Raw genomic sequence first — 57,671 nt, forward strand, 5'->3', positions numbered from 1 at the left:
CAATAAATATCACCTGAGAACCACTTACTGAATGAGTAATCACTTGCCCTGCTTTCGCCACAAAATCTCCTCCAAAAGTTTATATTCAAATAAACATCACTTTCTTGAAAAATAAGTGATTTGTTTGTGGCGGAGCGTTCGTAAATATTCCCCGCATAATCTAAGTTTATTGTCATAAGGGCAGCCGCATAACCATTATTGTTGTTAAATCTCTGTACCATCGTTTTTATCCTTGGAATCAATTTGAAAATGGAGGAATCTATACTAAAAGGGAGCATTTTTACCAAGACAACGTAAAAAGGACGCCAAATGCGTCCATTATTCCATCATATTTCGAACTTATTAAAATCCCATTCAAAATCGTTCAAGCAATTCGATGATTACTTTGTATGTAGAGGTAGTATCCATATAGGCATACCTGCCTTTACCGTTCCAGAAATTTCCCCGTTGGATGACTGGATAGCCCATATCCTCCAGCAATTTCACTTTCTCCTCGATATCATTTACCACAAATGATATATGGTGGACACCTTCACCCTGTGTTTCCAGGTGCTTTTTCCACGTGCTTGGTGAATCGCACGGCTCAATTAATTCAAGCTGAAGTAATGGCGTGTTAATAAACATATATTTCGATTTAGCTTCGGTTGGTTCTCTCTCAAAAACAACTTGTGTAAGCTCACTCGGGCCCGACTGAATAACCGGCGGTACCTCCACACCCAATAACTTGCAATACGCTTCTGCTGCAGCATCAAGATCTTTCACAACAATCGACAGCTGCTCCACTTTATTTGTTCCTAATAAAGGCGTGAAGACATCTGTGGGCAGAGCAGTATCCCGCGGTTCCGCACTTTCCAGCAGTTCCACTAGTGTCTTATGCTCCTTGAACGTATCCACATAAACATATCTTCCATCACTGGATGTAAATTCCCCGCTCTGCAACAGCGGATAACCATTTTCCTCAAAAACAGGAAGTCTAGCTTTAATAGAATCGACATCAAAGGCGATATGATGAATGCCTTCCCCAACTGTATCCAAAAACTCACGCATCGTGCCAGGGTCTTGATTCGGTTCAATCAATTCGATTTGTACCGTGGGAGTATTTATAAAAACTAGTTTACTCCGGGAGCCACTTGGCTGGCCCCGAAAGACCACTTTTGAAACATTATGATCACCTGTTAAGAACCAATTGGGTTTCGGGATGCCAAGAAGTTTCGCAAATGCTGCTGATGCCTGCTCAATATCGCGGACAACGAATGCAATTTGATTAACGACGTTATTTCCAGCTAATGGCTTTTTTTCCGTCAATGATTCGGTCATCTAGATTCACCTCGGTTATTTTAATCCAGGGAGCCCTAACAATAAATACCTAGCAATCTTCGACAAAATTCGGGCGGTGACAGGCACCGGCCTTTACACCCGCTTTAGCCAAGCCCGCGAACAGCTAGGCCACCGTCGCTTGATATCACTTCACCGGTTATCGCGCGTGCTTGATCGGAAGCAAGCAGGAGATAGGCCCCGACATGATCTTCAGATGTCATAGCAATTTGCAGCGGGTTGCGTTTTTTGATGCTTTTCTCTTTCGTCTCATTATCGACTACTGTTACAAACGGCTGCAACGGTGGAATAACATGTAATGCCGTTAATGTTCCGCCAGGCGCGACCGCATTCACACGTATATCGGGTGCTAATTCAAATGCCAGCTGGCGCATTAACCCAATTTGCGCATGCTTGCTCGCTGTATACCAAACCCCGCCGCCATCCGGATAGAACCCTGCACCAGAAACAGTGAAAATCATATTCCCGCCAGTCTTCTTCAGTTCCGCAGTTGCCGCTTTTGCCCCGTTAAAATATCCCTTTACATTGATATTGAAAAGCAGGTCATAAGCAGCGGACATGGCTTCCGGTGTAACTTGCTCAAATTTAGCAAATCCATCGAATACACCGGCATTGGCGACAAAGACATCTAATTGACCATAGGTTTCGACAGCCGTTTTTACGGCGTGAACATGATCTTCATAAATTGTCACGTCACCTTCCATGCATTGAACGGATTCCCCAAATTGCTGTTTTAGTTCATTTAACCCTGCCCGAGACTTATCAAGGATGGTGACAACTGCCCCTTCTTTAACACATGCTTCGGTGACAGCCTTGCCAATTCCGGAGGCACCTCCGGTTAAATAAATGGATTTCCCGCTAAGCTGTGCCATCAATGCGCTCCTTTCTCCTTTAAGCTTTAAACAAAAATTGCCAGATTCCGTGTATTTAATGTCGTTTGGTCGACAATGAATCGGCGCTTAGACAGCTTCCATTCCCCATCAGCAAACGTGAATTCATCGTGGCGTTCTCCTGAAATTAAATCGTGATGGATATCTGTACTCCGGCTGCGATAGAGTGTCAAATAACTGTTGACCACCGCTTTATCATTTGGAACATACTCAAGCAGACGGACATTATTGACAGATCTCCGTGTCCGCGACGGCGGTATTTCAGCCCAAGCGTAATCTGTTTTTAAACGATCGACGCGAATCTTCAATAATTCAATGTCATCATCAAAAGCAAACATATCTAACGAATAATCGGGACGCTCCATCCCTTCCTTATTGACCCTGACCGGCATTTGATAAGAAATAGCCGGGTGCAGCAGGCTAAACCAGCTATCAAAATCAATATCATCAAGAAACTTCGCTTCCGCATATAACCATTGCTCAAATTCATAGGTTGCCAGCATCTTCTCTAAACTCATCATGACTCCTCCAATCTTTTTATAAAAAGCTCCCCCGCCTCAGGAATGCGACCTCACGTAGTCATGAGATCAAGCCAGTAACGATAAAAGTTTCTTTGATTGGCCTCCGTGAATTTATCATCAAAAACGACACCGGGGCCGATGAAATCCTCAACAGGTGTCCGGTGCAAGCCCATCGTATAATTATAGGTCAGCTGTTTCACTAATGGCATCGTCCCGGAGGCTGCCGCTGTAATATCGGTAAATACCTCCGTGTCATCCTGTTCAAAAATGCCTGAAGGGCTGAAGGTTAACACAAACGACTCGCGCGAACGTCGCTTCCAATCGTCTGAGGCGTTTTTCTCCACTAACAGCCATGTAATGACTTCCATTTTGTCGGCACCCACCGGTCTCCATAGACGAACCGACGTATTCGAGATCAACTGGCCCTTTACTTTCGTGTGAGAAATCAAGAATGATAGATTTGGAAAAATATTGCCGATCATATTTTTCAAATTAGCCAAAACGTCATACTGTTCGTTTGTTAAATTAGACTTGTATTCCTCTTTTAGTTCCTCCGGAAAAGCAAAATCAGGATTAGGCGTACCCAGGTTTAAACCATGGCCTTTGCTGGTATGGATTTGATAACCTTTTTTAGAATAGGTAGCACTCGGAACCATTCCCAATTTGACAATCGAACCATGGGTAACCATGGTGTGATAGGAGTCACCGACAAAATTATCCGCGCCGATTTTCCAGTTGGAATGAATAACGAATCGCTGCGGCGCCCCGATGACTTCCATTTCTGCCCGGCCAGCAAAAATATCGATATACCATTTAAAATCACCTAAAAAGTCTTCTAATGATTCAGCCTCATCATTCCATGTACCGAACATAAGCCCCTTGTAGGATTCGATTCTAACTTTATGAAGCCCTAATCCTGATTTATCGAATTCCTCGCCATAAATATCCTTTTGCAGCGGAACGCCGACACAATCGCCATTGTTTTTAAAATTAAAGCCATGATACGGACAAGTAAATGATGATTTATTTCCTGCATCCGCCCGGCAAAGCTTCATCCCGCGGTGGGTACACATATTATAAAGAGCACGAATTTCACCATCTGCGCCTCGTGAAACAATCACGGAATAACCTGCCACATCTCTTGTAATGAAATCATTTTTATTGGGGATCTCAGATTCATGACCAATAAACAGCCATGTTTTTAAAAATACCTTTTTATGTTCGATATCATAGACCATTGGATCTCCTAATAGATAGGCGGGAATCGCGCCAATTTCAGGCTGAACGGATTCACTCAAGTATTCAATGGCTTCTTTTTGAGACATATCTTCAAGATTTATATTCGTTTTAATCATCTAAAAATTCCCCCCAAGTCCTCATTTGTTTCTCATTTTCCAGGGGAGTGACACTAAAATCTTTGGGCTTCCCCTGTTTTCTTCATTATAATAAACGAATGTCCCAATCAACAGTCTAACACTTATCCCACTTTTACGACCGCATCGATATTTTTCAATACGGACAGCACACTTAGGGCAGCCAGGTAACTCGTTCTAGGATTATTCGGCATCGGGTCATTTTCCACTTGAAGCGATAATTTTCCGAACGAGCCTGTCGCCTCAATCGAATGACTATTTTTCCCGACTGAAGGATCAGAAATAATTTTCACACCGGTTTGACCCGGCCCCAGACCTGCCAACGACAAAATGATGGATACATTAATATTTTTTGGGAATAATTCAATCGCTTCAGCGGCAGAGCCCTCGAACATTACCTGCTCTCGGTCGGCCGGCGCGCCCGGTAATGCCTGCGGCGGTTTCCTGGTAATAATCGAAACCGATTTGAGTTCTCCAACGGATTTCGCTGCTTTGAGGACATCCAATCCGCCAATCGCCCCTGCTGGCAAATGAATCTTAGTGTCGCTATCCCGGCAGATTCCTTCAAGATTTTGATAAAAGTTCACATCAGCCAAGGCGCCAACACTGCTTAACACTAAATCTTTTCCACTTTTTAAAATGGCCGCCGAATAGTCTTTCACCACTTGAATGGTTGCAGCTTCTACTACTAAGTCAATATCAGCGGACTGGATGAGCGATTGCATATCATCATAGTTTTCTGTATCAAACTCATCAGCAAGCTGTCCGCCCGACTGTTGATTGCGTGTATAAATGCCAACAATTTTGCCACCTGGAAGAAGTCCATCACGATTGATGCTTTGCAGAAGGAACTTTCCAATATTCCCGCCGCCAATTAACCCAATTCTCATCTGGAGTCCCCCTTTAATTCGCCAAACCGTACGAATCAGCGAAGTATTCCAGTCCGCAATGTCTTGTTTCACGGGATAGTCCGCTTTCTTTTAGCCCAGGGAAATCAAGGTGAAGATCCTGGAACACGGTATGGTTATTGTGGAAGACAGCTCCCGCCTCTAAGCGGTCGGCTAATTTCTCAACAAGCGCTTCATCCTCTGTCCAAACAGAAGCTCTTAAACCGAACTCACTGTCATTGGCAAGCACCACGACTTCATCCACATCTGAAAACGGCAAGACTGGAATAACCGGGCCGAATTGTTCAGCACGAACGATTTCACTCTGTTGGTCAACACCGGTAATGATTGTCGGCATAATATAATAACCCTGGTCCCACGATTCCGGATCCAGTTGAATTCCGCCCGTAATGACATTCGCCCCTGCTTCAGCCGCCCGCTTAATCAGGCCGTTTACATAGTCATATTGTGATTTGTTATTTAAAGGACCCATTTCAACATCCGGCTGAATCCCATTTCCCACCCGAATGTGACTGAATTCCTTCGTTAATTTTTCAATAACTTCTTCATATCTGGATTCATGCACATAGATCCTTTTGATGGCGGAGCATACTTGCCCGGCCGCACGCAGGACACCGAAACGAAGGCGCTTGATGGCTTCCTCATCTAATTTAGCATCAGCCAGAACAATCGCTGCATCATTCCCGCCCAGTTCCATATACAGTTTCTTAACGGTACCAGAAGCGGCCCGCATAATTTCTTTTCCCGTTTCCGTACTGCCCACGAAGGCAATCGTCCGAACGCGCGGGTCAGAACATAACGCATCGCCAATCACACCGCCAGAACCCGTCACAATATTAATGACCCCTTCCGGAAAATGAGAAGCGACCACTTGTAAGAAAGTCATAATCGTTAATGGACAGCTGGTTGCCGGCTTAACGACCACCGTGTTTCCTGTCAAAACTGCCGGAATGACCCGCTTAAAGGTAAGAATCAACGGCGAGTTCCAAGGTGAGATAATGGCAGCCACACCGCGCGGACGCTTGCGGATTTGCACCTTTTGATTGCCCGGCAGGCTTTCAGGCTGCCACCATTGCAGTAACTCTTCTGCCCCTTGCTTCATAATATCGATACAACGAAGCAAATCCTTTTTTGCCTCCACAAGTGCCTTGCCATTCTCGCGCACGAGCAAACTAACATTCTCTTCAACGATTGTCTTAATTTTATCGGCAGCAAGCTGCATCCGCTTAGCCCGCTCCGCAATTTCACTTTGCGACCAGCTTTCATAGGCTTTCACCGCGGTAGCTACCGCCTGTTCTACATCCGCCTTGGAACATAAAGCAACCTCGCCGACCACTTCATTCGTATTCGCTGGATTGATGACATTCGCTGTCTTTTCCGCTTGAAGCCACTGCCCGCCAATCAGATATTTTCCTGAAACAACTGGATGTGTTGAAATCACGTTAATTCCCCCTATAACTTTTTCGGTTTGAACGCATCGGCTGCACCTGGAGGACCTCCAAATGGTTTCGCCATTGGTCCGACCGCGTCCATATCAACAACAATCATCGTTGGCTTTTGGTTTTCCACTGCCTTCTCAAGCTCAGTGACAAATTCTGCCGGTGAACCGATTCGCGAGGCATCAAATCCCATCGATTGCGCTAATAACACAAAATCAGGACTTAATAAATCAACGGCCACCTGACGGCCATAAGCTGCACTTTGAATATTTCGGAGCACTCCATAGCCGCCATCATCAAACAGGACGACAATTAGCGGCAGTTTTTCTTGAGCAGCGGTGGCCATTTCACCGACATTGACCATAAACCCGCCATCGCCTGCCATCAGCACCACCGGACGATCGGTAAAGCCCATTTGAGCGCCAATCGCTGTTGGCAGCCCTTGGCCAATCCCGCCGCCGGACGCATGAATCGATGTCCTTGGTTCATAGATTTCAAATAAGCGGCTGCCCCACACATTCGCCTGAACGGTGACATCGCGGACTAAAATCGTGTTAGCAGGAAGCACTTTTCGCATCCCATCGAGGATTTGTTCATATGGACCAAGTGTCGCCCGCAGCTGTGAACGCAATTCTTCCCGTACGGACTGGACTTCATCAAGATAGCTAGGATTCGGAACGATTGATTTTTGCGAGAGTCCTAGATTTAATGCTTGTAATATTTGTTTCGCGTCCCCGACGATTCCATAGCTAGCTTCGTAGTTACGATTAATCGCCTGCCAGTCGGCATCAATCGCGATATGTTCGTTTGGAACGGTGACCTTCCAGTTGGCTGTTTCATTTCCTCTAAATCGAACGCCAATACTGATTAACAAATCAGCGTTTTTCAGTAAGTTTTTCGTTAATTCATTGGCCGCAAAGTGACCGATACATTGTGAATGATTTTCGGGTATACTGCCTTTTCCCGATTGGCTTGTAATGACGGCCGCCCCAATCGTTTCTGCCAAGGCTGCAACCTCTTTCGATGCACCAGAGGTAATCACTCCACCGCCTGCCCAAATGACCGGCCGGCTTGCACCAGCAATTTTGGCTAATGCCTCTTCAGGAAAAAATGGAATGGGATGATTGGTTGGAGCTGATATTCTGATTTCCTCAATCGCATGATTAGGGATAATGGCAGATTGAAAATCAATGGGGATTTCAAGTGTGACAGGTCCTGCCGGATGGGCAAACGCCTCTTGAATGGCTTGTCTGACAACCCCTGCTGCCTGCTCAGGTCTTCTTAAGCGCAAGGCTTTTTTACAAGAGCCTTCCATCATCGACAACTGGTCTTTGCATTCATGGATATAGCCCCGGCCCGTTCCTAAATAGGGTGAAGCCACCTCGCCGGTAAGATGGAGAACGGGTACGCCCGCTGCCCACGCTTCAATTAAGGAACCTGCTGCATTTCCGGCACCCGTTCCCGTACTTGTAATCACAACGCCCAATTTACCTGTCGCCCTCGCATATCCATCCGCCATATTTGCCGCTCCGCTCTCACCGCGCGAGCAGACCAAATGAATACTTCCTTCCCGAAGAATCGCATCATAAATCGGCATATTATGAATACTAACAATGCCAAACGCTGTTTCCACGCCCGCACGGACAAGCTCTTTTACCACTGCGTCAGCGGTCGTAAATTCTCTTTTGTTTAGTTCACTCATTATTCATTCCTGCCTTTACCTATAATTAAAGCGCTTTCCCGAGCGCTCCAGCTGTTTCAATTGTTGAACCCGCCACATAACTTGCTTGACTTGAGGCTAAAAATAAAATCACACTGGCCACTTCGTCGGCTTCCCCTACTCTTCCTAAAGGGATATTTCTCTTTTTGGCTAAGTCCGCATAATAGTCTTCCGCGCTCATCTCAGGCGCATTTTTCAATCTTCTTCGTTCCCATTGATCGGTTCGAATTAATCCTAAACTCACCGAGTTCACTAAGATATTATCGGAAGCAAGCTCTTGGGAGAGTGTCTTGCTTAAATTCAATAATCCAGCTCTCGTTGCCGCTGTCGCAATCATATGTCTTTCCGGCTCTTTCGCCAATGTTGCATTGATATTAATGATCCGTCCGCCGCCTTGTTTAACCAAATAAGGATGGACTGCCTTCACTGCGTAAATGATCGCAAAGTATTTTAACTGAATCTGCTGCTGCCACTGTTCATCGGTTACATCAAAGAAATGGCCCATCACACTTTGTCCGGCTGCATTGACAAGGATATCAATCCTGCCAAAATAGGCAGCTGTTCCGTTGACAAATTCGTTGACCTCATCCTTATTTGTTACGTCACATGTGGCGGCAAAAATGGATTCTTTTGCGCCAAATTTCAGGAGGTGATCATAGGCCTTTTCTTTTCGCTCGCTATCTCTTCCGCAAACAGCTACTTTTGCACCTTCTTGCAGAAACATCTCAGCCGTTTTTAAGCCAACTCCAGAGGTTCCGCCCATAATCACGGCTACTTTATCCTTTAATCCTAAATCCATCATGACACCCCTTCCGGTTAAACCAATGCTTTGACATCTACCCAGCCTGGATCTGCCTCTCCACCCATGGCTGCCCGTGTTTCCGGTTTTGGCGGTCCGGCAATTCCCCATTGGTCCATGAGATGTGGGACACGTTTCCAGACACGCGCGATCCAATCTGCCTCATCTTCAATTGTTTCCAAATAACAGGTATACTCCATCACAAACTTCCCGGGATCTTGAAAGTAACAAAAAATATTGTTGCCAGGACCATGTCTTCCGGGGCCCCAAATCTCTTGATAGCCTGCTTTTCTGACATTACTTATTCCTCTCATGACCTCATCGACGGTATCCACTTCATACGCGATATGATTAACCGAAGCATGTTGATCCTGATTGAAGGCGATCGAGTGATGTTTCCTGTTACAGCGCAAGAAAGCCATTTGGTGCTCGCTCCAGTCTGTCACCTTAAACCCTAAGATATCGGTATAAAACGCGGTAATCATATCCAGGTCTTTCGTATTCATGACGACATGGTTGAGTTTGACCGGATCAACATTTTTCTTGTTCCAAATCGTGGTATGCATTTCCACCCATGCGGATAATTCAATACAGCGGTTTTCCGGATCGACAAAGCGCAAGCCATAGCCTTTCCCCTCTTCATCCAAATAGCCCGGAGCAGAAACAATTTTCACACCTTTTGACGCAAGTGTTTCAGCTGCTCGATCGACTGCATTTTTATCCACCATGCCGAACGCGATATGGTGCAGGCCTCTTTTTTCGCCAGCATGCAGGCTTAATATATGATTTTCAGAACCGGCCCCACGAAAGTAAACAGCATCATCATCTTGCGAAACCTTATCCAATCCCCAAATTCTTTCATAAAAATCAGACTGTTCTTGGAGAACTGGGGTAATTAAGCTTATATGCCGCAAATGTGTTATTCCTAACATCATGCCACCTCCATTTTTTTGTGAAATAACAGGGATGACCTCACATGTAAAAATGAGGACCATCCCTGTTAACGAACAAATTCTAGGTAATCAGGGCTTCTGTTTGAAACATCTGCCTTATTTTCCGTTAATAATTGCTTCTCTTTCTTTTGCACGCTTGATACGAAGTTCTTCTAACGCACTACCTTGTGGATAAGTCGGTAGGTTCGGCTTTACTGCGCCTAACATCACAAGCATTAATGCCTCTTCATCGCTGTCATTGCGAAGTCCGCGATAGACTCCAGGAGGAGAGCTGATGCAATCCCTTTCATTTAAAACGATTTCATGAACTTCACTTTCGCCCACTTCTTGGATAAGCGCGGTCACACTGCCTTTAATAACAAAGAAAACTTCCTCCACATCATCATGTAAATGAAGCGGTCCCTTGCAGCCTGATGGTAAAACCATCGTGCTTAATGTAAAGTGTTCAGCTGCAATGACATTTGCATCATTATTCGCTGTGGCGCCGCGGCCGATATATCTCATTTGAGCCCGGCGATAAGCTGGATCCACCTCTTCTTGAAACTTCAAGACATTCCAATCTAATGAACGATCATTTAAGCGGGCCACATATTTTTTTTCAAACGCTTCTACTGAAAACTTCTCTTCAGACATTTTCAACACTCCTCTTAATGTATGTTTTATATTTGAAACATTGTTTCCCTTATAAACTAATAGTAAATCCCAACATTATAATTGTCAATTATAAATATTGGGACAATTTAATTTTTTAAAACTTTGTTTTGTATAGATAACATCTAAACATGCTTTTCTTGTTATAAAGCTAAATGATTGGGAGGCAAATTCTCCAGCTTGAGCTCTGATGCCTCTCTTTTCAATGTAAACAGATAGGCAGCGAAACCAAGTGTAGAGGCAATGATCAACATAATAATAGAAGGTCCAAAGTCACCGCCGGAAATATCAACCATCCAACCCATGATATAGCTTGAAAACCCGCCAAGAATGTTGGTGAATCCCATCAATCCAGCCGCACGTCCGGCTGTTTCGGGTGTAGAGAATTTAACCATAAATAAATTACTTAAATGGAAGACGCCGCCTTGCGCGCCCATCGCTAAGCCCATGCAGATTCCGGCCATTACCGGTTGTGGAGAAAGAATCGCAGCCGTTAAAAATAAGGCCGTCAACAAAAATAAAATCGTCGCAAGCAAGCTAGGCCGCTTGGTTTTATCCGATAAAAACCCGCAAACTAAGACGAATCCTAACGCAAAGAGCCATGATAAAGAGGTGATGCCTGTCATTGCCTCTCTTGTAAAACCTTTCGAACCAACTAAATAGGTAGGAAGCCAAATACTAATACCGAAAAATAAAAAGGATGCCACTAACATTCCGAACCAAACAATCCAATAACGGTAGTCTTGAGCAAAGTTTTGCTTTTTCGTGGATGCTTTGGTATCTTTTTGGCGAATATAAGCTAATTCATTTTTATCTATTCCCCGATGTTCTTCCGGAGTATCTCGTGTTAGGAAGATAAACATTGGAAGGACGACAAAAATATTAAATCCTGCTAAGAGGAAAAAGGCTGCCTGCCAGTGAAAGCTAGCAATAATAATTGTTAAGATAACAGCCCCGCATGCAGGTCCTAAATAGTTGCCTGCAAGCCAAGTGGATTGCGCTCGACCAAGTTCACGATGGTTAAACCAGTTTGAGATAAACTTCCCGCAAATGGGAATCATCATCCCCTCACCAATTCCTAGGACAATGCGGCTCAAAATAAACATCTCATAAGAAGTAGATAATCCGCCAATAACCATGGTTATTGCCCATACAACCAAACCCAAGATACCTGTCTTTCTAGCACCAAGCTTGTCAATGATAAATCCCCAAATGACATTGGATAGCGCATATGAAATAGTAAACACAAAGGTAATCATTCCAATTTTTGCATTCTTATCTGCACCTGTTAAGCCAAGATCATTTAAGAAACCTTGATCTGTTTGAATAATGGAGATTCCTAATTTATCAATTTGTCCAAAAAACCAAAAGAAGAAAATGGGTACAGCAATATAAATCCATCGTTTATTACCTTTTAGCATTAAAGAGCCCCCTTTATTTTAATGAAGTGAATACGCTTTCAAATGGTTTTTAAATTTACTATAAACTATCTAAAGGCCGAATTGGACTTTTATGCCTCCCTTTTTATTATTTGCAGCAACCACTATGTTTTGTATACGAAACACAGTTTCCTGATAAGTCTATTTTAAAATCTTATGAATATTGTGTCAACATAAATTGTGAATTTTGTTTGACAATTTAAAACACGTTTCATATGTAAAACTTAAAGCTTTATTTGAATAATAAAAAGCCTGCGCGGCTCGCAAGCTTTTTTTGACTTGTTATTAGTTTTTCACATGATTGCCCATAAATCCAGACAGTATTTCTGACACTTCCAGGACTTTAGGCAGTGCGGCTTTCTCAATAAATTCATTATGAAGAATCGTGTCGGTTGCGACCAAATTAATGGCGGCAATAACCTGACCGCTGCGATTGATAATAGGTGCCGCCACAGATTGAATTCCATGGTGCAACTCACCTTTTGTGATCGCATAGCCCTGCTCGCGGATGGTCGCTAATTCTTGTTGGAAATCCACAAAATCAGTTTTGGTCCGTTCGGTGAAAGGTGTTAAGTTTGAGCCGTATAATACTTGATTTAACCGCTCTTGTGGTTGATAGGCGAGTTGAACTTTTCCATTTGCTACTGCATGGGCTGGAAGTCTAAGCCCGATATTCACATTAACAGCGGATACCCCTCTCGCTGCAGCACTGCCCACATAGACCACCTCATGTCCATCCAATATCGATAGATGGCAGGAGGCCCCCGTTTCATCCCTTAATTTTTCTAAATAGGGCTGGGCAATCTCTGGAAGCTTTAATGTGCTTAAGTATGCAAAGCCCAATTCTAATACCTTAGGGGTTAAATTGTATCGTTTGGTATGTTCATCTTGATAAAGATACCCGAGTGTTTGCAGTGTATACAATAACCGGAATGGGACCGTCCGGCTTACATCCAGTTCTTTCGCGATTTCTACCAAGGATAATGTCGGCCGCTCTTCACTAAATAACTTTAAAATTTCCAATCCTCTCACTAAAGAATTGGCACTATACCGTTCCTTTTCCTCTTTTGCCATCAGCATTTCACCATCTCAATGTTAGTAATTTCTTATAGTACAATCATATCAAAGTAAAGCAATGAAACTGTATCTTTATTTTTTTGCTACAGTGGTTAGAAACTCGAGGACGATTGAATTAAATTGATTCGGGTCTTCTTGATAGCACAAATGACCTGTCCCAGGTATGATAACCATTTTTGAGCCCTGAATCGCATCGTGAAAAACCTCTGATTCACTTACCGGGGTAACTTTATCCAATTCACCGCAAATGACAAGGGTAGGAACGGTGATAGAAGATAGGGTATCCATTTGATTCAAATGAAATAAGGAATAAGCGACAGAGCGGAATCCCATTGGCCGAATTTGCCCATAGATTCTTTCTGCTTCTTTCTTGATTTCAGGATCAGGCTGTGGCGAAAGAAGATCCGTTACCCGTAGTTTTGCTAGTTCTTTTGGCTCCATTGTTTCCATGTTCGTTAAGCGATTTTTTAATTTCCGTTCATTCTCTTCCTTACTCAGGGCCACTGCCCCTCTTGTCGCATCGGAAATAATTAGCGCATCAACCATTTGCGGGAATCGGCTGCAAAAGTCAAGGGCAATCGCTGAACCCATGGAATGTCCTAAAAGCGTAACGGATTCATAGTTTAAGTTTTCAATAAATCCTTTTAACACATCGGCAAACTGCGTAAATTCCTTCAATTCCTCTTTTGGATCAGAACTTTTCCCATATCCGGGCGCATCCCATGCGATGACCGTAAACTGCTCAGATAGACCCTTTAATTGTTTTTTCCAGGATTGCGAATTATTCCCCATGCCATGTAAAATGATTAATGGGGCACCTTCCCCTTCGATTTCATAATGAATCGTTAAATCCTCCACTTGTAAAAAAGCCATTTTTCTCCCCCTAAATAGTGATTGTTTCATTGGCGAAACAACGTTTTATATTTTCCATGATAAAACAAATTCAGTATATGTCAATGGAGTTTTCAGAAATTTCATTAGATTGTAAGAAGATAATTAAAAATTAATGAACAGAATTGGATATCCCTTGCTTAAAATGAAAGAATCTGCACTTTAGCATTTAGTGAATGTGGATAGCGTATCACCATCCTCTTCAAAGTAATTCAGGTACCTTTTTGGAGAATATCCCCTTTACCCGTCAAAACGGCCAAAAAGCCAGGCATCATGATGCCTGGCTTAGGTAAATCTAGCAATCGTTCCAGTCCCCTTGTCCTCTATATCGAATAATCCTCAGGTATAAACACCCTCAGTTGTTTTGGCTTTACATACACATCCTCACCTGATTTTAGATTTAGGCTACGAAAGTGTTCTTTCGTTAATTCTACTTCCAAAAAGTCTCCTTCATCTTTACGGATTAATTCAATTTGTACAGCTGCCCCTACAATATGAATATAGCTAATTTTAGCAGCAACGGCATCCGGGCTTGCTTCGCGTTCGATACTAATGTCATGTGGCCTGACGTATCCTACTGCTTCTCTATTCTCTGTTCCAGCGAATTCTGGTGCATCGACTTCAAAACTACCATGCTGTAATTTCCCGTTATGCAAACGGCCTTTAAACAAATTAACATTGCCTAAAAAGTGATACACAAAAGGACTAATCGGATTTTCATAGACTTCTTCTGGTGTACCTATCTGCTCAATTTTCCCTTCATTCATGACGACAACCCGATCAGCCACGTCAAGGGCCTCCTCCTGATCATGCGTAACAAAAATGCTCGTAATCTGGTAATCATCATGGAGTTTTCGAAGCCATCTGCGAAGTTCTTTCCGAACTTTGGCATCTAAGGCACCAAATGGTTCATCTAACAAAAGAACCTTGGGCTCAACTGCTAATGCTCTAGCAAGGGCCACACGCTGCCGTTGCCCACCTGACAAATGGAAAGGATATCGATTGGCAAATGCCTCTAGCTTTACTAACTTAAGTAATTCATAGACCTTCTCTTCAATCTCCTTTTTGGATGGGCGGGTTTTTCTAGGACGTACCTTTAACCCATAGGCGATATTATCAAAAACAGTCATATGGCGGAACAAAGCATAATGTTGAAAGACAAAACCGACTTTACGCTCTTTTGTGTTAATCAGGGTCATATCTTCTTCCCCAAAAAGAATCGCTCCCTGATTCGCAGCTTCTAATCCTGCGATAATCCGTAGAAGGGATGTTTTGCCGGATCCCGAAGGCCCAAGAAGTGCGACGAGTTCCCCCGTTTGAATATCAATTGTAATATTATCAAGGGCTTGGAATGTCCCAAACGATTTAGAGATGTTTTGGATTTGAATACTCATCTTAGGATGCTCCTTCCTCAGGGATTTCTGATTTTTTTACTTTCCATTCAATCACATTTTTCACGACTAACGTAATAATCGCAAAAAATGACAACAAGGACGCAACCGCAAACGCCGCGGAAAATTGATATTCATTGTATAGAATTTCAATATGAAGCGGCATGGTATTTGTCAGCCCCCGAATATGACCTGAAACGACTGATACCGCTCCAAATTCCCCAATTGCACGGGCACTGCAGAGAATAATGCCATATAGTAATCCCCATTTTATATTCGGCAGCGTTACCAATAAAAAGGTCTTCCATCCGTTCGCGCCTAACGTCAATGATGCTTCCTCGTCGGTCGTCCCCTGTGTTTGCATTAACGGAATTAGTTCCCGGGCTACAAAGGGCAATGTCACCAATAGTGTAGCAAGTGCAATACCTGGCACCGCAAAAATAATTTTTATATCATGATCCATTAGCCATTGTCCAAATAAGCCATGAGCACTAAACAATAGAACAAACACCAATCCCGCGATAACAGGTGAGATGGCAAACGGAAGGTCAATAATCGTAATCAAAAGACTTTTTCCTTTAAAATTGAACTTGGTCACCGCCCAAGCAGCAGCTACGCCAAAGATGGCATTGAGCGGCACGGTAATCAGGGCGATGATCATCGTTAACTTGATTGCCGATAAAGCATCTGGATTGCTAATGGCAGCTAGAAAAACGGCACTGCCCTTATCAAATGCTTTTATAAAAATAGCTACCAGCGGTAAAACCAAAAATAAACATAAAAATCCTACGGCTAGTATAATTAGAATCCAGCGAACGAGCCGAGCCTCAGAATCACTTTTTGTATTCTTTACCGGTAAACTTGAATAGTGCACCGAAACGTGTCCAGCCATAATTACCTCCTATTGATTTAGATAAATTTTCTATTCGTCCACCACTGCAGTAAATTAATGACGAATAAAAGAATGAAAGAAAAAATAAGCATAACCGCGGCGATGGCCGTTGCTCCTGCATAATCATATTGTTCTAGCTTCGTCATGATCAAAAGAGGGGTAATTTCCGTGCGCATGGGCATGTTCCCGGCAATAAAGACAACCGAGCCATACTCACCGAGTGCCCTGGCAAAGGCTAGGGCGAAACCTGTTAGTGCCGCAGGCAGCAACTCAGGGAAAATAACTCTTACAAACGTTTGCAATCGGTTTGCTCCCAAACTGGCCGAAGCTTCTTCTATTTCCTTATCTACGTTCTGCAAAACAGGCTGCACCGTTCGAACGACAAAGGGTAATCCGATAAAGGTTAGGGCAAGCGTAATTCCAAGTGGAGTAAAAGCCACTTTAAAATTCAAGAATTGGCCAATCCAGCCATTTTGCGAGTACAAAGTTGTTAAGGCAATTCCTGCAATCGCAGTCGGCAGGGCAAATGGTAAATCGACGAGGCCATCAATCATTCGTCTTCCCGGAAAACGATAGCGGACCAAGACCCATGCAATTAACACACCAAAAACAACATTTATGAAGGCGGCTAATAAAGAGGCCCCAATACTTAATTGATAGGAAGCAACCACCCTCTGGTCAGAAATCGTCTCCCAAACTTTTGACCACGGGACCGTCACAGAATGAATAAAAATCGTCGATAAAGGGAGAATGACGAGGATGCTAATATAAAACATCGTAAACCCTAGGGAAATGCCAAATCCGGGCAGAACACTATTTCTTTTGACTTTCAAGCCTTGCAAGTGAGCCATGAGGTTGTCCCCTTCCGTAGAAGATACATAAGGGGTCCCAAATCTCAAAGAAGCTAGGATCTGGAACGCCTATCAATGAGTAAGTCTGCTTACTTTGGTAGATAAATTTGGTCAAAGGTACCACCGTCATTAAAGTGCTTCTCCTGTGCCTTTTTCCAACCGCCAAAATCATCATCAATCGTAACTAAATTGATTTTGGGGAATAGATCTGAATACTTGTCAAGAATAGCTTGGTTCCGTGGGCGATAGTAATTTTTCGCGATAATTTCCTGCCCTTTGTCGGTGTATAAATAGTTCAAATAGGCCTCTGCTACCTCTTTCGTTCCCTTTTTGTCGACCACTTTATCAACCACAGCAACTGGAGGCTCCGCGAGAATACTAATCGAAGGCACGACAATTTCAAATTTGTCTTTCCCTAATTCATTCAGTGTCAGGAATGCTTCGTTCTCCCAGGCAATCAAGACATCGCCAATCCCCCGTTCCACGAAAGTTGTCGTAGCCCCGCGTGCACCAGAATCTAAAACTTCCACATTTTTATATAATTGGCTCATGAAAGTTTTAATTTTAGCTTCATCGCCAGCATATTTTTCTTTCGCATAAGCCCATGCCGCTAAATAATTCCATCTTGCCCCCCCAGATGTCTTTGGGTTCGGCGTGATAACAGAAACACCTTTTTTGGTTAAATCATCCCAATCATTAATACCTTTCGGGTTATCTTTTCTTACTAAAAATACAATCGTCGAGGTATAAGGAGTTGAATTATCCGGCAGCCTCTTTTGCCACTCCTTATCCACTTTTCCACTTAGGTTTGCAATCTCATCGATGTCATAAGCCAATGCTAAGGTCACAACATCTGCTTCAAGCCCATCAATAACAGCACGGCCCTGTTTACCCGAACCACCATGTGATTGTTGGATGGTAACGCGCTGACCCGTTTTTCCTTCCCAATATTTAGCGAATTCCGTATTAAATTCTTCATAGAGCTCACGGGTTGGATCATATGAGACATTTAATAATTGAACGGGGTCCTTCTTTTTCGATGCCTCTTGTTTGGTTTTATCATCGTTATCTTGTTTTTTGGGACTACTTGCTGTATTACTGCTGCAACCTGCTAAAATGACCGCCAGTAAAACAAGGACTAATGTAAATTTGTAGGCCATTTTTTTATGAATTTTCATTTGATATCCTCCAATTTTTTTAATAATAAAAGGCTGCTGAATTTTCACATTATGCAGAAGGACTTAAGCCCAGACTTTTTGTAAGTAAGTCCGTCCAAAGCTCCCTTTGCACAATCAAAAAATTAAGCAGCCTTCAGAATGACTGATCGGCAACATGTTCATAAGAGTATAACCAATTGATTAGTAAGTGTTGTCACTTTTTGTGAATGATTTTTGTTCATTTGGGGCGACCCTTTTCGTTCCAAATCGAGTTTTCTCTGTCTTATCAATTTGAGTAATCGTGCCGTCATGAATGGTTATCACGACCGAACCATACTCCATACCTTTTAAAGTCGCTAGAATAAAACTTTCTTTCGCTTGATCCACTACTGCCATATTATCACCCCTTCTAATCTAACAATATCTCATAAGAATACTTGGTTTTAATTCAAAAAAAATAAACCCGTATTTTCTTACCTAGATCAAGGACAACAATGTGGACTCCACTTACTAATCGGATATCTCATAGTGAGCAGTTCTCCCTTCTAATGAAAAAAGGCTTATACTCGGGTAATGGAGTATAAGCCTTTGGTTTTCCAATCAGCTCAATATTTAATTTAAATCCTCTGTGGGAAGGAACTTGAATTATTTTTATTTTATTCTGACCTTTCCTACCTGTCAAGTATGTTTTTAAAATTTCTTAAATATTATCAGGTTTGGAGATTGGATTCAATAGATTAGTTAGAGGTAAATACCACTGCCTAGACGAAAATATTTATGAAAGAAACGCCGATATTTTAGAAAAAATGGGGCTTAAAATTGGGCGAATTCTGAGTTGGAAAGACATTGAGTCGTGCATACGAAAGTTTGTCGTCCCCACCGATATTCAAATAGTGTGTGAAACCTGTTCCTGGCGTTCATATGCATTTGTTCCAGAAAAGGTGAATTTGTTTTTTTTCATTAACGTAAATTTATTTTGCTGATACCACTCATGTGTTTCATTTTTAATTCTTGGTAAGTTCTTTACCATTTTTGTGAAATCTTCAATGAAAAGCTGTTCTTTTGATTCCAGTTTTTTGCGCGCAAAACTTCCGATTGACCCCTGTAAGAACCGTCCCTTAGGTCGCACGCCGGGTCTGAGAATAAGTCCTCTTTCTAATTAAAAGAAGTAACGTCCTTTCCAGTAAAAGGGCATTTATTTTTTTAAAATTATATGTCTTTTTCTCCATTAACACCATTAATGGAGTAGCTTACGGTTATTTCCGAATTTAAGGAGTGGGAGACGGAACAATATTTGTCTTTTGATAATTGAATTGCTCGAATGATCTTGTCTTCCGGCAAGTCTCCATCAAACGCATAATGAATGTTTATCGTTGTGAATCTTTTGGGATGGTCTTCGGCTCGTTCGCCTTTCACATCCATTTGGAAGGCGGAAGGCTCGAGGCGCATTTTATGCAAGATTGACATAATATCCATTCCTGTACAACCTGCAACTGCCTGTAAAAGTAATTCTGTCGGCCTAGCGCCTGTGTTCTCTCCCCCGACTTCAGGAGCTGCATCCATGTTAAACTCATGACCAGAGGGAGTAACGCCCGAAAATGCCATTTTTTCTTTCCAGTTAATTGTAAAATCCATATTCATACCCCTTTCACGTTTTTATTCTAACCAATCAGAGCATTCCTTATTTTTATTTCCAATTGCGTAGATGATGACTGGCACTTGGTATAGCCTCTAAAAATACTTGAAATCTAAAACTATTTATACTATGATTGATTTCAGCTTAATATCTACATATTGTTTAGTTTTTTGAAAATAAAACTATATATTGTATTCGCCTTAGGAATAGATGCCGCTAGCGGCTTAATAGGGAATCCGGTGAGAATCCGGAACTGCCCCCGCAACTGTAATTGCTGACGAAATGAGCAAACCACTGTATGAGAGAGTTTATGAAAATAGACGCTTATATGGGAAGGGCTCAAAGTAGAATGACGCAAAAGTCAGGAGACCTGTCTTTCTTAAGTAGTTTCACTTCTTCGGGGATTGAGGAGATGAACGATGGCAGCAAAAGGCAGGAAGTCTTCTTTTTTCCTTTTGTCGTGTGATCGTTTCATCCGCTCAAATCCCTTGAGCGGATTTTTTTGTTAAAGGGGAAATGACGATGACTACAAAAGTAAAAAATAAAATTCAATTAGTATTAGATTGTCTCAAACAATCTTCAGAAAGATACCAATTGGATACAACCATGCTTGAAAAACAAATTAGAGAACTGAACGTGCCAGAGGCTGAAGCTAACCAGCACGCACTCCTCTATGCCATCAATCATATTGCCATGGACCAGCCCGATTGGACCTTTGTCGCATCTAGTTTATTTTTGAATGAATTGTATCAAAAGGCGGCCAAGAACCGCGGATACGACCACACGGCAAAGTACGGAGATTTTTACCTCCTCATTAAACAATTAACAGAAATCGGCATTTACTCTAGCAAACTACTAAGCACCTATACGAAAGACGAAATCGATGAACTAGCTAGTGTGATTGCCCCCGAACGGGATACTCTATTTACTTACATCGGGTTATTTCTACTTGCTGATCGCTATCTCGCTCAAGATCATGAGCGAAATGTGTTTGAACTGCCGCAAGAGCGCTTTATGATCATTGCGATGACGATCATGCAGAATGAACATTCCTCCAAACGGTTACAGCTTGTAAAAGAAGCATATTGGGCCCTAAGTCATCTCTATATGACCGTTGCGACGCCCACACTCGCGAACGCCGGCAAAAGTTTCGGCCAGCTATCCTCTTGTTTCATTGATACTGTTGACGATTCTCTTGACGGTATTTATTTAAATAATTGGGATACCGCGAGACTGAGTAAAGATGGGGGCGGCATTGGCCTCTATTTTGGAAAAGTCCGCGCACTTGGCTCCGATATTAAAAAATTCAAAGGCAACTCTTCAGGGGTTGTTCCGTGGATTAAGCTGGTCAATGATACTGCGGTAAGTGTCGACCAGCTGGGGCAGCGGCAAGGCGCAATTGCTGTGTACTTGGATGTCTTCCATAAAGATATTATGAACGGCTTTCTTGATTTGAAAACAAATAATGGTGATGAACGCCGTAAAGCCCATGATATTTTCACCGGCGTGGCCATACCCGATCTTTTTATGAAAAAACTGCAGGAAACAGATGAGAATGGAAGAAGTATCGGCGAGTGGCATACCTTTTGTCCCCATCAAGTCAAGCAATATATGGGCTGGAAGGATGATAACGGGAACCCACTGGGACTCGAGGATTTTTATGATGAAACCGATCAGGATTATTTTTCAAAAAAATACGAAGAAGCTGTGAATCATCCGTTGCTGCCAAGGAAAACGTACCGGGCGATGGAAATTATGGCGCGGATCATGGTATCTCAGTTGGAAACGGGTACCCCTTACATGTTCTACCGTGACGAAGTAAACAGACAAAATCCCAATAAGCATCTGGCTGGGGCCGGCCGCACCTCGATATATTGCAGCAACCTATGCACGGAAATCGCACAAAATATGTCGGCGACAACCATCATCAATGAATACCAGGATGAAGACGGGAACATTGTCATCGTTCGCAAGCCCGGTGATTTCGTGGTTTGTAACTTGTCTTCTATTAATCTGGCAAAGGCGATCCCGGCCAATATTCTTGAGCGATTGATTCGCATTCAAGTAAGAATGCTGGATAATGTGATTGATTTAAATACAATCTCCGTTGGACAAGCCCAGATAACCAATCAAAAGTTCAGGGCCATTGGTCTCGGAACATTCGGATGGCATCATTTGCTTGCCCTTGAAGGCATACACTGGGAGTCAGAGGCCGCGGTGGAATTGGCCGACCAACTGTATGAGGAGATTGCTTACTATACAATCCACTCCTCTAAAGAACTGGCAATCGAAAAAGGCGCATATCGGGAGTTTCAAGGATCTGAGTGGCAAACGGGGGCCTATTTTGAGCAGAAAAATTATTGTTCGGAAAGATGGATGGAGTTAAAACAGGAAGTTGCTGAACGAGGAATCCGCAACGGCTGGTTAATGGCCGTAGCTCCTAACTCATCAACCGCGAAAATCGGCGCCTCCACAGATGGCATTGACCCCATCTATTCGGTTGAATATGCGGAGGAGAAGAAAAATTTTAAATTCAAAGTCACAGCACCGGACTTGAATCATAAAACGTATCTGTATTACCGCCGGGCACGACATGAATTAGATCAAATATGGAGCATTAAACAAAATGCGGCCCGGCAGCGCCACATCGACCAAGGGATCAGCTTCAACCTTTTTGTTCGTCATGATATTAAAGCCAAAGAATTACTGAACCTGCATTTGGAAGCTTGGAAGCATGGGCTAAAAACAACGTACTACGTTAGAAGTACCTCGCAGGCAGAAATAGCAGAATGTGAAGCGTGCCAAAGCTAGCACGAGGTATATGAGCCTTCGTTCAAATTGTAGATAAAAGAGGACAAACACGGTTAAGGAACTAGGTGAACCAACCTTTCTTATCGACCGTAATTGACTATCAGCTTAGCTTTCGGGCTTTATAAACCTTTCTTATCGACCGTAATTGACTATCAGCTTAGCTTTCGGGCTTTATAATCCTTTCTAATCGACCGTAATTGACTTTCAGCTTGGCTATTGGGCTTTATAAACCTTTCTTATCGACCGTAACTGACTTTCAGCTTGGCTATCGGGCTTTATAAACCTTTCTTATCGACCGTAATTGACTTTCAGCTTGGCTATCGGGCTTTATAAACCTTTCTTATCGACCGTAATTGACTTTCAGCTTGGCTATCGGGCTTTATAAACCACCTAAATGGAGATTTCGGCAACTAAATTTCAAAGCATTAATATTAAAACAAACAAGGAGGTTTTTTCAGATGGATATTCATGCACCATTAGCAAAAATAAAATTGTTAAACCCGGAGTTTCCTAATAAATCAACCGGAATCATTAACGGTGAATCTTCCGGCCTGCTGAACTGGAATGACATCGCCTACCCGCAGATGTACGATTTGTATCAAACATTATTGGGGAATTTTTGGAAAGCACAGGAAATTAATATGCAGGATGATATTAAACAATGGGATATGCTTAGTGCGGCTGAGAAAGAAGTATTTCTAAGGATCAATACCCAGCTGGCCTCGTTGGATAGTCTGCAAACACCAACGATGACACAAGTGATGGATTATGTGACCGATTCCAGCTTTAAGGCGATTTTTGCCGTCATTGCTCAGCAGGAAGCGGTTCATAATGAATCCTATTCTTACATCCTTAGCTCACTTGTCCCTTTAAGCGAGCAGAAGGCCCGGTTCAATCAAGCGAAAAGTGACCCCATCGTGCAAAAACGGAACCAGTTGATTTTGCAGGCTTATGAAAGCTTTCGTGAAACCCCGACACCGCAGCATTTATTTCAATTAGCTGTCAATTCGATAAATCTCGAGGGGATTTATTTTTATGCTGGCTTTGCTTTTTTCTATCACCTTGCCCGACAACAAAAAATGCTCAAGACGAGCACAATGATCAGCTATATCCAGCGGGATGAGATGCAGCACGCTTATTTCATCGCCCAGTTTATCCGGATTCTGTTAACAGAAAATCCAGAATTGAATCATCAGGAAAATATCGACTATGTCTATACAACCATTGGACAAGCTGTCGAGCTGGAAAAAGAGTGGGCCGCTTTCATCCTTAAAGATATAACTGGAATTGATTTAGATGAGTACGATGATTACACGGAATACCTTGCTAATAAACGGTTGCGCCAGCTTGGTTTAGCGAATCTTTATGAGGAGCGAATCAATCCGATGCCATGGATTCATGTGTTCAGCGATGAAATGATGAATGGAACCAAATCGGATTTCTTTGAACAAAAATCACGGACCTATGCGAAGGTAACGCAATCGAATGGCTTCGATGAACTATGAATCTCGCAATCGTGTATACCTCAAAAACAGGGAATACGGAAGAGTTAGTTTATGTCTTAAGAGATTTATTTCTTAGGAAAAAAATAGAGGTTTGTCTGTTTCGGAGTGACCAGTTCCCTTTACAGGATTTACCGTCCTTTGATGCGGTCATTATCGGTACGTACACATGGGGTGATGGGGAGATTCCCGTTGAAATGCGCGCGCTGTATCGCGCTTTTGAAACCATGGATACCAAGCATGTTGTAACCGGTGTTGTCGGCACTGGTGACAGCTTTTACCCCCACTTTTGCGGCGCAGTGGATGCTTTTCGGGACATGCTCTATGCCCACTGTCGTTTGGCTGTCACACTAAAAATCGAGGTCTCACCGCAAACAACAGACCTTGAGCGCTGCCGGAGATTCGCAGACACCATTTGGAATAAAATTGAAAATGGTGCCTAGTTGCTATTTAGTTGTATTTCCACTGAATATAAATTACAATTAATGTATAAAAATACAAACATATTTTAGAAAAATAACTACCTGGAGGGCAATCATGTTACAGAAAAAATTAATAGATTCAGAGCTAGTCGCTTGGACCATTCAGCAGCGCCGGCATTTTCATATGCACCCTGAGTTATCAGGACAAGAATATAAGACAGCTGCCTATGTAAAAGAGAAATTAGCTGAATTTGGTATTCCGCTAGATTCAAGGTTTTCGGCACCAAATGTGGTTGCCTCTTTTAAAGGAACAGAAGGAAACAAAACCATTGCGCTTAGGGCTGATATGGACGCCCTTCCACTTCAAGAAGAAGGGGAGCACAAGCCCTATATTTCAACCGTACCAGGCGTTATGCACGGCTGCGGTCATGATGGTCATACGGCAACTTTGCTAGCAGCTGCCAAATGGATGAGCGAAAATCCACATCTCGTAAAAAACAATATTGTCTTGATTTTTCAAAGCTCAGAGGAAGCCTCACCAAGCGGTGCACAGCAGCTTGTAAAAGAGGGTGTATTGGACGGAGTCGATGTCATCTATGGCATTCATTATATCTCCGGTATGCCTCTTGGAAAAATTGGCTTTGCCACCGGCTATGCCATGGCCTCAAGTGATGATTTTGATATTACGATTGAAGGAACAGGCGGACACGGCGGCTATCCGCATCAAACGGTGGACCCAATCTATATCGCAACCCACCTGATTCAGGCGTTTCAATCGGTTGTCAGCAGAAGTTTGAATCCGATGCATGCAGGCGTGATTTCGTTTGGCGGGATGCAGGCGGGCAATTCCTATAATGTCATTCCTGAAAAGGTTACATTACAAGGAACAATCAGGGCCATGACGTTTGATGGAGCAGAGTTGATGCATAAAAAAACGGCTCAGTTAACGGAATCGATTTGTGCAAGCTTTGGAGCAAAAGGGCATTACCGCTTTATTGAGGGAACGCCACCTTTGTACAATCATCCAGAGGCATGCGATGTGGCTAAAGACATCATTGTAAAAACCTTTGGAGAAGATGTCTTTGTGGTAAAGGAACCAGTGATGGGCGCTGAGGATTTCTCCTATTATTTAAAGGAAAAAACCGGAGCTTTCATCAATGTTGGCATGCAAAGCGAAAAAAGCCAATACCCGCACCACCATCCCAAATTCGACATCGACGAAGCCGCCATTCCCGCAGGAATCGAACTGATGATCCAATTGGCTTTGAACGCCTGAATCATGAGGACGGTTCCCGCTGCCCCCCCCTTTCAGGCTTTTTTGCTTAACTAATTTTCCACATGCAATGTACCTGTTAGTAAAACAAAAATTCCCAATCGTTCAGGTGTGCTATGTTATGATGAGTAATAGTTGTTAACCTTGAATTTACTTTAGTTAACATTTAAATATAATTGAAACTGGGGGGAGAATTATGTATAAGTTGCGGGGACATCATCTTTTTTGCCTTTTGGGCTATCGGGGAATGGGTTATTCCGAAGAATACGTGGAAAATATGACACATTTGCATCAAACCTTGAGAGAAAACCCCAATACGTTAATTCAGCTCGTAAAGGGACCTGATCAGTTGTGCGAAAAATACCCCAACTCAGGTAAATACCACTGCCAAGACGAAAATATTTATGAAAGAGACGCCGTTATTTTAGAAAAAATGGGGCTTAAAATCGGGCAAATTCTGAGTTGGAAAGACATTGAGTCGTGCATACGAAAGTTTGTCGTCCCAACTGATATTCAAATTGTGTGTGAAACTTGCTCCTGGCGTTCATATGGAGTTTGTGAGGAAGGTATTCGAGAGATTCATGAAGAGAAGGGCTTAAGAAAACTTTAACAAGCCCATTAACCTTAATATATAAACCTTTGAGCGCCGTTACCTTTAAAAATATTGACGAAGGACTTTTTTGAAAAACAACAGAGAGGAACATCTTTCCCCTCTGTTTGCCTTTTACGCCTTACCGCTTTAATAAGCGGGGGTCTCCGCAGGATGGTCCTACACCGCATTAAACGTTAGCAGAATCCACTAATCCCACTTCTACACCTAAAAGTGGAAATCAATCCACCATAATGTATTTTCAACTAATTATTACAAATTTAAGACAGAAAACGATCCAACATTTCGAATATTACAATGGGGTAGATCATATGAGTCATGGTCTTATTTATAACTAAAAAGAGAGAATAGGAGAAATGATGATTTTGACGAAGGAATTAACTGGAAATGGCGAATTAACATTAAGCAGGAAAGAAACTTACGGAAAAAGCAAGCACACAAAAAGTGTACCGGTTTTCACTTCGAGGATGGAAAAACGTGAATATTATAAAAGCATACAGTTTGATCTTCGAAATGTACTAGATGTCAAAGGATTCTTAAAAGATATTCGAGCAAATTGGAATACATATGTTTCACAGGTTAACCAATGGATTCAAAAAAATACCATAAAAAAACTGATTGTGACTGGCATATTTACCGTTGTTCTTGGCTTGTATACAAGCACTGCGGATGCAGCCTTTATCAAAGAATATACATATCAAGTAAAAAGCGGCGAAAAAATTGAAACGATCGCTGCGATTCATGGAGTCACTGCACAAGAAATTTTAGATGCCAATGGGCTGACTTCCATTGTCGGTAAAAAAATTCTTTTACCAAAAGTAGAAGACAAAACAGTTACCGCCACTACACTTAATGTTCGCTCGCAACCAACCACTAAAAGTAGTATTATTGGAACCTATAAAAAAGGGGATGTTGTCAAGGTTGCATTCGTAGAAAACGGCTGGGCCGGCATTCTGATCAAGGGCCGAGTTTGTTTTGTCAGCGCTGACTATCTTTTACAAAAACAATCAATTGAATCTCAAGCAAAAACAATGGTAGTCACTGCCTCATCGTTGCGAGTTAGAGAAGCTGCTTCTACGAACAGTCCGGTACTAGGTTCGTTCAAATTAAACGATCATGTAGCTGTGACATCAACCTCCAATGGTTGGGCTCAGATTCAATGGGGCGGAAAAAAAGCGTTTGTTAGTGCAACCTATTTAACGAATACCGCACCGGCAAATACAAAAATTGAGCCTACTAAGACCAACAGCACAGTGTATGTGATTAAGAGCGGTGATACGTTTACAAAAATCGGTAAAACATTAGGGGTCTCTGTCTCGGCCATTCAAGTACTAAATCCAACAGTAAACCCAACAAAGCTGAAAATTGGCCAAACAATCAACATCCCTGCCACAACTGCCTCTACTCCAAATCAAATAACCGTAGCAGCACAAATAGGTGGAGTAGAGCCTGGGGGAACTTTTCGTTTCATCACGCCTGATGGATACACTCATATGGCAAAAGCCTCAGGCAACATGATAAATGAATTATTTAACCACCAAGGAAAAAACGTAACACTAACACTTGAAGGTAACAGAGGTCAACAAATGACTTTACATTCTCTTCAATAACAGAGGGACGCGAGGCATGTCGATTCTTGTGCTTCAAAAATTAAAAAATGAAGCGAGAGAAGCGTCCCCTCGTCCCGCTTCAACTTTTTTGCTCGAATTCACGGAAACTTTTAATTACCACCAACTGCCCCTATTAAACTAACAAATTTGTTTTTTTATATTCTTCCTCTGCTACATTTTTGACTCTCTCACAAAACTGCACGACAATTTTATCACTTGAAAAGAGTAAAAATAATTTAAGGAACGATTTCAACGGGCGATTCGTGCAGGTATAAGTAAACAGCGTTTTTTGCTGGTTGATTTGGCATAGTTCATACAAGGCCGTAATCTCAAACATTTTTGCAAGCGTGAAGCCTACTTTTAATTTCTTTTTATCAGGAGCATTTTCATATTCTAATGTCTCGACATCGTACTCCTCTATACGTTTCCCCTCTTTATATTTTTGACGATAGATACTTCCAACACCTTCATCCGTCACTTTTACAGGTTTATGATCTACCACTTGCGGCATAATTTTTTGCATTTCCTCTAATGATCCATCTAACAGTCCCCAAACTTGATCAATCGGTGCCTCTATTTCGATTTCTTTTGACCATGACTTCATGTTAACACCTCTTTTATTTGCATTAAAAAAATTGCTTACTTAATAAGTATTCCTCTTTAATTGGCGAATTCCTTTTAGAGCCTGTTAAAAATGAAAAACTCGAACAATGAGAGATATGAAAAATTCGGGGGTTTTAGTGCTGAACATCCGGAAACATTCATCGTCGAATATGACATACTAGATGTGACAGATTTCAAGGAAAATACAACATATGCTATTATTTAAAATAAAAACGTGAGGTGGCCCCTTTGTTAAACTTAAACTCGACAGATGAAAGAAAAAAAGCTGCTGGTGAGAAAGCAGCAGAATTTATTCAGGATGGAATGACGATTGGTTTAGGTTCTGGTTCAACCGTTTATTGGCTGTTGAAAAAATTGGGCGAGTTAGTCGATCAAGGGCTTACTATTAAAGGCATTCCTACCTCTTTAGGTACGGAGGACTGGGCCAAGGAATTTAATATTCCGTTAACTGATTTCTCCCAAGTGCAATGTCTAGATATTGCGATTGACGGAGCCGATGAAATTGATCCCAATTTCAACTTGATCAAGGGCGGCGGCGGCGCTCTCTTACGTGAAAAGCTTGTCGGTGCCAATGCGAAGAAGCTAATTATTATAGCAGATGAATCAAAAATGGCCACAACCTTAGGGAAGTTCCCACTCCCGGTCGAAGTTGTCCCATTTGGCTGGGAAGTGACAGCTAAAAGAATTGCACAGCTTGGCGCCACTCCGCATTTAAGAAAAAAGGAAGAGAAAGTTTTCATTACCAATAACGGAAACTATATTTTAGATTGTCAGTTCCAGACCATCCCTAATCCCTTAGGGCTGCATAATCAATTAAAGCTCCTATTAGGGGTGGTAGAAACTGGTCTATTCATCGGAATGACGGACACTATCATAATTGGTGGAGAAGGCGAAGTAAAAGTCTTAAATAAATAGGGAGGCATGATAGAAACGCATCCAATAAGGGACATTGGCTTCATTTTTGCTAAAGGCCCTTTAAAATCCTCGACCTTTTTGATTCTAAATTCATGAAACCGTCTAAGTTAGGTGATTCTAGATGTATCTATTAAGTTGTAATTGGCTAAAAATATAAATCCTTCCCTCCTCCTTCAAAAATAACAAAAGGCCAGGCATCACGCCTGGCTCATGAGAGGGGATATCACCTCTTGGCGTATGGATCTCTTAATATCTTTAAGTCTATCAATTTTCCAACAAATTTCGAGTCGTGCCAGTGGCACCGAAATTTTTACGCTGATACCTGTTGCCGCTGAACGGTGTTTCGTTTATTCCGTTTTACACTCAGCCATTCATACATAATTGGTATAATTAAGAGGCAGATAAGAGTGGAACTGATCATGCCGCCGACAACGACAACCCCGAGGGTTTGAGAAACAAGTGTGTTTCCATTACTTGAGGCCGCTAAGGGAAGCAGGGTCAGGATCGTCGTCCCCGCTGTCATGAACACCGGCCTCGCCCTTGTAGCAGTTCCCAAAAGGATTGCCTGTCTCACTACCATTCCTGCAGCAAGATTCCGTTCAATTTTATCGACGAGGACAATTCCGTTGGTGACGGCAATCCCAGCAAGCATCAACATTCCAATCAAGGCGGCAAGATTCCATTCCATTCCGAGAATCGCCATGCCCCAAATAGACCCAATTAAGGCCAGCGGAATACAGATCAATACGGCAGCCGGTGCATGCCAGCCACGAAATACCGCACTTACAATCATCAGAACGAGTGCAAGTGACAGGATGAGCGCGAGACTCATTTCCATTACCATTTGCGTGACTTGCTGCGAGATTCCGCCAAGCGAATAGTCAACACCAGAAGGAAGGTTCAACCCTTTCATTGTTTCGTTAACTTGTCTCGTTACCTTGCCAATGTCTCTTGTGACAATGTTACCGGTCACGGCAGCAAATGGATGGCCGTCCCGTTCACTGATAACTGTTTGGCTGCTCGTCTCCAATGTCGTAATTTCCGCCAGCGACACCTGTGAACCATCCTTGGCAGTAAACGTTTCATGTCCAATTTTTGAAAGAATCGTTTTTTCCGGATTTGGATCACCGGCAAATACAAGTTGACCTTGAGCGGTGTCCATATGAAGCTCAATTGGGATTGGTACATCTCCATTGACAACGTCCATTCTTAAATTTTGGGGTAAATAGCTATTAATTCGATTCGTTATTTCATCGACATGAAGACCTAATCGTTGAATTTTCTTCTGATTAAGTGCAAGGAAATGTTTCATCGACTCATCAGCATCGTTTGCTGTTCCTTCCACACTCAATCCAGGTATCATCTGCAATTTACTTCTTACCAGAATCGCAGCTGAATCTAGTTCACTTTGGTCTGCCCCCGTTAAATTCACCTTTAATCGTGAATCATCACCGGCAATATTTTGATTGGCAACGGTGAAGACAGCAGATGTTGATAACGCTCCAAGCTGGCTGCGCAATTGTTTCACGAATAGGTCTGTGTCTGTTTGATTCTTGATTCCAACAGAAATATTGGCGATATTTTGCTTTTGAATCCAGCCGCCGCCTTCATCAAATACATCATCAAACATCGGCGTAAACGTTGAACCAAGAGTAGAAGTGAAGGTTTCGACCTCTGCTCTGTCTTTTAAGATGGTTTCGATATTTTTTACCTCAGCATCAATGTCACCAAGCTGGGCATTCTCAGGAAGCTCCACCTGAATGGTCACACCATTGGCATTTTCTCTTGGAAAAAAGTTCACTGGCAGGAAAGCAGCTATGACCGCTGTAATAGCAAATAAAGCCACAGTAAGGACCACAATCACTTTTTTCTTTAAAAATACCCATTGAAGTACGTTTCGCGCTTTCATCTCCACGTCAACTGACTTCGTAATCGGCTGTTTTTTCCAACATAAATAGGCTAATGCAGGTACGACTATAATGGAAACTGCCAGTGATGTGATAAGGGCAATGACAACGGACCAGGCAAATCCAGAAAGAGCAGAACTAATCATCCCGCCGATGAGGGAAATAGGCAGAAATACGGCAACAGTAGTTGCAGTAGATGAAACAATCGCAGGAATCATTTCCACGACCCCGCTCGCCAATTGCCGAGCTGTTACCAGGTCGCCCGATTGTTCTATTTGTTTTCTGTACATATTATCAATTACGACAATCGAGTCATCGACCACTCGCCCCATCGCGACGATTAATCCAGAAATGGTTAAGATATTCAAGCTGACATCCATCGCTTTCAGGATAGCTGTTGCGGCAAGGAGGCAGATCGGCAATGACAGGGCAATAATCAGTGTTGAACGGATATTTCTAAAAAATACAAATACACAGATGACGGAGAAGACAATTCCTAATAATCCTTCTTTGATTAACCCTTTTAAAGCAGTGTTAATTTCTTTTCCTTGGTCCAATATGATGGAGAGATGAACGGCTCCTGACTTGACTTCAGGTATGGCTTGGATTCGTTCGTTGATCCGTTCTGTGACATCCGTAACGTTTGCTGAAGGTGTTTTTAATACATCAAGAAGAACACTTGGTTGTCCCGACGTTCTTGAAATCGTTTGTAAGTCTACTAAACTGCTCTTAATCGTAGCGATTTCATGTAAATCGACTGTTTCGCCGTCAGGTGTAGGAATTTTAATATTTTCTAAATCGGTGCGATTCATATCCCAACCTGTAACCCGGATCGGCATCGATATTTGTCCTTCCGGTCCGCCTTTTTCTTTTATCGTCCCTTGCGGCCATAACGGATGAATCGAAAAAAGGGCATTTTGGATATCTTTTACTGTTAAACGATATTTTTCGATTGGCTCTGGCTTCAGCGTCAACATGTATCCGGCTTTTCCTGCTCCGGTTACACGTACATCCATGACTCCAGGAACACGTTTGATTTCATTTGTCACTTTCGCTTCCATCGATGTACGCAATTGATTTTCATCGATTTTTTCGCTCGTCAAACTTAAGCGCAGCACCGGAAAAGAGTTCGTGCTGACCCTTGAAACCAAAGGTGTATTCACATGGTCAGGCAATTTCATTTTATCAATAGCCTTCTTTACGTCGTTTTCTACTTTTTCCATATCCGTATGGTTCGGGAAGTAAAGGCTTGCCATGAAACCTCCATCAAACGAGTTGGTTTCTATGTAGCTAAGCTTATCAACCGATTGGACAGCTTCCTCAACTTTTGCCGCAATCGTTTGTTTAACCTGATCTGCTTGATCATGGTCCGCTTGAATCGTAACCATAAGAGCCGTGTTGTTAATAGGCGGCAGATAATCCCGCTGCATCTGAAAAGCAGACATCGCCCCCCATGTGATGATCAAAGCGACACAAGTTAAGATTAATACCGACCGTTTCATTGCTGCTTCAATAAATCGATTCATGGAAAAATAAACCTCCCTTTACAAACTCCACAAGGTAAAAGGGTGACCAAAGGGTTGAGTCCTCACTCGCCACATCATGTATAAACGATTGTTTATATACATGGATAGGTGGTTGTGGGGCCACTATTTTTTTCTTTGTGTCACCCTTTTTATCATTATTTAATTAGACTCTTTATCCCCTGGATATGGTTTATCTCCTTTTGTCGCTTTCCAAAGAATCTTGTTTAATTTTTCAGGGTTTGCATGGTCAACCCCTGTAAAGTCTAGTTCTGCAGATTCCTTTGCCATTGGTGCGTTAACCCCATTTTTCCGATCTAGCGGATAGGTTGGTTCGATCACCTTAAAAGGAGTAAACGCTGGTTTATGCGTGAACGAGTTGACCATTGGAACAGCAGAGGCATCGAATTGGGTCATCGGCTTCATGCCCAAGATCATTTCCATCGTACGCAGCATGGAAGTTGTATCATAAAGGGTACTGTCCACTTTCCCGATTTGCGTGTAAGGGCTGATGACAAGTGATGTTGTCCGGTGGGCATCCACCGAATCCCAGCCATTTTGGGCATCATCTTCTGTCACAAATATAGCTGTTTCTTTCCAATAAGGGGAATGGCTGACCATATCGACTAGCTTTCCAAGTGCATAATCGTTTTGTGCGACCATCGCTTGCGGCGTTAGTTCTCCCACCTTCGTTCCAAGTGTATGATCGTTAGGCAGACGAACAACTTGCAGCTGTGGTAGGTTCCCGTTTTTTACAAATTGCTGAAATTCTTCTGCCCACGCCTCATATCGGGTAAGATCGGAAATTTTAAGATCATAGGAAGGAAAATCTGGGTCAAAATTATTGCCGATGCTAGGTTCATTCGCAACATATTTTCCTGTTTTTTTGTCATAATCGACGAATTCTCCATAGTTTCTGAATGATACACCTGAGCGAGCTGCATTCGTCCAGAGGAATCCTGCTTTTGGATAGGCAGCCTCGTTATCCCCTTCAAAGTCATAGCCGCGGTTACGTCCAGAATAGTTAGCCAGCCAGTTTTTCTCTACATAATCATTGGACTGTGCGGCTGTAGACCAGTTATGACCCTGGGCGCTGATTTCTGCATTCGCATAAAAGTTGTCCAATAAGACGAATTGATCAGCAAGTTGATGGATATTAGGTGTAATCTCTTTGCCAAAGATGGTTAAGCTAGGGTCGCCATTTCCTTTTTCCACATCGCCAAATACTTGGTCATATGTGCGGTTTTCCTTGATCACATAAATGACATGTTTGATCGGTGATTCCTGACCTTCAAAGCGAGGGATTGGGAATTTGTCACTTGCACTGAATCCAGTTGGCTTATAAATCTCATTATTCTTTTCTACTTGCTTCGTATATTTTTTTAACTGCTTTTCATTCGGAGTATCGATAAACGACATCGTTCCTTTGATCATGCTCCCGATATACTGTCCTTCCCGGTTCGAACCGGCTCCAAGGCCCTTCGCATTCAGGACCATAAGCTTATCATCATTTAAGTAGATACCGCTTGGGTACCAGCCAGTAGGAATAAGCCCTGTAACATCTCCTGCTTTTAGGTCAACAACGGCTATGTCGTTATTTCCTCCGTTCGAAACGTAAAGAGTTTTTCCATCCTTACTTAAGGCAAGCGCATTTGGCTGGCTTCCTGTGGGAGCATTTTTATACGGGCTTAGGGAAATTGTTTTGATTTCTTTTTGTTGATTAGGGTCAATGATGGAAATGGAATCACTATCAGAATTCGCTACATAGAGTTTGCCGTCCGCCGTGTTTTCAATAATCGCATTTGGATGCAGTCCGACGGGAATCGTGCTTTTAATGGTTAACGTTTCTGGGTCAACAACACTGATGCTGCTTTCACCCCAGTTACTTACATAAAGGGATTTCCCATCATGGCTTAATTCGGCAGTGTAAGGATTTTTACCAACAGAGGTGGTTTTTACAACTTGATTGGTTGTAAGATCCACTTTTGAAACCGAATGATGTAAATTATTAGCAACTAAAAGATACTTTCCATCCTTTGAAACAGATAATCCGGCCGGATAGAAGTTTGTTTTGTTTTTATCTGTCAGCATAATCGGAGAATGCTCAGTCAATGTTCCGTTTTCAAATCCATAAACGCGGATTTTGTTATTGCCTCCTGCTGATGCATAGACCGTTTTACCGTCCGGACTAAAAGTAACCCCTAAATAAAGGGCTTCGGGAGATTTGTAAGGAATGGTCTGAACTACTTGCTGGGTGCTTATATCGATTACTTGAATAGATTGGTCTCCTTGACCATCGTTGGAAACAATAAGATAGCGATGATCCGGACTTAACGCACCACCCATTGGAAAATTACCAAGCGTCACTTGTGAACCCGGAGGAGTAACCGTCCAGCTGTGAGGGGTAACAGCTGTTCCATCTTCTTTAGGACCGACCAATTTCGTATAAGCCGCATAGGTTGACGTGGAACCAAGAAGCAAGGTAACGAGCGATGCTGCCAGTAACTTTTTGTGTTTCATTTTAACATCTCCTTTTTGATTGGGTTTGTTTACAAAACCAATCTTACTCCCCTTTTGTAAATTGGAAGTTAAGGGAAATTAAAGAAATATAAAGAAAATTAGGAAAATATATCGATTGTTATTTATCTTTAGGAGAGATTTCCTAGTTTTCAGATAATACCATTCCAACTATTTGAGTATTATGTAAGATTGATGAAATGAAAAACCACCCTCACTGAACTAAAGGGTGGTAATTTGTTATTTAATCTATAAATAGGGGGGAGAGGCTGCCTCGGGTGGTTTCCCTGTCTTCCAGAACGTTTCCCACTTGTAAGTCTTTCCCTAGTAAAAAAGCAATCTCTGGTTCTACCTCTGGATGATACGAAATAAACAAAAGGAGGTCCCTCTTTCGTTCACCTTCTTTACTTTTGGTTGTTTTTACATTCTTTTGAACTATTAATTGAACTCATTGAAACCCGTTTCACCACAAAAATCGGGAAAAAGGGATCTAGTTGAATTTTATCAGCGAATTCGAACCATTTATCGTCGATTCCCAGCCATTTATTAGCGAATCGAAAGAGCCCGTACGTAACCAAACAAACGTTATTTCTTCATTGTAATCGTCTTTGCTTCTGTGTAGAAATCGAAGCTGTGGCGTCCGCCTTCACGGCCGATGCCGCTTGCTTTGGCTCCGCCGAATGGCGTGCGCAGGTCGCGGACGTACCAGCAGTTCACCCATAATAAGCCGGAATGCACTTGGGAGGTCACACGATGCGCCCTTCTCAAGTCATTTGTCCACACAACACCCGCCAAACCGTAAATGGAATCATTGGCGATTTGAATCGCCTCTTCTTCCGTTTTAAAGGGAATGATCACTGGTACAGGTCCGAAGATTTCTTCCTGGGCAACCCGCATTTTATTATTTACATCATAGAGAACAGTCGGCTCATAGAAGTTTCCAACTGTAAGTTCGGCAACGCGCTTACCACCGTGGGCAAGCTTTGCTCCCTCTGCTAGCCCGATTTGTACGTATTCATCAACCGTTTGTAAATGCCCCTTCGACACGAGCGCTCCCATATCTGTAGACTCGTCGGTCGGATCGCCGACATTAATGCTCTTCACAGCAGCAACATATTTATCTAAAAATTGGTCATATACCTTTTCTTGAACAAGGATGCGCGAACCGGCTAAACAAATTTCACCCTGGTTGCGGAAAATCGCTTCAATCGAACCAGCAACCGCTTCATCCAAGTCCGCATCTTCAAAGACGATATTTGCTGACTTACCGCCGAGCTCCAACGAAACAGGAATTAAGTTTTCAGCAGCATTGCGCATCACTGTTTTTCCTGTATTGGACTCGCCAACAAAGGAAATTCTCCGTACCGATGGATGTGACGCCATCACCGTTCCGACTGTACTTCCCGGGCCTGTAATGATATTTAGAACCCCAGGCGGCAAGCCTGCTTCATTCGCAATTTCCCCTAACAAAACAGCACTCAATGGTGTATAGGATGCCGGTTTAATCACGACAGTGTTTCCCGCTGCCAATGCAGCAGATGCTTTCCACGTCATTTGCATGAACGGCAGATTCCACGGAATGATTAGGCTCGTAACACCGGCAGGGGCATATTGGACATAGGACATATGATGGCTCATATCATAGTGTTCGTGTACCATGTATTTCGCCATCTCTGCGAAAAAGCGGAAGTTTTGGGCTGCACGGGGGATATCAAATCCGCGGCTTTCCTTAATCGGCTTCCCGACATCTAACGTTTCAACAAGGGCCAGCCGATCGACATTTTCCATGATTAAATCAGCCATCCGGCAGAGGATCTTTGATCTTTCTTCGACAGGCATCTTGCTCCAAACCCCGCTCGCAAACGTGTGCTGGGCCGCATCGATGGCAAACTTGGCATCCTCTACTCCGCCATTGGCAACCGATGCATGCTTTTTATTTGTTGCTGGATTAAAGGAATCAAATGTTTCTCCCGATAGAGCATCTCGGTATTCCCCATTGATAAACAGTTTCGCATCTTGAATGATGGTATTTTCAGCTACTAATTCTTTCGCCACACCCGTTCCTCCTATTCCTCGATCTCAAGAATCATCTCAATTTCAATTGCGGTATTGTTCGGTAATTGCGCCATTCCCACCGCTGAACGACCATGCTTCCCTTTTTCACCAAAAAGCTTCATGAGTAAATCAGATGCACCGTTCATGACTTTCGGCTGGTCGGTAAACTCTTCCGTGCTATTGACCATGCCAAGTACCTTGACGAATTGCTTTACCTTGCTTAATTCACCAATTTCATTTTTCACAACACTTAAAAGGTTCAACATCGATTGTTGGGCGGCTAAATACCCTTCTTCCACGGTTAAATCTCTGCCCAGTTTGCCGTGATATTGGTCCACACCTTGACCAGCGGTGAACAGCAGATTCCCCGTTCTGACACAGCCGACATAATCTCCATGTGCAGGTCGTAATGACGGCATCTCCAGCCCAAGTTCTTCCAGCTTTTCTTCCGGTGTACTCATGATTTTACCTCTTCCTTTATTTCAACATTTAGAAAGGCAAGGGCATTTCTTCCTAAAATATCCTGTTTTTGCTCTTCTGTAAGCTCCACAGTTTGATCAACAACTTCTCCAGGCGGGATCTCCCTAAGTAAAAACGGGTAATCAGATCCCATGACAATTTTTTCATGACCGAAACGATCGACCAAATATTTAATGTTTAAGGGATCATAATTCAATGAATCAAAATAAAAGTTCTTCGCATAATAGCTTGGCGGCTTATTTATGACTCTTAAATGCGGCCATACCTTCCATCCTTGATCAAGGCGCGGTAATATATATGGGAATGATCCGCCTCCATGGGCGAAACAAACCTTTAGTCCAGGGAATTTCTCAATCACACCGCCGCAGATTAAACTAGCGGCAGCAAGAGCAGTTTCACTCGGCATTCCGACAGTGTACATGAAATTATGGCGCGGCATCCGCTCTCTGCCTAATGTTTCCCATGGGTGAACAAACAACGGCACTTCCCATTTTTCCGCCATTTCAAAGAACTTCGTAAAAGCAGGATCATCGAGGTTTTGACCGTTAATATTCGTCCCGATTTCGATGCCTTTTAATCCAAGCTCATGCATGCAGCGGTCCATTTCGCGAATTGAAACCTCTACATCCTGGAGCGGAACCGTTCCAAGCCCGATAAAGCGGTCCGGATACTTATTCACGGTTTCGGCGATAAAATCATTTTGAATTCTCGCCATTTCCTCCGCTGCTTCTGGCTCAGCCCAATAGGAGAATGTCACCGGAATAGGTGACAATACCTGGATATCCACACCTTCTTCATCCATATCCTTGATTCGCTTTTCAGGATCCCATACCTGATCCGTTACTTCGCGGAACACCTTCCCGGCCACCATAATATTTGCACCGCAGGAACATGTTTTCTCGAGCGTCGGCCAGCGTTCGCCGCCAAATTTTCCTGCGAAGTTGGGAATGTCTTTTGGAATGATGTGTGTATGAAAATCTACTCTCATGATTTCTCCTCCGCTTTAAAATATCTCTTTCATTCAATCCTATATTTTCATCTAAAGCTTTCTTATCGAAGCTTCCATACTTATTCTGTATCAACAACATAGCCAGAACTGCAGTTGATCTTATTGACTATTTTTAGGATTCCATTCGTTTACTTCTTCTGACATCACGTGACCGCAGCTTTCACAAGTACGAAGATCCTTGCTGCTGTTGAATTCTTGAATGGCTCCTTTTACTTGTGTTTCAATATTTGTTAATTGAACAGTTTTACGATGCATTTCACGATCACAGTTATCACAGAACCAAACGAAATCCTCTAGTTCTCCTTCTCCACGCTTGCGTTCAATAACAAGGCCGTAAGTGTCCGCAACACGGTGCGGAGAATGTGGCACGTTTGCAGGAAGCATAAATACTTCTCCTTCCTTTACAGTTACGACTTCACGCTTTCCGTCATTAATAACTTCAACATAGCAATCACCTTTAATTTGGTAAAAGAATTCATCGGAAGGATCGACATGGAAGTCGCGGCGTCTGTTCGGGCCGCCAAGAATCATACAAATAAATTCGGAATCTTCCCAAAGCACCTTATTATTCACTGGCGGCTTCAGTTGATCCTTATTTTCTTCAATCCATTTCACTAGATTAAACGCATTTAATTTTGTCATCGTAGCCATCTTTATAATTCCCCCAATTTTCAATTTATTTTTCTTAGTAAAGGCTCAAGAGAATATATCACCCTTACAATCTATTAGGTTTCTATTACCAATATAGTGTAAAAACGCTTTCATAAAAATTGAATTTTTTCATAATGTGAAATTAGTTGAATTTTTTAAAAAATAATTTCCTTATACAATTTTTGAAAGATAACAAAAAAACCACAACTTTATAAACTATTCACTTAAGAATATTTCATAACAGCTATGGTTTGTCTTTGGCGAAATACCACCCTCGCACAGTGTAGTTTATAGATATACAGGAACAACTATATACTTTATATTATTTAAAAAATCCTGCTGGAGGGAGTTTGTATGCTGCGACAATGGTTTTGGACTGGCTGTAGGCGTCGAGTGCTTCTTTACTGTATTCTCTTCCCACGCCGCTGTTTTTGTAACCGCCAAATGGAGCGCCTGATTGGAAGTTAAAATAAGAATTGATCCAGACACTTCCTGCTTCAAGCTTATTAGCAGTGTTTAAAGCGCTTTCAAGGTTATTTGTCATAATCCCTGCTGCTAGCCCATAATCTACACCGTTTGCTATTTTAATCATTTCATCCTCATCATTCCAGCGTGTCACTGTACAAGCTGGACCAAAAATTTCCTCTTGAGCAATTCTCATGTGCGGTTCCGCTTCAATAACAGTTGGTTCAATGAAATAGCCATTTTCATGACCTGGAACGGTCACACGATTTCCACCATGAAGAATTTTCGCACCTTCGTTTTTGGCAATCTCAAAATAGCTCAACACTCGCTTTCCTTGTTTCTCATTTATAATGGAACCAATGCGTGTCGAACGTTCAGTAGGCGGGCCAATTTTTACTTGTTTTGCCCTTTCAATTAATTTTTCAACAAACTTATCATATATGTCATGATGAATAAGAAGCCGTGTTCCAAGAATGCAGCTTTGCCCATTAAAGGTCGTAAACGCAAAAACAGCATTTTCTACGGCCTGGTCAATGTCCACATCTGGGAAAACAATATGAGGTGATTTACCACCAAGTTCGAGTGTGACAGGAATAAGTTTTTCGCCCGCTTTTTTACCAACTAAACGGCCTACATTTACACTGCCGGTAAAGGCCAGCTTGTCTATATCTGGATGCTCAATTAGTGATTGTCCTGCTTCTTCTCCGTAACCTGGAACAACGTTGATAACACCCTTAGGGAGAATTTCCGCTGCAAGTTTGATAAACTCCATAACTGATAGACAGGCATCTTCTGCAGGCTTTAATACAACCGTGTTACCTGCTGCTAAAGCTGGGGCTAGCTTAAAAGATGTCATAATCATTGGAACATTCCAAGGAATAATCTGGGCGCAGACGCCAAGCGGCTCTTTCTTTGTTATTAAATAACCGTTTTGAACAGGTCGGGATTCACCTTCATAAAAGGTAAGCATCGCAGCGGCGAAATAACGGAATTGGTAAATTGAGAGTTGATAATCCGGATCGAACTCATGCAAAGCCCTACCCGTTTCCATACATTCTATCATCTTTAAGCGCTCTTGGTTTTCTTCTAACACATCAGCAATTTTATTTAAAAGTCTTGCCCGTTCTTCAATAGATGTGTTGGACCATCCTGGAAATGCCTCTCTTGCTGCTTTTACAGCCTGATCAATCTCTTCTTGACCACAGCGGCCTATTTTTGAAAGTACTTTTCCAGTTGCCGAGTTAACTGCATCAATATAACCATTGATCGGTTCTACCATCTTACCATTTATAATTGGACCATACTTTTCAGCAAATTCGATTGTGTTAGGATTGATTTGGGTCAAGGTTACCATAAGATTTCTCCTCCATTGTTTAGATTTTATAATAATAGAATTTTTTTGTATTTTTTAAGCTATGTGCTTGCTATTAGTCACCACCTCCATTTATGCAAAAAAAGGAATTTGAAACCTCTCATGATCCCTTATTAATTCGAGATTACCTATATTATAAACAGGCAAAATAGCAAGAATAGTTAACAAATTAACGTATTATTCCATTAATGCAAAATTTCCTAACTGAATTTTTTAACCATCTTCCCCCCTCCTACCGTCATAGATCTTATTAACTACAACAACAAACTACTATATGTGATTTTTGTTAAAGATTTAACATTTAAAAAGTGATTTTTGTTAAAGAGTTAGCATTTTAATAAGAAATTTTATATCATAATTATCATAAATATCTAAATTTACAGAATTTTATTATGAATAAATGAGGAATAGCATATTTCTAGTGAAAAGATTAGGAGGAGAATGAATGAGATACGAATGGAAACCTTATCTGATTTATAGTAATAAAAAGACCTTAGCGAAAGGAGATATTTTATTTTCACAAGGGAACAAAAGCTCTGGATTTTACTACTTGGCCAAAGGAAAGATGAGTATCCAGCTTCTTTCTGAAGATGGTAAAGAACGAATCATCGACTACGTAATCGATGGGTATTTACTAGGACAAGAAGGAATTACCGAAAAACCCTATTCAACCACAGCCGTATGTGATTCAGACGTATCACTTTATTATTTTTCCGCAGAAACATTCACTAAAATATGTAAAGAACATCCGGAAGCAAACAAAATTTTTATGAATATATTAATTTATAATATTAGATCACTTGTTGAAACCATTAGAATGATCAATAAGCCTTTTGAGCAGCAAATGGCATACTACTTTGTTCAGCTCTATCAAAAGAATAATAAAAGCCCTTTTTCGATTTCACAAAATTCCCTTGCAAAATATATTGGAACTTCAAGAGTAACGATCTACAAAATTATGCAGAAATGGTTAAATGAAAATATAATTGTACGAAAGGGACACATGATTCACATATTAGACCTCAATAACTTGAAAGCGCTTTACATCAGAGATAATGCCGAGCTTTCACTCTAAAATCTGGTTCATATGATAACGAAAGGGGAAAATACTGTTGATTACGTTAAAACAATCTTGGTCAGATTATTTAAAATACGGTAAAAGACTCTTTTTCAAAAAAAAATCATGCATTTTCCAACAAGGTCACACAGGAACTGGATTTTATTATATTTATAAAGGAATAGTAAAAATTATCTCTAACAATCTAGAGGAAGGGAAAAGGATTTTAGATATTGTTGGACCAGGAGTTATAGCGGGTGAAGCTGATCATTTACCATACTATTGTTCAGCTGTTTGTCATACAGATAGTGTTGTATACTATTTCTCAGAACAAGATTATCATAACCTTATTCAAAGACACCCAGAGGTAACGATTTTATTTGCTGAATCCCTTATTCTTAAAGAAAAGCTCCTGTTAAATAATATCAATATAACAAGTACCAGCACAGAATGCCAAATCGCCCAATCGCTTCTATATTTGATGAATTCTCTTGAAAGCAAAGAAATCAATTTAACCCAGCAGGAACTATCGTGCTATACTGGCTTAACAAGAATCACAATCTATAAAATTCTAAAAATATGGGCCTCCGAAGGGATCATTTTGATCAGTAATAGAAAGATTTACATAATAGACCCTGAGGCACTTAAGGCAAGACTATAAATTTATCTAAGCCTTTAAATAAGCTTTATAAATCTTTTAAATTATGCATTTTCACGACCCTTCTGCTTAAAAAAATGAAAGGTGAAGAAGTCCACCTTTCATTTTTTATTTCAATTTTCTTTAATCCTAGCCCTTTTCTACCAAGGCAATAACCCTAACAGGACTTCCACTGCCTTTTTCTATTTTTAACGGAGTAGCGATGAGAACAGCACCTTTTGCAGGAAGTTTTTCTAAAGCCGTCAATTGGGCGAGGCCATATTTATTCGCGCCATGCATGAAATGATGATTTGGGTATGGAGGGTTAAATGAACCGGCAATCCCCGCATCTGTTCCGACGGTTTCTACACCAACTCCCAAAATATCACGTTCCTCTGCAAGAAAAATAGAAGCCTCTTTACTAATCCCAGGTGTATGCGGCAGTCCATCGTCGCCAATATTATAAAATTGTTCGTGATTATCTGCATATTGCGCCCATCCGGATTGAATTAATACCCAAGAATGTTTTGTAATTCTTCCATATTGCTCTTCAAATCCAAGAATATCCCCCACTGTTACACAATAATCTGGATTCTGTTTTGCTTTTTCTCTAATATCAATCACATATGCTTCTCCCACCATGTTCTTCGTTGAAATCGTGTCAACACTATCATGCTGTTTACCACTTATCCAGTGAATTGGCGCATCAAAATGGGTTCCACAATGTTCACCTGCGGTAAAATCATTCCAGTATGAAGTTGGCCCTTTCTCATCATACATTGACAACCGTTTTAATTTAAATCCACCCGTTGTTGCTAAAGGCTCTGGCAACTGAATAACAGGGGTGTTTTCATTCAGGGTTTGCGACAGATCGATAACCTCTATTTTTCCAGTTGCAATCTTATTGATAAGGGACTCCAAAATATTTACTTTTACAATCATTAGACTGTCTCCTTTACGAAGGTATTGGTATTTTCAGCAGAATAAACATGTGGGATATAAACGTCAATCACAGCAGATCTCCCTTCTTTCACGAACTGCAATCCTTCTTTAAGCGCACTTTTCAGTTCCGCACGATTTTTCACCATAATTGAGTGCGCTTCCCCAGCAGCAGTAGCAATTTTCGATAAATCTGCCGGCGGGTCAAAATGGACAAAGAATTCTTCCGTTTGTTTGGCGATACCGTGTGGGTGGACACCAAGCGTTGACTGTTTTGGTGCCTTCCAACCAGAGTTGTTATAAATAACTGTTAAGAATGGGGTGTTGTATCTCTTTGCCATCCAATGAACAGTGGAAGGAATACTGAATAGGTAGGCACCATCCCCGGTGAGACTGATAATCGTCTTATCTGGATTAGCTAATTTCATACCTATTGCGGCACCACCGTGCCATCCAAGTGAACCTGCAGGGCTTCCATAATAAGACCCTGGAATAGATGCCCCTATATGGTTGGATATTACCTCATGACTTGTAATTCCTTCATTCAATACGATTGTATTCTCGTCTGTTATTTCCCTTATGCAGGCGGTTAGAAATTCAGGTGTAATTACATCGCTTTCTGCCTTTTCGATAATACCTCTTTCTTCTGCTTGACGATTATGGTATTTGGAGTGTTTTTTCCAGCGCTGGGATACCACCCCTTGGTCGATATCACTATTTTTATCCAGATAATCATTGATTTGCTGAAGTGCTGTGTATGCATCAGCTTTAAAAAAACGTTTTGATGGGATATACCATAAAGGCATTTGTTCTTTCAACGGATCAACATCAATGTAATAAATAGTTGCATTGTTCGACGGTTTGTTTCTGACAGGAATCCAGGGAACGTCGCTATCTAATACAAGTATAAAATCGGCCTCATCAAGAACATTAATCTGCTTTTCAGTATTCCAATAGGAACCACAGTGCATCGAATGATTACTCGGAAAATTCAGATAACTAGGTATAGATTCAATGACAGGAATGGCCAATCTGTCACATAAACGCACTAGTTCTTCAACCGCTTCTTTTTTTCTTCCTAAATATGAGGCAACAACAAGTGGATTTTTAGCTGACAGCAAATCATTCGTTAATTCTTTAATCTTTTGTGGAGAAATTGCTCCCGGGGAAATCGGCTCCCATAGTTCTTTTTGAATCTCTACGGGCTTGGCCCGCTCTTCCATCACTTCTCTTGGTCCCATTAGGTAAACTGGACCCTTAGGATCACTTTTAGCAATTTGTAATGCACGATGTACAAGCTGCTTGACATTCGCGCCGCTTCGAATTTCATTATCATATTTTGTATAACCGCGCATAATCCCCCGTTGGTCAAAAACATCCTGAATCCAATGAATAAACTCATTTCGGCTTCCAGCCAATTCATTTTCTTGGGTATAAGGTGATGCACCGGCAAAAACTAATACAGGAACTCTGCTTTTGAAGGCATTATGAATGGCTCCACCTAAATTTTGTGTACCGCATTCTACATGAACGATCACTGCCTGCGGCTCACCTGTTGCTTGTGCATACCCTTGCGCAGCAGTTAATGCTACAAATTCGTGAGGGCAGGTAATGACTTCTGGTAATTCCTTATTTTCCTTTTTTGCGATCGCCAAATTTTCAATAATCGCCGGGTGGTCACTTCCCAAATTTGCAAAAATATAAGAAACACCCGCTTCTTGTAAAGCTTCTAAAAATGCTGCTCCAGTGTTATACAAATGAAATTCCTCCTTGTATGTTATTTGATAACCTTTTACTAGCTATATAATACTGCACTGATATTTTGCTTCCGTTAATCCATTAACAATTATCCTAAAATTTCGCAAAGGTTTATAAAAAAATATTAATAGTTTAACAATGACTACTGTTTTTATTTTGTAAAGTAATAAATAAAAAGGGGGAATTCGATGACATTTGTTGAACAAAAAACAATAATAAATCTTCCTGATCTGTCGTTTTCCAGGTATTGTAAAGAAACATTTGGTTTAAATAGGGGTGTATACAACACAATCGATGAATGGTTCTATAAGAATTCCGCTGAAAGTATCGAGGTTCGTCGAAAAAAAATATTAGACTTCCTTCTTTTTTATATTAGTTCATTAAAAGATGTAGAAGAATGCAAAATCAAGTTTGGAAAAGGCAATCTTATCAACCTTTTGGCCGAGTATATGAATACCGCTGTATAGTAAAAACTCCTAAGTAGAAGCTTGTTTGCAAAGTGAACAAAACTTCTACAATAGGAGTTTTTTCTAATTTCTAGTGCAGAATATCGGTTAACATTTTGATTGTTTTTTTGTATGTTTTAAATTTTTGAAAATTGATTTATTAATAATGTTAATGAGTTAGCAGAAGAAGAGGGAGCTTTAACTATACAATTCCATCAAGCAGTAAAAATAATCTTAAGGAGTTGTTTGCAATGAAATTTGGACTTTATTCTGAAATGCAATTGCCTTCTGGAAAAACCGAAAAACAAGTATATGATGAAGTAATCGAACAAATCATCCATGCCGATAAAGCCGGTTTTGATGTGTATTCTCTAATTGACCATCACCATTTCTCTAAATTTTCCATCTCAACAAACCCATTAGCTGTATATGCAGCTGTAGCCAGCAGAACGAAAGATATTCGTTTCAGAACGGCGCTTCACATCTTGCCTCAGCAAAATCCACTGCGTTTAGCAGGTGAGATTGCCGCTGCTGACCTTATCACAGATGGTCGCATTGAAGTGGGGGTAGGTCGTGGTCATGCTTGGGTTTATCCAAACCAAGGGATTACTCCTATTGAGGAGGCAAAACCTCGTTTTGAGGAAGCCCTTGCCATTCTTGAGCAAGCGCTTCGTGGTGAGAAAGTTAACTTCTTTGGTAAATACTATACGGCAGATAACGTAGAGGTGTGCCCTCGACCGCTTCAGAGGAAGATGCAATTTACTACTGGAGGAACAAGTGAACATACGTATCGCCAAGCTGGAGAAAAAGGCTGGGGAATATTTGTCCCACCATTACTGCCTTTAGCAACTCTATTAGATAAGTTTGATGTGTATCGGAAGGCTTGCTGGGATAATGGGCACGAACCGCAAATTATCTGGCTCCGCTCCGTGTATTTGAGCGATGGTGATGAAAATCAGCTCAGACAAGAGGCCGAAAAACATTTCTATAATTTTCTTTTGGGAAATGCTGCACCTACAGCTGGATTACCTGAAAAAGAAAGAATGATAAATGCAGGTTTCCTTTTCTATACAAAGGGGATCTTACAAAACCTACCAAAGATGACTTATGAAGAACTCCTGGAAAAGAATGTTGTTTGGGCAGGAACACCTGAAGCTATTTGCGAAAAGATTGAGAAAATCAAAAAAGAGGTTGAAGGATTAGTAGAAATCGACTTCCTGACAAACTATGGAGGCATGGATCATTGGAAGGTTTTAAAACAGCAAGAACTATTAAGCAAGAGAGTCATGCCGAACTTTAAAAATACCAAAGAACCACAATTAAATCGCGTTTAATCAGTCATCATACTAAAGTTTGGCTGTTTTCGCAAACAAAACTAATTCAAGTTAATAAGTTTCGTTTTCGATGTATTTTTAAACTTCAATACTCAAATTTCATAAATTATTTAACTACCAAACCCGTCTATGGGCGAATTTTGGTATTCAATGAGCGAATTTGTAGTTTCAATGGGCGAATTTCGATGCTCAATGGGCGAATTTTGCCATTCAATGGGCGAATCCAAAAAAGCAACAATCCTTTAGAAAACAGCCTAAAGTTTTAAACTTTTAAAGGGGAATGTTTTTATCCACATTCCCCTCCTATCTATTTTTATCCATGCATTCACGGCATAAATACTATATTGGAGGGGCGGTAATGAAGCATTTTGATACCGTAATTATTGGAAGTGGTATTAATTCATTAACTGCGGCAGCCTGCTTGTCAAAAAAAGGGCACAAAGTATTAGTCCTCGAAAAAAATGATTGGATAGGTGGTTGTATTAAAACAAGTGAAATAACAGCCCCGGGCTTTAAAACAGATGTTTTTTCCGGCTGGCATCCAAATTTCGTTTCCGGTCCTGCCTATGCAGAGCTCAAAGAGGACCTAGAAAAATACGGCCTTGAATACCTCAATACGGATGTTACTGCCGGAGTCATTTTGCCTAATGGTAAAAGTGCTGTTTTATATACCGATCGAGAAAAAAATATCCAAGCATTTAATCAGATTGTGGCCGGTGATGGGGACAGGTATCGTGAGCTAATGGAGCAATTTGAAGAGAATTCCGATTTTGTATTTCATCTGCTATCAAATGAACCTGTTTCCTGGTCTTCCATCCGTAAAATACTAAAAACGGTTAGGAGAAAGGGAATTCAGGAATTTAAAAGAGAAGTAGGAACCATGCTGAAGTCTGCCTCGCAGTTACTTGACCAGCATTTCGAAAGTGATGTTATTAAAGCACTCCTCGCCCCCTGGATTTTGCATACAGGGCTTGGCCCGAATGATGCAGCAGGTAATATTATGCTCCAGGTTCTCGTATTTGCTCTTGAAGCCGCCGGTATGCCCATTCCGAAAGGAGGCGGTAATCAACTAGTAAAGGCGTTAATGAAAATCGTCGAAAGAAATGGCGGCCAATTTATAACCAGTGAGAACGTGGATAAAATTCTTATTAATAATGGAAAAGTACAAGGTGTCCAGACTGAAAAGCAGGAGTATTTCGCTAATTATGTTCTAGCTAATGTAACTCCCCACCAATTATATGAGAAACTTTTAACAGAAGTGGCCCTACCTGAATCACTAAAGAAAGATTTGAACAGCTTTAAATATGGCAACGCATCAATGCAAATCCATTATGCTTTAGATGCCCCTTTGAATTGGGAAAATCCTGAATTTAGCAGAGCAGCCATGATCAACATCACAAGTGGAGTTGAAGCTGTAAGTCAATCAGTAAACGAAGTGTCTATCGGACTACTGCCAAAAGAGGCCACCATTGCCGTTGGCCAACACACAGCATTTGACCCGAGCCGTGCCCCAGAAGGGAAGCATACACTTTGGGTTCAATTATTAGAGATGCCTAGGCACTTAAAAGGGGATGCCTTGGACGAAATTGATGCTTCTAACGGATATACCCAAGAGGTAATTGAAGCCTATGCAGAACGGATTGAAAAACGCATCAGCAAGCATGCCCCGAACTTCAAAGACATTATCTTAAGTAGAAAAATTCTTTCCCCTTTAGATTTAGCGTCATCTAATGTCAATTTAGTCGGTGGGGATCCTTATTCCGGTGTGGCATCAATTGATCAGTTGCTGTTATGGCGGCCAACTTCCAAATATAAAAGACATGAAACACCTATAAAAAATTTATTTCATATCGGAGCCTCCACCCATCCGGGACCGGGTCTTGGGGGAACTTCCGGCTATCTAGCAGCCCAGCAAATTAAATGAACGAATTCAACATTTTAAAGGGAGTGGTTTATTATGAATAAAGAAAATAGACAAGAGATATTTAAACAAATTATGGGGAATTATCCAACAGGTGTAACGATTGTTACGACAACAAAAGAAGATGGAACACCGGTGGGACTAACCGTTAATTCATTTGCTTCCGTATCCCTTAATCCCTTAATGCTGCTGTGGTCAATTGATCATCGAGTGTCCTCACTCAAGGAATTTACGGAAGGCGGAAAATTTGCCGTCCATGTTTTAGCAGAAGAACAAAAAGAAATCTGTCAAACTTTTGCTAGCAAGCATACAGACCGCTTTAGTACTTGCAACTGGACGCTTTCCCCTAACGGATTACCCATTATTGAAGGGGCTTTTGGGGTATTTGAATGTAAAACCTTTAAAGCCATTGAAGCAGGCGATCATACCGTATTAATTGGCGAAGTGATAGATCTTCAAGTCGAAAAAGAGAAAGACCCTATGCTTTATCACCGTAGAGTATTCGGTGCGATTCCAAAAGAATTTTATAATCAACAACTACCTGTATAAGCAGGTCTTTATAAAAAAATGATTGGGGCATAGAATGGCATCATCCTCCTTAACCTATGCCCGCTCCCTCTTAAACAAATACAGAGTTACTACAGCTGCCGAATATACCTGCGCGATGGTCTAAACAATCTCTCCTACCGTTTAACAGTTCTAAACTAAATCAAAAGATATTCCCCCTTTAAATTTTTCATATAATGAAATGAAAAGAAGCTAATAATCTACATATAATAGATTATTAGCCTCTTTTTCTTATAGATGTATTCTTTTTAGTAGCTGTGTGCGGACGGTTCTTCTTCCCTTAGGAAAGAAAAACCCTTACGCAGTAGTTGTGACGGCCCTTCCTACTTCTACGAGGTGAAAGAACCATCACGACCTTATTAAGCTTTTATTTCAGCGCTGGTAGGATGGTCGTGTTGACTAGAGGCAAGGTTTGGCTTAAAAATGTATAACCGTAAGATAGGATAAAGGACAATACTTATAACAGTAGAAGTTACAAATGGCATTGGGATGAAACTCATTGTTAAAGCCGCTATAGAGGCGAGGATTAGTGTAAGTACCCCAGCGACATTCAGTGTATCGCATACATGGACACCAACCTCTTTATGTGTAATTTTCTTTACCCAATAGTGATCGATGATAACGATGGTAGCTAAGCAAGTAGTTAATACGCCTAACATATTTAACCATTTTGCTACTAAACCCAAAATATTCATTGCAATCATAATTAAAGCAATAATATTACAAAGAACAACGGATAAGGCGCGGTTTCCTTTCCATCCAAAGGCAGAAAAAACATTCGTCATTGCTAAGGAACCACTATACGTATTTAATACTTGTGCTTTCCCATTGGCAAGGAATAAGACGATAAATCCGATGACCCCTGCCATGATAATGAAAAACGATGCCATATCATTTAAAGCAACTGCCGAAGCCGCTTGATGTGTTAAGCCTCTGGTTGCTACATAATGATTGACTACCTTTTCCATCCCAATATATGCAATGGTACCGCCAGCAATAACCATACCAATATTCATTACTAACATTCCAGTAAGATTGGCCAAAAATACATCTTTGCCTGTACGTGCATATCGACAAGAATCTGCCGCTGTTAGTGCTAAAGCTCCGCTAGAACCGATTAAAATATTAAAAGCAGCCACAAAATCCATAATGCCCTGGGATGGTCCAAACTGACGGCCAAAGGACATACTTTCTCCTAAACTGATTCCACTGAACCCCATCGTATGAATGATCATGTATAGTAAGACTATCGTAAGAGCTAATAATGTAACTCCCGCTACCCTATATACTAGTTTTATGCCAAATAAGGCTAAGGAGATCCAAGCTAAAGTAAAAATCCCGTAGATGACAACAGCATTTAACGCGGTTGGCTTCATTTTAAAGAAAAACAGTACTCCATTATAGAGTAAAGCATTTTCCAAAGCTAAAAAGCCAAGAACCATAAAACCAAAAACAATTGAAGATACTACTGAACCTTTCACTCCAAATCCATAGTATCGAGTAATGACTGTACTAGAAAGACCTTCCTTTCGAGAAATATCACCAAGAAGGAACCCGATAGCTGTTCCAATTAAAATCGTAACAATACCTGCAAGTAATCCTACTTTCATCCCAGCAGAAAAAGTCGCTAATGCCCCAAACATCATAATGGCAATCGTGGAACAAACCCCCATTGTGTTATTGGATAATTGCAGCCAAGATTTACGTTCATTGTCAGGAATACTTTCTAAGGCATGGTCATCCATCTTTTGTTTCAAATTAACCATAAAACCCATTTTTACCCCTCCATTTTCATAATCAATAAATTTTGACGTTCGCTAATTTTTATCACTCTCCTCGAAAGTTGATAGAGTTCAACCCTTCGTTCATGATTGTAAATGCAAATCCAACAGTTCATTGTAAACTGATTAACATAATGATTTATTTTTTGAAAATTTTATATTTTCCGAAATATAGGGATAAATAAAAAAACCATAACTGTAGCCACTCCCTAAAGAATGGGTTACTACAGGCATGGTTTAAATTCGGCAAAAAAGGTAGTTTGCCTCTAACACGACTCTTTAGCTAAATTTCAATATACCCCAGCTCTTTTGAAATAGTTTGTGCGGTGCTTTTCAAACTGCGGATAATCATATCACGATTGCTGCCCTGCATATAGGACGGGGGACCGACTAAATTAACCGCTGCGATAATTTCGCCTGAATAGGAGAAGATCGGTGCTGCCACTCCATACATGTCATCCGAATTTTCACTATTGCTGATCGAATAGCCTTTTTTACGGATTTCCGATAGCTCCTTTTTCAATTGGTTAATATCCGTTATCGTATTTGGCCCCTCATGTGACAAGCCCCTGTTTATCGTCTCCTGTAAATAAACAGAATTGTAAGCCAACAGGACTTTTCCAGAGCTTGTCGCATAAGCCGGCTTCCTAGACCCTATATAGGTTTGAATCGGTGTAGATTCCTCTGAAGACACCCTTAATACAAAAACTACCGTACCTTTGTCAAACATGGCAATATGGACAGTTCCTTTAAATCTAAGAATCAATTCTTTTACTAAAGGCATTGCCTTTTCATAGACATCCTGCTGAAACATCACATGATTATTCCATTCAAGGACTCTCCAGCCAAGTCGATATTTTTTCTTTTGATCTTTCATCAATACACCTTCATCACACAATGTCCTGACGAGATGGTGTGCTGTACTAACATGTAGCCCTAATTTTTCAGCGATTGTGCCAATCCCTAATACAGGTTCTTTATTAGAAAAACAGCTGATAATTTGGCATGCCTTTTTTACGGACTCAATCATAGTAGATTCGCCCTTTCAAAATAAATCTTATAATAATAGCAATACTAACAAAATAGTTAGAATTATATTAAATTTATTATAAGAAACTCCCTTTTCATAAGCAAGGGAACCTTTATGTATAGAAATCAATTAATTTTCAAAATTGACTAAAAATAGGTTGACTTTACCTATTGTGTTTAATTTATAATAGAAGTATCAATATTTAAGAACGACATTCGGTATTGTCGAACAAGGGAATGTTTTTCTATTCCTCTTCATGATTTGGGGTGAAAAAATGCCAGTTGTTCAAATTACACTCGTGCAAGGCCGGGATAATGAAGTGATTGAAACTTGTATTAAAAATGTGGCCCGAACGGTTTCGGAAAGTTTAAATGCACCCATCGAATCTGTTCGTGTGATCGTAAATGAGGTTCCGGCAAATCGTTTTGCTGTCGGGACCAAACTAAAAAGCGAAAGATAAAAAGGAGAGAGTTCAAGTGACTGTTCAATCTAGTAAAAAAACGGAAGAATTTGCTCTTCTTCTCCGCAAGGCGGAGCAAAAAAGAGAAGGAATATCCCCCCTGTCAGCTGACAATCCTGATTTAACCATTGATGAAGCGTATCAAATCCAGCTGATCAACATTCAGGAAAAGCTGAATCAAGGGCAAGTCATTACTGGGAAAAAAATCGGTCTTACCTCAAAGGCCATGCAGGATTTGCTTGGGGTAAACCAGCCTGATTACGGTCACCTTCTAAACGGCATGGAATTTGAAAATGATTCCGTTATTCCAGCAAATATCCTTTGTCAGCCTAAAATCGAGGCAGAAATTGCCTTTAAGCTGAAAAAGGATTTAACAGGGCCTAATATCACGTCTTTGGATGTGCTCTTGGCAACAGAATATATTGTTCCTGCTTTTGAAATTGTCGATAGTCGCGTCCAAGACTGGAAGATTACCATTGAGGACACCGTTGCCGATAATGCCTCTTCCGGCTTATATGTCGTTGGAGAACAAAAATTTGTAGTTTCAGAGGTAGATCTCGCCCAATTAGGGATGGGCTTATATAAAAACGGTAAATTGGTAAACACCGGTGTCGGTGCAGCAGCCCTTGGACATCCTGCCAATTGTGTTGCATGGCTTGCTACAAAATTAGCAGAATATGATATTCCATTAAAGGCTGGGGAAATCATCCTTTCTGGTGCCTTATCCGCAGCAATCTCCATTAACCATGGAGACCAATTCACAGCTCGATTCGCAGGGTTAGGAGAGGTATCAGTTAGCTTTAGTTAAGACGTGTTTGGATCATAAAAACTATTAATGAGGTGAAAACGGTGGAAGCAACAAAAATACATTCCCTTGCTGAATTTCTTCATCAAGCAGAACTGGATAAAAGAGAAGTAACTAGAATTACCGCAGAAAATCCTGAGCTGACGGTAGAGGATGCATATAAAATCCAAGATGAAATCATCAAAATCAAACTGGAAGCAGGCCATAGCATTTTTGGCCCAAAAATGGGTCTGACAAGTGAAGCAAAAATGACCCAAATGAACGTTACAGAGCCGATCTTCGGGTATGTGTTTAATTATATGAAAGTTCAAAACGGCGGCAGCATCTCTGTCAGCCAATTGATTCATCCGAAAGTAGAGGCGGAGCTGGCCTTTGTATTAAAGAAAGACTTAGAAGGAGAAAATTTATCGGTTGAAGACGTCTTAGATGCAACCGAGTACATTTTCCCTGCCTTAGAAATCATCGACAGCCGTTATGAAAACTTTAAGTTCACTCTTCCCGACGTAATTGCTGACAATACGTCCGCATCTAGAGTTGTTCTCGGGGACAGCTTACGTAAACCTGAGGATTTCCAATCCGATTTAGTCGGTGCAACCATTTTCATTAACGGCGAAGCGAAAGCCTTCGGAACCAGTTGTGCTATTTTAGGGCACCCTGCACTGTCTATCTCTATGCTGGCAGCTATGCTCAGCCGGAAAGGAAAATCACTGAAAGCCGGTGAAATTATCCTAGCAGGTTCCCTTACCGAAGCTGTCCGTTTTAACGCAGGCGACTACATTTCCGTCAAATTTGACGGAATGAACGATGTTAGCTTCCATGTGGTAGAATAGTTTCTTCTTATAGACGGTATAACTAGTTAAGCTTTTCAAACTGGCTATACTGTCTTTATTTTATTTGCGCAGGACTTACTGAGGTTTTGCGCAAATAAAATACAGATTAAAAAAGGCACAGCCAGCTGAAATTTGCTGGCTGTGCCATTTAATACTCGGAGAGGCAGTCTCCTGAACAATTAGGTCCAACCAAGAAGTGGAAGTGCCTGCTCTTGTTTTCCCTGTAAAATAAGTTCTCTAATTCTGGTGGAAGAAATCCTTTCTCCATCCATACTGCGAACAGGATGAATGGTCGGGACTGCAAAATGCTGTTTTAATAATGTAACATCTCCCGTCCGTTTATGGCCGAAGCGAAAATCATCACCAACAAAAATTCTTACAGGATTCAATAACGATAACTCTTCTATAAAGTCGTCGGCTGTTCGCTGCATATATTGTTGATTGAAATTGGCAAGAACGATATGATTTACCCCTAAATCTTTCATCAGTTGAACCTTCTTTTCAGGCGTTGTCAATACTTGCGCCCCTTGAAAAAAAGAACGAGGGGAGCGATCAAATGTATAAACAACACTCGGCACCCCTTCTAAATGGCTGTATTTTATCATCTCACGGAGCACAGCCTGATGTCCGCGATGCACACCATCGAAGGCACCAATAGCAACAACTGATCCAAGTAATTGGAGACTGTCAGTTTGATGGACTTTCAATGGATTACCTCTCTTCATGGTGTTTTTTACACATTTTGCACCTTGGTCTTATATTCCTCGGACATAAGCAGAGATTCTTCTAATGCCCGTTCCACAAGCGGATAGGATGGATTGTTTCTCTTATGCACATTATAGAACATTCCCATTTTACGGACAGGGTCGCCGGAATAATAACGTTCATATTGTAATAACCTTTGACCAAATGCCTCTCCGCATAAATCCCATGCCAATTTGAATAAACGGACTCGTTTTTCCGAAGAGACCCCTGAACGGCCGACATAATATTTCTCCATGTCCTCCATGATTTCCGGATTGACAAAATCCGCACCGCTTGGTGACATCAACAGGCCGCCTGCACCGATTGTCTGTAATATTTCAATGGCCCTTGGGTACATTTTGGGAAGTAATCCTCTAATTGTCTCCAGCGGCACAATATTTGGCAAAGCTTCTCCTTGGTCTGTCAGCGTATATTCATACTCGGCAATTCGCGCCAACGCCCGGATGGTCTCTACACTCTGAATCAGTTCAGATAATTGATTTTGTACATTCAAGAATCCATCTACACCGATGGCATCTGCTACTGAACAGGCCACATCTGTTACAAAGGAAAGCTTGCACAAACCTCTGACGGCAGACTGATGGGCAGGCTGAAGGTTGGCACCTGTTTTAGGATAAAGTAAATTTCCAGCTTCTACATTTTGATTAATAAATACTCGTTCCCATGGTACCAGGACATCATGAAATACTAAAATCGCATCCATTTCCTCAAAACGTGAGGCTAATGGATGATCCCAAGTAGAACGTTTTCCATCTTGCATCTCTTCCCGGCAATAAATTCTCAATCCAGGAGTGTCAAGTGGAAGGGCAAACGAAATCGCATACTTGTCATCGCCCGGCTTAAATCCTGGATATGAATAAACGATTACTTCATCTGTAATAGGTGCAAGAGTTGCTAACATTTTAGCACCGCGTACAATTAATCCCTCTTCCGTTTCTTTTACTACCCCAAGGTGAGAAAACTCATCATTTTGCTCAAATGAAGCTTTACTGCGGTCATTCTGCGGGTTTACGATAGCATGAGTCAAGAACAAGTCATTATCTCTAATATAGCGGTAATAGTTAATGATATTATCGCCATACCGTTCTCCATACTGACGGAAAAACCAATCATTTGTTGCCATGGATGTCACAACAATACTAAGGAAATCCGGTGTTCTGCCCATCAAACCAAAAGTAGATTCAGCCCATATTTCAAATAGCTGCCGGCGCGCTTTAAGATTTTCTCCATTTCTTGGAATAAGATATCCATTGTTCACCCGTTCGCCAGTTTCTTCACATATATGTGTAATTTTTTCTTGGTATTCAGGGTCATGCTGTAAATCAAACAACTTAGCAATCTCTTTAATTGGCTGTTTGAATACTGGATGGTTTACCACATCTGTGATTTTTTCACCGCGAAGCCAGACCTCTGGTGTACGTGATTTTAAAGCGTTAATATATTGTTCTCCTGTTCTAATCCCCATTCGTTATTACCTCCAAATTCCATAAAATTCGCCTAAATATATCCCTTTTCGAAGTATTTGCGTTTTAATAATCCCTTAGACAATTCGATTAGTTTCTTCTGTCACGGGGCTGTTAGTAAGCGCAATCATAAGACCTAAAAATAATGATAACGTTTACAAATTTGTAATCTTTAAGTCCTTCAATCCTCCAATCTTTACTATTTGTTT

51 protein-coding genes and 1 riboswitch are annotated in these 57,671 nt (G+C 41.4%); of the genes, 17 read left to right on the forward strand and 34 right to left on the reverse strand.

Features of this window, described 5'->3' with window-relative positions; translation table 11 throughout:
- From BSO02S_RS27765 to BSO02S_RS20635, 19 genes are all read right to left on the reverse strand, one after another.
- Positions 1-221 (reverse strand): hypothetical protein (locus BSO02S_RS27765; RefSeq protein ID WP_218010614.1); only part of this gene is annotated, 221 nt, incomplete at its 3' end.
- 133 nt (positions 222-354) lie between these two features.
- Positions 355-1,317 carry a VOC family protein gene (locus tag BSO02S_RS20550; protein WP_066072011.1) on the reverse strand — a complete coding sequence of 321 codons (963 nt, stop codon included), beginning with the start codon at positions 1,315-1,317 and terminating at the stop codon, positions 355-357.
- A gap of 104 nt (positions 1,318-1,421) precedes the next feature.
- The gene (locus BSO02S_RS20555; protein WP_066072014.1) at positions 1,422-2,207 is read right to left on the reverse strand and encodes an SDR family NAD(P)-dependent oxidoreductase; all 786 of its coding nucleotides are present in this window, start codon (positions 2,205-2,207) and stop codon (positions 1,422-1,424) included.
- Between the two features lie 26 nt (positions 2,208-2,233).
- Positions 2,234-2,743, reverse strand: coding sequence for an aromatic-ring-hydroxylating dioxygenase subunit beta (locus BSO02S_RS20560; protein WP_066072017.1), 510 nt, complete (start codon positions 2,741-2,743; stop codon positions 2,234-2,236).
- A gap of 53 nt (positions 2,744-2,796) precedes the next feature.
- Positions 2,797-4,101, reverse strand: coding sequence for an aromatic ring-hydroxylating oxygenase subunit alpha (locus tag BSO02S_RS20565; RefSeq protein ID WP_066072020.1), 1,305 nt, complete (start codon positions 4,099-4,101; stop codon positions 2,797-2,799).
- A gap of 122 nt (positions 4,102-4,223) precedes the next feature.
- A complete protein-coding gene (gene nadX, locus BSO02S_RS20570) occupies positions 4,224-5,009 on the reverse strand; it encodes an aspartate dehydrogenase (protein ID WP_066072022.1) in 786 nt (261 codons plus the stop codon).
- Between the two features lie 13 nt (positions 5,010-5,022).
- Positions 5,023-6,468, reverse strand: a complete 1,446-nt coding sequence (locus BSO02S_RS20575; RefSeq protein ID WP_066072025.1) for an aldehyde dehydrogenase family protein — start codon at positions 6,466-6,468, stop codon at positions 5,023-5,025.
- An 11-nt stretch (positions 6,469-6,479) separates the two neighbouring features.
- Positions 6,480-8,168 (reverse strand): thiamine pyrophosphate-binding protein, encoded by a 1,689-nt coding sequence (locus BSO02S_RS20580; RefSeq protein ID WP_066072028.1) that lies wholly within the window; start codon positions 8,166-8,168, stop codon positions 6,480-6,482.
- A 25-nt stretch (positions 8,169-8,193) separates the two neighbouring features.
- A complete protein-coding gene (locus tag BSO02S_RS20585; RefSeq protein ID WP_066072031.1) occupies positions 8,194-8,985 on the reverse strand; it encodes an SDR family oxidoreductase in 792 nt (263 codons plus the stop codon).
- Between the two features lie 17 nt (positions 8,986-9,002).
- The gene (locus tag BSO02S_RS20590; RefSeq protein ID WP_066072033.1) at positions 9,003-9,917 is read right to left on the reverse strand and encodes a VOC family protein; all 915 of its coding nucleotides are present in this window, start codon (positions 9,915-9,917) and stop codon (positions 9,003-9,005) included.
- 117 nt (positions 9,918-10,034) lie between these two features.
- Positions 10,035-10,571, reverse strand: a complete 537-nt coding sequence (locus BSO02S_RS20595) for a cupin domain-containing protein (RefSeq protein WP_066072036.1) — start codon at positions 10,569-10,571, stop codon at positions 10,035-10,037.
- A gap of 161 nt (positions 10,572-10,732) precedes the next feature.
- Complete coding sequence (locus BSO02S_RS20600; RefSeq protein ID WP_066072038.1) at positions 10,733-12,010, reverse strand: MFS transporter; 1,278 nt, start codon at positions 12,008-12,010, stop codon at positions 10,733-10,735.
- A 303-nt stretch (positions 12,011-12,313) separates the two neighbouring features.
- On the reverse strand, positions 12,314-13,102 hold the full coding sequence (locus BSO02S_RS20605; RefSeq protein WP_066072041.1) for an IclR family transcriptional regulator: 789 nt from the start codon (positions 13,100-13,102) through the stop codon (positions 12,314-12,316).
- Between the two features lie 75 nt (positions 13,103-13,177).
- The gene (locus BSO02S_RS20610) at positions 13,178-13,978 is read right to left on the reverse strand and encodes an alpha/beta fold hydrolase (RefSeq protein WP_066072044.1); all 801 of its coding nucleotides are present in this window, start codon (positions 13,976-13,978) and stop codon (positions 13,178-13,180) included.
- Between the two features lie 341 nt (positions 13,979-14,319).
- Positions 14,320-15,390, reverse strand: a complete 1,071-nt coding sequence (locus tag BSO02S_RS20615) for a sulfate/molybdate ABC transporter ATP-binding protein (protein WP_066072047.1) — start codon at positions 15,388-15,390, stop codon at positions 14,320-14,322.
- A 1-nt stretch (position 15,391) separates the two neighbouring features.
- The gene (gene cysW, locus BSO02S_RS20620; RefSeq protein WP_066072049.1) at positions 15,392-16,279 is read right to left on the reverse strand and encodes a sulfate ABC transporter permease subunit CysW; all 888 of its coding nucleotides are present in this window, start codon (positions 16,277-16,279) and stop codon (positions 15,392-15,394) included.
- Positions 16,280-16,296: 17 nt separating this feature from the next.
- Entirely contained in the window at positions 16,297-17,130 is an 834-nt protein-coding gene (cysT, locus tag BSO02S_RS20625; protein WP_066072052.1) for a sulfate ABC transporter permease subunit CysT, read from the reverse strand.
- 89 nt (positions 17,131-17,219) lie between these two features.
- Entirely contained in the window at positions 17,220-18,308 is a 1,089-nt protein-coding gene (locus BSO02S_RS20630; protein WP_066072056.1) for a sulfate ABC transporter substrate-binding protein, read from the reverse strand.
- Between the two features lie 180 nt (positions 18,309-18,488).
- Positions 18,489-18,683 carry a YezD family protein gene (locus BSO02S_RS20635; protein ID WP_066072059.1) on the reverse strand — a complete coding sequence of 65 codons (195 nt, stop codon included), beginning with the start codon at positions 18,681-18,683 and terminating at the stop codon, positions 18,489-18,491.
- Between the two features lie 320 nt (positions 18,684-19,003).
- On the opposite strand from BSO02S_RS20635, the gene BSO02S_RS28105 reads away from it, so the two are divergent.
- Positions 19,004-19,270, forward strand: coding sequence for a DUF1284 domain-containing protein (locus BSO02S_RS28105; RefSeq protein ID WP_268876018.1), 267 nt, complete (start codon positions 19,004-19,006; stop codon positions 19,268-19,270).
- 226 nt (positions 19,271-19,496) lie between these two features.
- Here BSO02S_RS28105 and BSO02S_RS20645 read toward each other — a convergent pair whose 3' ends face one another.
- Positions 19,497-19,922 (reverse strand): OsmC family protein, encoded by a 426-nt coding sequence (locus BSO02S_RS20645; RefSeq protein ID WP_066072067.1) that lies wholly within the window; start codon positions 19,920-19,922, stop codon positions 19,497-19,499.
- Between the two features lie 192 nt (positions 19,923-20,114).
- Positions 20,115-20,314, forward strand: a riboswitch (cobalamin riboswitch).
- A gap of 131 nt (positions 20,315-20,445) precedes the next feature.
- Here BSO02S_RS20645 and BSO02S_RS20650 point away from each other — a divergent pair.
- The 6 genes from BSO02S_RS20650 (at position 20,446) to BSO02S_RS20675 (ending at position 28,151) form a co-directional block, all read left to right on the forward strand.
- Positions 20,446-22,734: a ribonucleoside-diphosphate reductase subunit alpha gene (locus BSO02S_RS20650; protein ID WP_066072071.1), complete on the forward strand. Its 2,289-nt coding sequence runs from the start codon at positions 20,446-20,448 to the stop codon at positions 22,732-22,734.
- A 458-nt stretch (positions 22,735-23,192) separates the two neighbouring features.
- Entirely contained in the window at positions 23,193-24,239 is a 1,047-nt protein-coding gene (locus BSO02S_RS20655; protein WP_066072074.1) for a ribonucleotide-diphosphate reductase subunit beta, read from the forward strand.
- Complete coding sequence (locus tag BSO02S_RS20660) at positions 24,236-24,679, forward strand: flavodoxin domain-containing protein (RefSeq protein ID WP_066072076.1); 444 nt, start codon at positions 24,236-24,238, stop codon at positions 24,677-24,679. Before BSO02S_RS20655 ends, BSO02S_RS20660 begins: the two co-directional genes overlap by 4 nt.
- Before the next feature lie 94 nt (positions 24,680-24,773).
- Complete coding sequence (locus BSO02S_RS20665; RefSeq protein ID WP_066072079.1) at positions 24,774-25,934, forward strand: M20 metallopeptidase family protein; 1,161 nt, start codon at positions 24,774-24,776, stop codon at positions 25,932-25,934.
- A gap of 193 nt (positions 25,935-26,127) precedes the next feature.
- Positions 26,128-26,541, forward strand: coding sequence for a DUF1284 domain-containing protein (locus BSO02S_RS20670; RefSeq protein ID WP_066072080.1), 414 nt, complete (start codon positions 26,128-26,130; stop codon positions 26,539-26,541).
- Between the two features lie 365 nt (positions 26,542-26,906).
- On the forward strand, positions 26,907-28,151 hold the full coding sequence (locus BSO02S_RS20675; RefSeq protein ID WP_169802779.1) for an SH3 domain-containing protein: 1,245 nt from the start codon (positions 26,907-26,909) through the stop codon (positions 28,149-28,151).
- A gap of 133 nt (positions 28,152-28,284) precedes the next feature.
- Here the strand turns inward: BSO02S_RS20675 and BSO02S_RS20680 are convergent, their stop codons facing one another.
- Positions 28,285-28,755: an SRPBCC family protein gene (locus tag BSO02S_RS20680; protein ID WP_066072085.1), complete on the reverse strand. Its 471-nt coding sequence runs from the start codon at positions 28,753-28,755 to the stop codon at positions 28,285-28,287.
- 248 nt (positions 28,756-29,003) lie between these two features.
- On the opposite strand from BSO02S_RS20680, the gene rpiA reads away from it, so the two are divergent.
- Complete coding sequence (gene rpiA / locus BSO02S_RS20685) at positions 29,004-29,690, forward strand: ribose-5-phosphate isomerase RpiA (RefSeq protein ID WP_066072088.1); 687 nt, start codon at positions 29,004-29,006, stop codon at positions 29,688-29,690.
- A 310-nt stretch (positions 29,691-30,000) separates the two neighbouring features.
- Here the strand turns inward: rpiA and BSO02S_RS20690 are convergent, their stop codons facing one another.
- The 7 genes from BSO02S_RS20690 to BSO02S_RS20720 all read right to left on the reverse strand — a co-directional run bounded on the left by BSO02S_RS20690 (position 30,001) and on the right by BSO02S_RS20720 (position 41,651).
- Complete coding sequence (locus tag BSO02S_RS20690; protein WP_066072091.1) at positions 30,001-33,123, reverse strand: efflux RND transporter permease subunit; 3,123 nt, start codon at positions 33,121-33,123, stop codon at positions 30,001-30,003.
- Between the two features lie 159 nt (positions 33,124-33,282).
- On the reverse strand, positions 33,283-35,640 hold the full coding sequence (locus tag BSO02S_RS20695) for a bifunctional YncE family protein/alkaline phosphatase family protein (protein WP_066072093.1): 2,358 nt from the start codon (positions 35,638-35,640) through the stop codon (positions 33,283-33,285).
- A 582-nt stretch (positions 35,641-36,222) separates the two neighbouring features.
- A complete protein-coding gene (locus BSO02S_RS20700; RefSeq protein WP_066072096.1) occupies positions 36,223-37,692 on the reverse strand; it encodes an aldehyde dehydrogenase in 1,470 nt (489 codons plus the stop codon).
- Positions 37,693-37,703: 11 nt separating this feature from the next.
- Complete coding sequence (locus tag BSO02S_RS20705) at positions 37,704-38,153, reverse strand: RidA family protein (protein ID WP_066072099.1); 450 nt, start codon at positions 38,151-38,153, stop codon at positions 37,704-37,706.
- Positions 38,150-39,160, reverse strand: coding sequence for an amidohydrolase family protein (locus BSO02S_RS20710; RefSeq protein WP_066072102.1), 1,011 nt, complete (start codon positions 39,158-39,160; stop codon positions 38,150-38,152). The genes BSO02S_RS20705 and BSO02S_RS20710 overlap by 4 nt, the downstream gene beginning before the upstream one ends.
- 120 nt (positions 39,161-39,280) lie before the next feature.
- Positions 39,281-39,823, reverse strand: a complete 543-nt coding sequence (locus tag BSO02S_RS20715; RefSeq protein ID WP_066072209.1) for a 3-hydroxyanthranilate 3,4-dioxygenase — start codon at positions 39,821-39,823, stop codon at positions 39,281-39,283.
- A gap of 331 nt (positions 39,824-40,154) precedes the next feature.
- Positions 40,155-41,651, reverse strand: coding sequence for an aldehyde dehydrogenase family protein (locus BSO02S_RS20720; protein ID WP_066072105.1), 1,497 nt, complete (start codon positions 41,649-41,651; stop codon positions 40,155-40,157).
- Between the two features lie 463 nt (positions 41,652-42,114).
- On the opposite strand from BSO02S_RS20720, the gene BSO02S_RS20725 reads away from it, so the two are divergent.
- Together BSO02S_RS20725 and BSO02S_RS20730 are read left to right on the forward strand one after the other, a co-directional pair.
- Positions 42,115-42,744, forward strand: coding sequence for a Crp/Fnr family transcriptional regulator (locus BSO02S_RS20725; RefSeq protein ID WP_066072108.1), 630 nt, complete (start codon positions 42,115-42,117; stop codon positions 42,742-42,744).
- Positions 42,745-42,781: 37 nt separating this feature from the next.
- Positions 42,782-43,387, forward strand: a complete 606-nt coding sequence (locus BSO02S_RS20730) for a Crp/Fnr family transcriptional regulator (RefSeq protein WP_235846976.1) — start codon at positions 42,782-42,784, stop codon at positions 43,385-43,387.
- A gap of 126 nt (positions 43,388-43,513) precedes the next feature.
- Here the strand turns inward: BSO02S_RS20730 and BSO02S_RS20735 are convergent, their stop codons facing one another.
- Both BSO02S_RS20735 and BSO02S_RS20740 read right to left on the reverse strand, forming a co-directional pair.
- Positions 43,514-44,305 (reverse strand): cyclase family protein, encoded by a 792-nt coding sequence (locus BSO02S_RS20735; RefSeq protein WP_066072114.1) that lies wholly within the window; start codon positions 44,303-44,305, stop codon positions 43,514-43,516.
- Positions 44,305-46,059, reverse strand: coding sequence for a thiamine pyrophosphate-requiring protein (locus tag BSO02S_RS20740; protein WP_066072118.1), 1,755 nt, complete (start codon positions 46,057-46,059; stop codon positions 44,305-44,307). The genes BSO02S_RS20735 and BSO02S_RS20740 overlap by 1 nt, the downstream gene beginning before the upstream one ends.
- Positions 46,060-46,248: 189 nt before the next feature.
- On the opposite strand from BSO02S_RS20740, the gene BSO02S_RS20745 reads away from it, so the two are divergent.
- The 4 genes from BSO02S_RS20745 to BSO02S_RS20760 all read left to right on the forward strand — a co-directional run bounded on the left by BSO02S_RS20745 (position 46,249) and on the right by BSO02S_RS20760 (position 50,310).
- A complete protein-coding gene (locus BSO02S_RS20745) occupies positions 46,249-46,527 on the forward strand; it encodes a hypothetical protein (RefSeq protein ID WP_066072121.1) in 279 nt (92 codons plus the stop codon).
- Between the two features lie 230 nt (positions 46,528-46,757).
- Positions 46,758-47,840 carry an LLM class flavin-dependent oxidoreductase gene (locus BSO02S_RS20750; RefSeq protein ID WP_066072124.1) on the forward strand — a complete coding sequence of 361 codons (1,083 nt, stop codon included), beginning with the start codon at positions 46,758-46,760 and terminating at the stop codon, positions 47,838-47,840.
- A gap of 358 nt (positions 47,841-48,198) precedes the next feature.
- The gene (locus BSO02S_RS20755; RefSeq protein ID WP_066072129.1) at positions 48,199-49,764 is read left to right on the forward strand and encodes a phytoene desaturase family protein; all 1,566 of its coding nucleotides are present in this window, start codon (positions 48,199-48,201) and stop codon (positions 49,762-49,764) included.
- Positions 49,765-49,797: 33 nt separating this feature from the next.
- Complete coding sequence (locus tag BSO02S_RS20760; RefSeq protein WP_066072132.1) at positions 49,798-50,310, forward strand: flavin reductase family protein; 513 nt, start codon at positions 49,798-49,800, stop codon at positions 50,308-50,310.
- Between the two features lie 377 nt (positions 50,311-50,687).
- Here BSO02S_RS20760 and BSO02S_RS20765 read toward each other — a convergent pair whose 3' ends face one another.
- Together BSO02S_RS20765 and BSO02S_RS20770 are read right to left on the reverse strand one after the other, a co-directional pair.
- On the reverse strand, positions 50,688-52,103 hold the full coding sequence (locus BSO02S_RS20765; protein ID WP_066072136.1) for a purine-cytosine permease family protein: 1,416 nt from the start codon (positions 52,101-52,103) through the stop codon (positions 50,688-50,690).
- 289 nt (positions 52,104-52,392) lie between these two features.
- Positions 52,393-53,139, reverse strand: a complete 747-nt coding sequence (locus BSO02S_RS20770) for an IclR family transcriptional regulator (RefSeq protein ID WP_066072137.1) — start codon at positions 53,137-53,139, stop codon at positions 52,393-52,395.
- Positions 53,140-53,413: 274 nt separating this feature from the next.
- On the opposite strand from BSO02S_RS20770, the gene BSO02S_RS20775 reads away from it, so the two are divergent.
- From BSO02S_RS20775 to BSO02S_RS20785, 3 genes are read left to right on the forward strand one after another with little or no spacing between them, the layout of a single operon-like run.
- Positions 53,414-53,599, forward strand: coding sequence for a tautomerase family protein (locus BSO02S_RS20775; protein ID WP_066072140.1), 186 nt, complete (start codon positions 53,414-53,416; stop codon positions 53,597-53,599).
- A 16-nt stretch (positions 53,600-53,615) separates the two neighbouring features.
- On the forward strand, positions 53,616-54,407 hold the full coding sequence (locus BSO02S_RS20780) for a 2-keto-4-pentenoate hydratase (RefSeq protein WP_066072143.1): 792 nt from the start codon (positions 53,616-53,618) through the stop codon (positions 54,405-54,407).
- Between the two features lie 41 nt (positions 54,408-54,448).
- Complete coding sequence (locus tag BSO02S_RS20785; RefSeq protein WP_066072146.1) at positions 54,449-55,234, forward strand: 2-keto-4-pentenoate hydratase; 786 nt, start codon at positions 54,449-54,451, stop codon at positions 55,232-55,234.
- 179 nt (positions 55,235-55,413) lie between these two features.
- On the opposite strand, the gene BSO02S_RS20790 is transcribed toward BSO02S_RS20785, so the two are convergent.
- On the reverse strand, positions 55,414-55,941 hold the full coding sequence (locus BSO02S_RS20790) for an FAD synthetase family protein (protein ID WP_066072149.1): 528 nt from the start codon (positions 55,939-55,941) through the stop codon (positions 55,414-55,416).
- Between the two features lie 26 nt (positions 55,942-55,967).
- Positions 55,968-57,464, reverse strand: coding sequence for a 4-hydroxyphenylacetate 3-hydroxylase family protein (locus BSO02S_RS20795; RefSeq protein ID WP_066072152.1), 1,497 nt, complete (start codon positions 57,462-57,464; stop codon positions 55,968-55,970).
- Positions 57,465-57,671 lie beyond the last annotated feature (207 nt).

This window comes from Neobacillus soli NBRC 102451 (assembly GCF_001591665.1).
Classification (GTDB): Bacteria; Bacillota; Bacilli; order Bacillales; family Cytobacillaceae; genus Neobacillus; species Neobacillus soli.

Bases quoted from the DNA above. Each gene is read 5' to 3' on its own strand.
- BSO02S_RS20550 (WP_066072011.1), bottom strand. From the start codon at position 1,317: ATGACCGAATCATTGACGGAAAAAAAGCCATTAGCTGGAAATAACGTC.
- BSO02S_RS20555 (WP_066072014.1), bottom strand. From the start codon at position 2,207: ATGGCACAGCTTAGCGGGAAATCCATTTATTTAACCGGAGGTGCCTCC.
- BSO02S_RS20560 (WP_066072017.1), bottom strand. From the start codon at position 2,743: ATGAGTTTAGAGAAGATGCTGGCAACCTATGAATTTGAGCAATGGTTA.
- BSO02S_RS20565 (WP_066072020.1), bottom strand. From the start codon at position 4,101: ATGATTAAAACGAATATAAATCTTGAAGATATGTCTCAAAAAGAAGCC.
- nadX (WP_066072022.1), bottom strand. From the start codon at position 5,009: ATGAGAATTGGGTTAATTGGCGGCGGGAATATTGGAAAGTTCCTTCTG.
- BSO02S_RS20580 (WP_066072028.1), bottom strand. From the start codon at position 8,168: ATGAGTGAACTAAACAAAAGAGAATTTACGACCGCTGACGCAGTGGTA.
- BSO02S_RS20585 (WP_066072031.1), bottom strand. From the start codon at position 8,985: ATGGATTTAGGATTAAAGGATAAAGTAGCCGTGATTATGGGCGGAACC.
- BSO02S_RS20590 (WP_066072033.1), bottom strand. From the start codon at position 9,917: ATGTTAGGAATAACACATTTGCGGCATATAAGCTTAATTACCCCAGTT.
- BSO02S_RS20595 (WP_066072036.1), bottom strand. From the start codon at position 10,571: ATGTCTGAAGAGAAGTTTTCAGTAGAAGCGTTTGAAAAAAAATATGTG.
- BSO02S_RS20600 (WP_066072038.1), bottom strand. From the start codon at position 12,010: ATGCTAAAAGGTAATAAACGATGGATTTATATTGCTGTACCCATTTTC.
- BSO02S_RS20605 (WP_066072041.1), bottom strand. From the start codon at position 13,102: ATGGCAAAAGAGGAAAAGGAACGGTATAGTGCCAATTCTTTAGTGAGA.
- BSO02S_RS20610 (WP_066072044.1), bottom strand. From the start codon at position 13,978: ATGGCTTTTTTACAAGTGGAGGATTTAACGATTCATTATGAAATCGAA.
- BSO02S_RS20615 (WP_066072047.1), bottom strand. From the start codon at position 15,390: ATGAGTATTCAAATCCAAAACATCTCTAAATCGTTTGGGACATTCCAA.
- cysW (WP_066072049.1), bottom strand. From the start codon at position 16,279: ATGGCTGGACACGTTTCGGTGCACTATTCAAGTTTACCGGTAAAGAAT.
- cysT (WP_066072052.1), bottom strand. From the start codon at position 17,130: ATGGCTCACTTGCAAGGCTTGAAAGTCAAAAGAAATAGTGTTCTGCCC.
- BSO02S_RS20630 (WP_066072056.1), bottom strand. From the start codon at position 18,308: ATGAAAATTCATAAAAAAATGGCCTACAAATTTACATTAGTCCTTGTT.
- BSO02S_RS20635 (WP_066072059.1), bottom strand. From the start codon at position 18,683: ATGGCAGTAGTGGATCAAGCGAAAGAAAGTTTTATTCTAGCGACTTTA.
- BSO02S_RS20645 (WP_066072067.1), bottom strand. From the start codon at position 19,922: ATGGATTTTACAATTAACTGGAAAGAAAAAATGGCATTTTCGGGCGTT.
- BSO02S_RS20650 (WP_066072071.1), top strand. From the start codon at position 20,446: ATGACTACAAAAGTAAAAAATAAAATTCAATTAGTATTAGATTGTCTC.
- BSO02S_RS20655 (WP_066072074.1), top strand. From the start codon at position 23,193: ATGGATATTCATGCACCATTAGCAAAAATAAAATTGTTAAACCCGGAG.
- BSO02S_RS20660 (WP_066072076.1), top strand. From the start codon at position 24,236: ATGAATCTCGCAATCGTGTATACCTCAAAAACAGGGAATACGGAAGAG.
- BSO02S_RS20665 (WP_066072079.1), top strand. From the start codon at position 24,774: ATGTTACAGAAAAAATTAATAGATTCAGAGCTAGTCGCTTGGACCATT.
- BSO02S_RS20670 (WP_066072080.1), top strand. From the start codon at position 26,128: ATGTATAAGTTGCGGGGACATCATCTTTTTTGCCTTTTGGGCTATCGG.
- BSO02S_RS20680 (WP_066072085.1), bottom strand. From the start codon at position 28,755: ATGAAGTCATGGTCAAAAGAAATCGAAATAGAGGCACCGATTGATCAA.
- BSO02S_RS20690 (WP_066072091.1), bottom strand. From the start codon at position 33,123: ATGAATCGATTTATTGAAGCAGCAATGAAACGGTCGGTATTAATCTTA.
- BSO02S_RS20695 (WP_066072093.1), bottom strand. From the start codon at position 35,640: ATGAAACACAAAAAGTTACTGGCAGCATCGCTCGTTACCTTGCTTCTT.
- BSO02S_RS20705 (WP_066072099.1), bottom strand. From the start codon at position 38,153: ATGAGTACACCGGAAGAAAAGCTGGAAGAACTTGGGCTGGAGATGCCG.
- BSO02S_RS20710 (WP_066072102.1), bottom strand. From the start codon at position 39,160: ATGAGAGTAGATTTTCATACACACATCATTCCAAAAGACATTCCCAAC.
- BSO02S_RS20715 (WP_066072209.1), bottom strand. From the start codon at position 39,823: ATGACAAAATTAAATGCGTTTAATCTAGTGAAATGGATTGAAGAAAAT.
- BSO02S_RS20720 (WP_066072105.1), bottom strand. From the start codon at position 41,651: ATGGTAACCTTGACCCAAATCAATCCTAACACAATCGAATTTGCTGAA.
- BSO02S_RS20725 (WP_066072108.1), top strand. From the start codon at position 42,115: ATGAGATACGAATGGAAACCTTATCTGATTTATAGTAATAAAAAGACC.
- BSO02S_RS20735 (WP_066072114.1), bottom strand. From the start codon at position 44,305: ATGATTGTAAAAGTAAATATTTTGGAGTCCCTTATCAATAAGATTGCA.
- BSO02S_RS20745 (WP_066072121.1), top strand. From the start codon at position 46,249: ATGACATTTGTTGAACAAAAAACAATAATAAATCTTCCTGATCTGTCG.
- BSO02S_RS20750 (WP_066072124.1), top strand. From the start codon at position 46,758: ATGAAATTTGGACTTTATTCTGAAATGCAATTGCCTTCTGGAAAAACC.
- BSO02S_RS20755 (WP_066072129.1), top strand. From the start codon at position 48,199: ATGAAGCATTTTGATACCGTAATTATTGGAAGTGGTATTAATTCATTA.
- BSO02S_RS20760 (WP_066072132.1), top strand. From the start codon at position 49,798: ATGAATAAAGAAAATAGACAAGAGATATTTAAACAAATTATGGGGAAT.
- BSO02S_RS20765 (WP_066072136.1), bottom strand. From the start codon at position 52,103: ATGGGTTTTATGGTTAATTTGAAACAAAAGATGGATGACCATGCCTTA.
- BSO02S_RS20770 (WP_066072137.1), bottom strand. From the start codon at position 53,139: ATGATTGAGTCCGTAAAAAAGGCATGCCAAATTATCAGCTGTTTTTCT.
- BSO02S_RS20775 (WP_066072140.1), top strand. From the start codon at position 53,414: ATGCCAGTTGTTCAAATTACACTCGTGCAAGGCCGGGATAATGAAGTG.
- BSO02S_RS20795 (WP_066072152.1), bottom strand. From the start codon at position 57,464: ATGGGGATTAGAACAGGAGAACAATATATTAACGCTTTAAAATCACGT.